This window comes from Fischerella major NIES-592 (assembly GCF_001904645.1).
In the GTDB taxonomy this organism is placed as follows: Bacteria; Cyanobacteriota; Cyanobacteriia; order Cyanobacteriales; family Nostocaceae; genus Fischerella; species Fischerella thermalis.
Map to the genome: position 1 here is coordinate 1 of NZ_MRCA01000007.1, position 57671 is coordinate 57671.

42 protein-coding genes, 1 tRNA gene and 1 pseudogene are annotated in these 57671 nt (G+C 39.8%); 24 read left to right on the forward strand and 20 right to left on the reverse strand.

Features of this window, described 5'->3' with window-relative positions:
- The first annotated feature begins 221 nt into the window (after positions 1–221).
- From NIES592_RS14100 to petJ, 7 genes are all read left to right on the forward strand, one after another.
- Positions 222–1223, forward strand: coding sequence for a FecCD family ABC transporter permease (locus tag NIES592_RS14100; RefSeq protein ID WP_073556076.1), 1002 nt, complete (start codon positions 222–224; stop codon positions 1221–1223).
- A gap of 176 nt (positions 1224–1399) precedes the next feature.
- Positions 1400–2182, forward strand: a complete 783-nt coding sequence (locus NIES592_RS14105; protein ID WP_073556077.1) for an ABC transporter ATP-binding protein — start codon at positions 1400–1402, stop codon at positions 2180–2182.
- Positions 2183–2250: 68 nt separating this feature from the next.
- A complete protein-coding gene (locus tag NIES592_RS14110; RefSeq protein ID WP_073556078.1) occupies positions 2251–3156 on the forward strand; it encodes an ABC transporter substrate-binding protein in 906 nt (301 codons plus the stop codon).
- 60 nt (positions 3157–3216) lie between these two features.
- Positions 3217–4044: a carbohydrate ABC transporter permease gene (locus NIES592_RS14115; protein ID WP_062244500.1), complete on the forward strand. Its 828-nt coding sequence runs from the start codon at positions 3217–3219 to the stop codon at positions 4042–4044.
- A gap of 472 nt (positions 4045–4516) precedes the next feature.
- Entirely contained in the window at positions 4517–5008 is a 492-nt protein-coding gene (gene psbV / locus NIES592_RS14120; protein ID WP_062244503.1) for a photosystem II cytochrome c-550, read from the forward strand.
- A gap of 211 nt (positions 5009–5219) precedes the next feature.
- Positions 5220–5630, forward strand: coding sequence for a plastocyanin (petE, locus tag NIES592_RS14125; protein ID WP_009458210.1), 411 nt, complete (start codon positions 5220–5222; stop codon positions 5628–5630).
- A gap of 227 nt (positions 5631–5857) precedes the next feature.
- Complete coding sequence (gene petJ / locus NIES592_RS14130; RefSeq protein ID WP_062250441.1) at positions 5858–6202, forward strand: cytochrome c6 PetJ; 345 nt, start codon at positions 5858–5860, stop codon at positions 6200–6202.
- Positions 6203–6258: 56 nt separating this feature from the next.
- Here the strand turns inward: petJ and NIES592_RS14135 are convergent, their stop codons facing one another.
- Positions 6259–7791 carry a hypothetical protein gene (locus NIES592_RS14135; RefSeq protein WP_073556079.1) on the reverse strand — a complete coding sequence of 511 codons (1533 nt, stop codon included), beginning with the start codon at positions 7789–7791 and terminating at the stop codon, positions 6259–6261.
- Between the two features lie 1376 nt (positions 7792–9167).
- On the opposite strand from NIES592_RS14135, the gene NIES592_RS14145 reads away from it, so the two are divergent.
- The 3 genes from NIES592_RS14145 to NIES592_RS14155 all read left to right on the forward strand — a co-directional run bounded on the left by NIES592_RS14145 (position 9168) and on the right by NIES592_RS14155 (position 13225).
- Complete coding sequence (locus NIES592_RS14145) at positions 9168–11318, forward strand: peptidase domain-containing ABC transporter (RefSeq protein ID WP_073556080.1); 2151 nt, start codon at positions 9168–9170, stop codon at positions 11316–11318.
- Between the two features lie 24 nt (positions 11319–11342).
- Positions 11343–12743: an HlyD family efflux transporter periplasmic adaptor subunit gene (locus tag NIES592_RS14150; RefSeq protein ID WP_073556081.1), complete on the forward strand. Its 1401-nt coding sequence runs from the start codon at positions 11343–11345 to the stop codon at positions 12741–12743.
- A 284-nt stretch (positions 12744–13027) separates the two neighbouring features.
- A complete protein-coding gene (locus tag NIES592_RS14155) occupies positions 13028–13225 on the forward strand; it encodes a hypothetical protein (RefSeq protein WP_073556082.1) in 198 nt (65 codons plus the stop codon).
- A 173-nt stretch (positions 13226–13398) separates the two neighbouring features.
- Here NIES592_RS14155 and NIES592_RS14160 read toward each other — a convergent pair whose 3' ends face one another.
- The 10 genes from NIES592_RS14160 to sixA all read right to left on the reverse strand — a co-directional run bounded on the left by NIES592_RS14160 (position 13399) and on the right by sixA (position 24046).
- Positions 13399–15381: an amylo-alpha-1,6-glucosidase gene (locus tag NIES592_RS14160; RefSeq protein ID WP_073556083.1), complete on the reverse strand. Its 1983-nt coding sequence runs from the start codon at positions 15379–15381 to the stop codon at positions 13399–13401.
- A gap of 275 nt (positions 15382–15656) precedes the next feature.
- On the reverse strand, positions 15657–16103 hold the full coding sequence (locus tag NIES592_RS14165; protein ID WP_073556084.1) for a DM13 domain-containing protein: 447 nt from the start codon (positions 16101–16103) through the stop codon (positions 15657–15659).
- Between the two features lie 290 nt (positions 16104–16393).
- Positions 16394–17959, reverse strand: coding sequence for a glycosyltransferase family 39 protein (locus NIES592_RS14170; protein WP_073556085.1), 1566 nt, complete (start codon positions 17957–17959; stop codon positions 16394–16396).
- A gap of 233 nt (positions 17960–18192) precedes the next feature.
- Positions 18193–19116, reverse strand: coding sequence for an NAD(+) kinase (locus NIES592_RS14175; protein WP_009457066.1), 924 nt, complete (start codon positions 19114–19116; stop codon positions 18193–18195).
- Positions 19117–19120: 4 nt separating this feature from the next.
- Positions 19121–19426, reverse strand: a complete 306-nt coding sequence (gene nuoK / locus NIES592_RS14180) for an NADH-quinone oxidoreductase subunit NuoK (RefSeq protein ID WP_009457064.1) — start codon at positions 19424–19426, stop codon at positions 19121–19123.
- Between the two features lie 80 nt (positions 19427–19506).
- Positions 19507–20115: an NADH-quinone oxidoreductase subunit J gene (locus NIES592_RS14185; RefSeq protein ID WP_073556086.1), complete on the reverse strand. Its 609-nt coding sequence runs from the start codon at positions 20113–20115 to the stop codon at positions 19507–19509.
- A 102-nt stretch (positions 20116–20217) separates the two neighbouring features.
- Positions 20218–20796: an NAD(P)H-quinone oxidoreductase subunit I gene (gene ndhI, locus NIES592_RS14190; RefSeq protein ID WP_009457060.1), complete on the reverse strand. Its 579-nt coding sequence runs from the start codon at positions 20794–20796 to the stop codon at positions 20218–20220.
- Positions 20797–20870: 74 nt separating this feature from the next.
- The gene (gene nuoH / locus NIES592_RS14195) at positions 20871–21989 is read right to left on the reverse strand and encodes an NADH-quinone oxidoreductase subunit NuoH (RefSeq protein ID WP_009457058.1); all 1119 of its coding nucleotides are present in this window, start codon (positions 21987–21989) and stop codon (positions 20871–20873) included.
- Positions 21990–22302: 313 nt separating this feature from the next.
- Entirely contained in the window at positions 22303–23439 is a 1137-nt protein-coding gene (locus NIES592_RS14200; protein WP_062247477.1) for a citrate synthase, read from the reverse strand.
- 112 nt (positions 23440–23551) lie between these two features.
- Positions 23552–24046, reverse strand: a complete 495-nt coding sequence (sixA, locus tag NIES592_RS14205; RefSeq protein ID WP_178379557.1) for a phosphohistidine phosphatase SixA — start codon at positions 24044–24046, stop codon at positions 23552–23554.
- 306 nt (positions 24047–24352) lie between these two features.
- Between sixA and NIES592_RS14210 the strand changes: the two genes are divergently transcribed.
- The 3 genes from NIES592_RS14210 (at position 24353) to NIES592_RS14220 (ending at position 28992) form a co-directional block, all read left to right on the forward strand.
- Positions 24353–24826, forward strand: coding sequence for a hypothetical protein (locus NIES592_RS14210; RefSeq protein WP_062247481.1), 474 nt, complete (start codon positions 24353–24355; stop codon positions 24824–24826).
- Positions 24827–25104: 278 nt separating this feature from the next.
- A complete protein-coding gene (locus NIES592_RS14215; RefSeq protein WP_062247484.1) occupies positions 25105–25905 on the forward strand; it encodes a hypothetical protein in 801 nt (266 codons plus the stop codon).
- A gap of 246 nt (positions 25906–26151) precedes the next feature.
- Positions 26152–28992 carry a carboxypeptidase-like regulatory domain-containing protein gene (locus tag NIES592_RS14220; protein ID WP_073556088.1) on the forward strand — a complete coding sequence of 947 codons (2841 nt, stop codon included), beginning with the start codon at positions 26152–26154 and terminating at the stop codon, positions 28990–28992.
- 15 nt (positions 28993–29007) lie between these two features.
- On the opposite strand, the gene NIES592_RS14225 is transcribed toward NIES592_RS14220, so the two are convergent.
- Both NIES592_RS14225 and NIES592_RS14230 read right to left on the reverse strand, forming a co-directional pair.
- Entirely contained in the window at positions 29008–30306 is a 1299-nt protein-coding gene (locus NIES592_RS14225; RefSeq protein ID WP_062247487.1) for a DHH family phosphoesterase, read from the reverse strand.
- A gap of 419 nt (positions 30307–30725) precedes the next feature.
- Positions 30726–31223, reverse strand: coding sequence for an HNH endonuclease (locus tag NIES592_RS14230; protein WP_009457046.1), 498 nt, complete (start codon positions 31221–31223; stop codon positions 30726–30728).
- Between the two features lie 344 nt (positions 31224–31567).
- On the opposite strand from NIES592_RS14230, the gene alr reads away from it, so the two are divergent.
- Together alr and NIES592_RS14240 are read left to right on the forward strand one after the other, a co-directional pair.
- Positions 31568–32752: an alanine racemase gene (gene alr, locus NIES592_RS14235; protein WP_062247489.1), complete on the forward strand. Its 1185-nt coding sequence runs from the start codon at positions 31568–31570 to the stop codon at positions 32750–32752.
- Positions 32753–33052: 300 nt separating this feature from the next.
- Positions 33053–33134 (forward strand) — tRNA-Leu (locus NIES592_RS14240).
- Positions 33135–33302: 168 nt separating this feature from the next.
- On the opposite strand, the gene NIES592_RS14245 is transcribed toward NIES592_RS14240, so the two are convergent.
- Together NIES592_RS14245 and NIES592_RS14250 are read right to left on the reverse strand one after the other, a co-directional pair.
- Positions 33303–33701: a MerC domain-containing protein gene (locus NIES592_RS14245; protein ID WP_256678141.1), complete on the reverse strand. Its 399-nt coding sequence runs from the start codon at positions 33699–33701 to the stop codon at positions 33303–33305.
- 693 nt (positions 33702–34394) lie between these two features.
- Positions 34395–34568, reverse strand: a complete 174-nt coding sequence (locus NIES592_RS14250) for a metallothionein (RefSeq protein WP_071588125.1) — start codon at positions 34566–34568, stop codon at positions 34395–34397.
- Between the two features lie 138 nt (positions 34569–34706).
- Here NIES592_RS14250 and NIES592_RS14255 point away from each other — a divergent pair, with 138 nt between their 5' ends.
- The 9 genes from NIES592_RS14255 to NIES592_RS14295 all read left to right on the forward strand — a co-directional run bounded on the left by NIES592_RS14255 (position 34707) and on the right by NIES592_RS14295 (position 49993).
- A complete protein-coding gene (locus tag NIES592_RS14255; protein WP_073556089.1) occupies positions 34707–35045 on the forward strand; it encodes an ArsR/SmtB family transcription factor in 339 nt (112 codons plus the stop codon).
- Positions 35046–35980: 935 nt separating this feature from the next.
- Positions 35981–37057: a response regulator gene (locus NIES592_RS14260; protein WP_062247492.1), complete on the forward strand. Its 1077-nt coding sequence runs from the start codon at positions 35981–35983 to the stop codon at positions 37055–37057.
- Between the two features lie 198 nt (positions 37058–37255).
- Entirely contained in the window at positions 37256–37633 is a 378-nt protein-coding gene (locus NIES592_RS14265) for a response regulator (protein WP_009457039.1), read from the forward strand.
- Positions 37634–37638: 5 nt separating this feature from the next.
- Complete coding sequence (locus tag NIES592_RS14270) at positions 37639–38136, forward strand: chemotaxis protein CheW (RefSeq protein ID WP_009457038.1); 498 nt, start codon at positions 37639–37641, stop codon at positions 38134–38136.
- A 62-nt stretch (positions 38137–38198) separates the two neighbouring features.
- Entirely contained in the window at positions 38199–41048 is a 2850-nt protein-coding gene (locus tag NIES592_RS14275) for a methyl-accepting chemotaxis protein (protein ID WP_062247494.1), read from the forward strand.
- Between the two features lie 176 nt (positions 41049–41224).
- Positions 41225–44287, forward strand: a complete 3063-nt coding sequence (locus tag NIES592_RS14280; protein WP_073556090.1) for a hybrid sensor histidine kinase/response regulator — start codon at positions 41225–41227, stop codon at positions 44285–44287.
- Between the two features lie 545 nt (positions 44288–44832).
- Positions 44833–47793, forward strand: a complete 2961-nt coding sequence (locus NIES592_RS14285) for a methyl-accepting chemotaxis protein (protein WP_073556091.1) — start codon at positions 44833–44835, stop codon at positions 47791–47793.
- 140 nt (positions 47794–47933) lie between these two features.
- Entirely contained in the window at positions 47934–49418 is a 1485-nt protein-coding gene (locus NIES592_RS14290) for a DHA2 family efflux MFS transporter permease subunit (RefSeq protein ID WP_256678142.1), read from the forward strand.
- A 203-nt stretch (positions 49419–49621) separates the two neighbouring features.
- Entirely contained in the window at positions 49622–49993 is a 372-nt protein-coding gene (locus NIES592_RS14295; RefSeq protein WP_009457029.1) for a cyclic nucleotide-binding domain-containing protein, read from the forward strand.
- 233 nt (positions 49994–50226) lie between these two features.
- Here NIES592_RS14295 and NIES592_RS14300 read toward each other — a convergent pair whose 3' ends face one another.
- The 5 genes and pseudogenes from NIES592_RS14300 to NIES592_RS14320 all read right to left on the reverse strand — a co-directional run bounded on the left by NIES592_RS14300 (position 50227) and on the right by NIES592_RS14320 (position 56935).
- On the reverse strand, positions 50227–51960 hold the full coding sequence (locus NIES592_RS14300; protein WP_062247501.1) for a R3H domain-containing nucleic acid-binding protein: 1734 nt from the start codon (positions 51958–51960) through the stop codon (positions 50227–50229).
- Positions 51961–52029: 69 nt separating this feature from the next.
- On the reverse strand, positions 52030–53175 hold the full coding sequence (gene ldpA / locus NIES592_RS14305; protein ID WP_073556093.1) for a circadian clock protein LdpA: 1146 nt from the start codon (positions 53173–53175) through the stop codon (positions 52030–52032).
- 45 nt (positions 53176–53220) lie between these two features.
- Positions 53221–54540: a hybrid sensor histidine kinase/response regulator gene (locus NIES592_RS14310; RefSeq protein ID WP_073556181.1), complete on the reverse strand. Its 1320-nt coding sequence runs from the start codon at positions 54538–54540 to the stop codon at positions 53221–53223.
- A 151-nt stretch (positions 54541–54691) separates the two neighbouring features.
- A pseudogene (locus NIES592_RS14315) lies at positions 54692–55072 on the reverse strand (response regulator); the annotation flags it as partial.
- A 27-nt stretch (positions 55073–55099) separates the two neighbouring features.
- Positions 55100–56935, reverse strand: a complete 1836-nt coding sequence (locus NIES592_RS14320) for a two-component system response regulator (protein ID WP_073556094.1) — start codon at positions 56933–56935, stop codon at positions 55100–55102.
- Between the last annotated feature and the right edge of the window lie 736 nt (positions 56936–57671).

Consider the following 57671-nt stretch of genomic DNA (forward strand, 5'->3'; position numbering starts at 1 on the left):
TTTGTTGAGTATTTCCCATGATCTATTAGCGCCTTTGTTAATTCACATTAGACGTGATTGCATGTTTATACTGAACATATTTCTGTATAAAATTTTATAAAATATCGAATTTTAACCGTAAAAACCCTAGTGAAGATGTCTTTGTAAACCATGACCAAGACATTAAGTTTGTTGAAGATGAACTGCGACTAGAAACAGACAAACACCAAGAACTAATACTAATGTTTCTACGAAAAATCATCGAGAGAAATCGGCTAGTAGTGGCAACTTTGCTCTTGTGTGCTGCGTTGGTTGTGATGATTGGAATTTCTTTATCATTGGGGGCTGTGTCAATAACGCCAATCCAGTTATGGAAAGCAATTTGGCGTCAAGGAGATCCACTTTACCAAACAATTCTATGGGATTTACGGCTACCGAGAACTTTGGCTGCAATGCTTGTGGGTGCAGCTTTAGGCACAGCAGGCGCATTGTTACAGGGAATGTTGCGTAACGGTTTAGCTGATCCGTTTCTTCTTGGTATCTCAGCAGGTGCAGGTTTAGTTGCTGTGGCAATGTTTAGTTTTGGGGTATTACAGGCTTGGGTTCCTCTAGCGGCTTGGATTGGAGGCTTATTCACAACTATCATTATTTATTTTTTAGCTCGTAGAGGTGATGGTATTTCAGTTGAAAGATTAATTTTAGGTGGGGTGGCGGTCAGTTCTCTATTTGGTGCGATTCAATCGGTATTGTTACTAATGGCTGAAGATGGGCAAGTGCAAGCAGCATTGAATTGGTTAATTGGTAGCTTGAATGGACGGGGATGGAGTGAGGTCAAAACTGGGGGAATTTATATTTGCGTATCTTTGCTATTAGGATGTTTGCTAGCTCGTACTTTGAATTTGTTGAATTTGGGTGACGAATTAGCAGTGGGGTTGGGAGTTTCCCTGGTGCGATCGCGGATTTTGATTGGTGGTATCGCTTCGTTATTGGCTGCGGGTGCTGTGAGTATCGGCGGATTAATTGGCTTTGTCGGCTTGATTGTACCGCATGGCATCCGTTTACTTGTAGGTGCAGATTATCGTGCTGTTCTGCCACTTAGTGCTGTTGGTGGCGCTGTTGTCCTCACTCTTGCCGATGTAGTTTCTCGCTCAGCAGTTGTAGAGTTACCAGTGGGTGCAGTTACTGCTTTGTTGGGTTCACCTCTATTTATTTGGTTGCTTTATGGCCGCCAAACAAGTATTTAATATCATGTCGGCTTGAACAGTTATATTATCCGTTGGGGTCGGTAATTGGTAATGGGTAATTGGTAATTGGTTATAGTTGGTTATTTTTTTCACCATGCCTGAGACCCAATACCCAAGCTTTACATCGTAAGCAATTAGTCGGACTGATATAAAATCCAAAATCGAAAATTAATGTTATGCCTATAGAAACTCACAACCTTACTGGTGGTTATGCAAATCAACAAATAGTTAAAGATATCAACATTACTATTGCCAAAGGAGAATGGTTGAGTTTAGTAGGTGCTAATGGTTCAGGGAAAACTACATTGCTAAAACTCCTCAGTCGCCTCATAAAACCACAGCAGGGGACTGTATTGCTCGATGGTAAGGCAATTCACACACAACCTAGTAAAGTTGTGGCACAAAAATTAGCTTTTTTACCACAACAGCAAACAATCCCGACTGGTTTAACAGTGGAACAGTTAGTTAGTTTAGGACGTACATCTCATCAAGCGTGGTGGCAATGGGAATTAAATACAGAAGATCGCAGCAAAGTAGAGATGGCTTTGCAGCTAACACAAATGGAAAACTTTCGCGATCGCACTATCGAAAAACTCTCAGGTGGAGAACGTCAACGGGCTTTTTTAGCATTAGCCATAGCACAAAATCCTCAAACTTTATTGTTAGATGAACCGACTACCTATTTGGATATTCGTTATCAATTAGAATTATTAGAATTACTTAAAAAACTTAATCAACAGCAATATTTAACTATAGTAACTGTTTTACATGATGTTAATTTAGCTGCCAGATATAGTTCTCGAATTGCTCTGTTGTCCCAAGGAAAAATATTTGCTCTTGGAACTCCAGAATTTGTTCTAGAACCCACCTATTTAGCTGAAGTTTTAGGTGTACACGTTGCAGTTATTGAAACACCTGTGGGATTACAAATTTGTCCACTAACATCAATTCATCTCTAAAAAATTAGAGCCAAAGTATTCTTTTCTAATCTATAGATACTTAATAATTTGCTATGAGGAAATTTAAAATGCGTCGCTCTTGGATAATATTCTGTTTGCAAGTATTCTTGATTGTGAATATAGTTGCATGTGCCACGACGATTAATCAACAGCCCCAAAAATCTCTTACTACTCCTACCCAAGTAGTGCCAAAAAAATCAGCCAAAAGAGTTGTCGCTCTTTCTACAATTGCGGCTGATATTATCTCCCAACTTGATCAATCTAAATTGGTAGGAATGACTGGTAGTAACCTTTTTAACAACAATAGCAGATTTCAAAATATTCCCCGTATTAATGAAGGAAGAACACCACTAAATCTAGAAAAAGTTATTGCACTTAAACCAGATTTAGTTGTTGCTCCAACTGGTTTTTATGTGCAAGAAATGGGAAAGTTACAACAGCTAGGAATTGCTACTTATACTTATAATCTTAATAGTTGGGAAGCTTTACAAAAACTAACTCAAGCTCTTGCTCAATTAATTGCTGCCGATCCAATACCTTTAATAAACCGTTATCAATCATTTTTAGCAAATAAGCCTAATCAGCAATATTCAACTTTGGTGTTAGTGAGTGTTAAACCAATTTTGTCACCGAATAAAAATAGTTGGGCTGGTGATTTGCTCGCTAAATTTAAAGCCGAAAATGTCACAGCAGACTTACAAGGGCAAAGTCAATTCCGAGGTTATGTAACTCTTTCCCCGGAAAAAATTTTACAGGAAAACCCAGAAGTATTAATTTTGGTTAATACTCCCCAACCTCAGTCTAAAACAGAACTCTTAGAGTCTTGGCAAAAAGAACCTTTTTGGCAGCAATTACAAGCTATCAAAAACAACCGTGTTTATATTTTTGACTATTACGGACTCGTGAATGCAGGTAGCATAGATGCGATAGAAGCAACTTGTAAACAGTTACGCTTGGCTTTGTCTGGGCAATAATTAAGTTAGAAGTACTGTATTGTTTTTGAAAAATTAGGGGTTAGGGGTTGGGATAGAGAAATGAAATCTGCAGGAATAGGGAAGGGACTTGTGTATGTCCTGTTGACGCTGTACGCTATCATTACCCTCATCCCGTTTTTGTGGGCACTTTCGGCATCCTTTAAACCCCTCTCGGAAATAGTCAGTGGCGAAGCTAATTTTTTGCCCAAAAACTTTACTTTTGACAACTATAAACAAATTTTTTTGCAAGAACCGCTATTTCTGCGTTGGTTGTTCAACAGTCTAGTGATTGCGGTTTGCGTCACTATTTTAAATTTATTGTTTAACTCAATGGCTGGTTATGCTTTGGCAAGACTGCGGTTTTGGGGTAGACATTTCTGGTTCTTACTGGTTTTGGCAATACTAGCAGTGCCAGCACAAATTACTCTGATTCCAACATTTTTGATCTTAAAAGCGTTCGGCTGGCTGAATTCTTACCAAGGTATGATCGTCCCCAGTATGGTAAATGCCACTTTCATTTTTATGATGCGGCAGTTTTTTGTTAATTTTCCTAAAGAATTAGAGGAAGCTGCTGCACTTGACGGTTTAACTCCTTTGGGCATTTTTTGGCGTATTGTTTTACCTTTGGCAAAACCAGCATTAGCAGCGCAGGCAGTTTTTGTGTTTATGGGCAGTTGGAATAATTTTTTGCTGCCCATAGTGATAGTGTTTGATCCAGAAATGTTTACTTTGCCTTTGGGGTTGAATTCTTTTAAAGGTCAATATATCAGCTACTGGAACTACATCATGGCAGCTTCAATGGTGTTTACTCTGCCAGCTTTAGCAATTTATGCCTTTTTCAACCGATATTTTATTCAAAGTGTGACTTTTACGGGAGGCAAAGGGTAAGAATTGAGGACAAGGGGGACAAGGATGAAAATAAATCTTTCCTTTGCCCTTTCCCCTATTTACAAGACGGATATCAGAATAATACAAGTGCGATCGCAACTTCTTTCCAGTAAAAATACTCATATTTATATCTCTCTATTTTCCTGTCTACCTACCCAGTAGTTAGGGCAACAAATTGGCCTCTTAACGTGATATTTGTATAACAGCGACTCTATCTATATCTGTCAGTTAACCTAATTTATGGGTTGTGCAAACCTATTAATCACAAAGATACCAGCAGATAACACCCCTCTTAGAGGATGGATGTCATCTGTTTGCAACCAATATAGTTGAGTTCGTTGTTAGTGGTTGGTAGAACAAACGACAAACAACAAACAACAAACAACAAACATTGACAACTGGCAGTTAACAAAAAAAGATTGAGTATCGTGATATTTAGCTGTGTTGAGTGTCAAAATCTTTAAGGGGAAAGATGTTAAAAAGACTAATTGGCATTTTTGTAGTTACTGTGTTGCTGACTTTTCAGTTTGTTGTCGGTAGTGCAACAGCAGTGGAGTTAGATGAAGCTTCACGCACAGTAGCGTTAAATGAAAAGGGTGACACAGTTGTAGTCAGCCTGAAACAGCTTACAGAAGGCAAACGCTTGTTTAATGAAACTTGTTCTCAGTGTCATCCTGGTGGTATCACCAAAACCAACCAAAACGTAGGACTTGATCCTGAGGCTTTGGCGTTGGCAACACCACCCCGTAACAACATTGAAGGACTAGTGGACTACATGAAAAACCCCACTACCTACGATGGAGAAGAGGAAATTTCTGAGTTACATCCCAGCATCAAGAGTGCTGATATTTTCACAGAAATGAGAAATCTCACTGATGATGACTTGAAGGCGATCGCTGGTTATATCCTAGTACAACCAAAAGTAATTGGAATTAAGTGGGGTGGTGGTAAAATTTATTACTAAACTTCCTCCGATCAACATAGTCATCATTTTTTAGTCATCAGTCTTTTGTTAAGTAGTCCAAGATGAATAGGACTACTTACAAAAGGCCAATAACTATAATTTTGCTCACTTTTCTCAAAAAAAACTTACATCTACGACGTATTGTCATATTTGGCGTTAATTTTATCTAAAATGAATAGAGGAAAATAAAACTTGTTGATTGGAGAAGGCTATGAAATTAATTGCGGCCGGCTTGCGTCGCTTTGGTTTAGCATTGTTAACAATTCTTTTAGTTGTTGGCAGCTTTGCTGTTTTTACTCCTAGTGCTGCGGCTGACACATATACAGTCAAACTTGGCAGTGATAAGGGAATGCTGGCATTTGAACCTGCAAAATTGACTGTCAAGCCAGGTGACACTATTAAATGGGTAAACAACAAAGTTCCTCCCCACAATGTTGTATTCGATCCTGCTCAATCTAAAAGTGCTGATTTAGCTAAATCTTTTACTCATAAGCAGTTACTGATGAGTCCTGGCCAAGAATATGAGACCACAATCCCCGCAGATGCTCCCAAAGGTGAATATACATTCTATTGTGAGCCTCACCGTGGTGCTGGCATGGTTGGTAAACTCACTGTTGAATAGCACTCCAATCTAGTTCCAAGAGATATTTCTGTGGAAAGTTAATTGACAGTGCCAATTTTGGATTTCGCGAAAAGCTTTGATCGCCGCAAGTCAGCGCTCAAAGCTTTTTTTGGATGCAAATCTAAAATTCAAAATTGGTTTACTTCACCTTGAAAGCTTTTAGCAGCCATAGAATATTACTGAAAGGATTTTTTCAGGGGCTAAAAGCTTATCCCAAGGAGAATATTTTGAGAATTCTATTATTAATTTTGCTATTTGCAATCGCGCTGTCATTTTTTATATTTACCAGTCCAGTACAAGCAGCCGAAATATCTGATGCTGCCAAAATATTTAATTCTAACTGTGCTTCTTGTCATATTGGTGGTGGTAATGTTCTCATCGCTGAGAAGACTTTGAAAAAGGAAGCCTTACAACAGTATCTGAAAAATTACGATACTGACTCTATTGCAGCAATTATTCACCAAATACAAAATGGGAAAAACGCCATGCCTGCTTTTAAAAGCAAGTTAAGCAAAGATGAAATTGTCCAAGTAGCTGCTTACGTTTTTCAGAAAGCAGAACAGGGTTGGTAATATCAAATTCAGTGAACAGTTATCAGTTAACAAATAACTGATAACTATATCATTGTTTACTGTGAATTTGATTTTTGTCTTTCCTGTTTAACTTGGCGTAATTGTTGTAATAGTTTGTGGTTGGGATTTTGAGTGTTATTAACTTGCAACTGAGATGCTTGTGGGGTTGGTTGAGCCTGATTTGTCCCCACTTGCACTGGTGATGTTGTAGGTTTTACAGTCGCTTGTGTGGGTTGTTGCTGTTGAGGTAATTGTTGATTTTGCGGAAGCGATCGCAAACGCTGCTGTAAATTTTGCTGTCCGCTTGGAGATGACTGTGTTTTACTTGTTTCCAAAATCGGCAATTTTTGAGGAACTAATACAGGCAATTTTGGTGGAGTAGCAGCTGCAGGAGTGATGTTACTATTTGGTAAGAAAGAGAGTCTAAATGGATAGTACTGAGGTTTACCATTGGCCTGCACAGGATTTTTTTGGAAATAATCTCTAAAGTATTCCCGTGCTGCGATTTTAAGGTTGGATGAAACTGAATTATCCAGAAACTCTATCGATTCAACCTGACCGTCTGCGTAGACTAAACCACCTTCTATTTCACCTTCCTGCCCTCTTTGACCACTAACGGTTTCGGAGATAAGTTTTTTGGTTTCAATGTTGGGGTATTGCTCCCTTACTTTGCGTAATTGATCATTTAAAGAAGTGATTTTCGCGATTTGTTGTGCTGTCACCTGGGATGTTGTCGGTGCGGGTGATGGCAATTCAGGCTTTTGAAGCGTGGGCTGTTGTGGTTGCCATTGCGGTAAGCTTGTACCGCCCATTGCTAAGTTTCCTCCTAGTTGCGGAGTACCACCAGGAGCCACAAATTCCTGATTAGCAAGCCCCGGCTGAGTGTTAGGGTTATTTGAAGAGTTGGAAGCCGGGGTGTTAGGCAGATTACTGGGTATGTTAGCAGCCTGTAAATCTGGCAAATTTGTGGGGTATACGGAGTTAGACGTGTTGACAGAAGATGGTAGTGGTTGGGGTTTTCCTAAGCCAATTTCATCCTGTAAACGACTAACTTTCCTATCATTGACACGTGGAATAGTTGTTGTGTCGCTTTGGCTGACATCATACTTTGGTTGAAATTGGAAGTTTTGCCTTCGAGCTACCTGCAACTGATTCTTTTGCGGTAGAGGCAAGATACTGACTCGGTTCGGAGATAAGGGAACAGGAGTTAGTGGTGGTTCAACCAGAGAAGTTGTTGGCGGTTGTGCCGGTAAGGGTGTTGATTTGAACGCAAAGTTAGGGAAAGGAGGAACTTGTGCTTGTAGGGGAACTTGCCCAGCTTGCGGTAACTGTGCCTGTAAAGGAATTCCTGGTTGCTTGGGAAGCCCAGATGTGGTTGTTTGCGGCAGACGATTTTGATCAGCCTGGTTTAATTCAACAAGTCCGACGCCAGTTTTTGGTGATTTTGTCTCTTTTGGTTTGGTTTCCAACTGCATCCACGGGAGAAATAAGGCGATTACACCGTGGATACCAACAGAGGCTAATACTGCTATCCCTGTTGGCTGACTAATTATTTCTGGTATGGTTTTTAATATGGAGACGTATGACATAGCTGTTCTCGTTCACTCGGCTTGATTGAAGTAAGCTGAAAAACTTAATTTTTGACCACAAGTAATAACTATCAGTAATTGCGTTCCTCTACAAATAATAACTTCCTACGCCATCAGGCAAAACAGGAAAGCTGCAACGTCTTAAAAGTGATTTTATTAAAATTGATATAACATTGTACTAGAAATTCTGTTCTGTCAATGCTTATCTTCAAGAATAGTTATTTTATACAATCATTAGGCTTGTCAGAGCTACAAGAGGCATTCAGGCTGACTATTGGCTAAGTTAAGGTCTAAATTGGTAGAGACAGAAAGAATAAAGTTTTACTTTGTAATTGCAAATACAAACATACAAAGGCTCCTAGATAATCACAGCTGTTGGAGGTACTTAAGTATAACTTAATATTTTCAGACTGGCTGAAAATATATTCAACAAGCAGTTAATATTCAGTTTCAAACTTTATGCCTGTAAAGTAAAACCTCTGGTCACCTGAGGTTGCTTCTCTCGTAGTAGACAACCGCATACACAAAAATTGTTTAATCACTCCACATCTAGTCTCGTTACGCCACTTTACTTAATGCACTATCCAGTGAATTTCGGCGCATTAGGAGTACTTCCATAAATTACCCTACCAATTCTACAAAGTTTGACATTTAGCCACCAACTAGACGAGGATAACAAGGAATAGAAGGGGAAGATTTGTATCAATAATTTGGTGAAATGGTATGAGGTAGTAAAATCGGGGATACGTAAAAATTCTATCCGGGGAATTTCGCTCCCTATTTTTAAAATTTTGATTTTAAATTGTAAATTACGCCTGATGTGAATTGAATATGGAGACGCAATATTCCTTGCGCCTGGGAAAAAACGTTTTTTAGAAATCGACCACCGATACACACCGATAAACACAGATAACACAGATGGATCTTTCATGGGTGGTTGGGTGGTCATTGGTTTGTTGAGTATTTCCCATGATCTATTAGCGCCTTTGTTAATTCACATTAGACGTAAATTCATATCTTGATTCAGTAACGCCGATAATTTTGTCATAGCCAACTCTAAGTTTGAAACGCGCGAATGATGGAAAGATTTGCTTGAGCATTGCCTAGGTTGCATATAGGCTTGACAAATAACAGATTCCAGATATTTTGTAGATGTAAACAATATATCGAAAAATCAAAACAGAAGCAATTGAATATTAGATAGGAGGTAAATTAATTCATAATGTTCTAAGTATCAATATTCGACAATAAAAAAGTATATCTTACATCAACATTTCATTTTTTCACATCAAACTAATAATTACTTGTTAGTAATCGGTATGTAATGATTAATTTGCATTATTTTTAAAGGTAAATTTAAATAGCATTTTAACTTTATGAAATATGCTCACGTCTTACAACATAGTAAAGAAGATTGTGGCGCAGCTTGTCTTGCTTCAATTACGAAATATTATGGACGTAACTTTACTCTAAACCACATTCGTGAAGTCGTAGGTACTGGACAATTTGGAACAACTTTGTTGGGACTGAAACGAGGTGCTGAAAGACTTGGTTTTAATGCTCGTCCTGTTAAAACATCACCAGAAGTTTTAAACCGAATCAATGAAGCACCCCTACCAGCAATTATTCATTGGAAAGGTCATCACTGGGTAGTTTTATATGGTAAGAAAGGCAAAAAATGTGTAGTTGCCGATCCTGCTGTAGGGCTGCGATATCTATCTCCACAAGATTTAGTAGAAGGTTGGGCAGATTGGTTAATGCTTTTACTGGAGCCAGATCCAATTAGGTTTTATGCCCAAGAGAACCATCGCATCGGTAGCTTTTGGGGTTTCTTCAAGCGCATCTGGAATTTTCGGGCAATTCTAGCTCAAGCATTACCTCTTAACTTTCTGTTGGGATTGCTAGCTTTAGCTTCTCCTTTTCTGTTACAAATTCTCACTGATGATGTGCTAGTTAGGGGTGATACAAGACTCCTTACTACTATGGCGATCGCTGTGGTAGTCATGAATCTTATTTCTAGTAGTTTATCTTGGGTACAGTCTAACTTAATTGCTCACTTTGCCCAACGCCTGCAATTAGGGCTAGTTCTAGAATTTGGGCGTCAAATTCTGCAATTACCACTCTCGTACTATGAAACTCATCGCAGTGGAGAAATTGTCAGTCGCCTACAAGATATTCACCAGATTAATCAGTTAGTTTCTCAAGTTGTCGTTATTCTACCTAATAAGTTTTTTATTGCCATAATTTCTTTGGTAATTATGGCTTTTTATAGTACTAATTTGACGATTTTAGCTATTGTTATTTCTATTTTAATGGTCATATCTACAGTAATATTTCAGCCCAGTTTGCAGCAAAAAACTCGTGAAGTTTTAGTTACAGAATCTGAAGTACAAGGTGTTTTAGTAGAAACATTTAAAGGTGCTATTACTCTCAAAACTACTACAGCATTACCGCAATTTTTAGATGAATTACAAAGTCGATTTGGGCGAATTTCTACCCTAAAATTAAGCACAATACAAATTGGTATCAACAATAATATATTCTCTAATTTAGTTTCTGGAATTGGTAGTATTGTTCTGCTTTGGTTTGGCGGAAATTTAGTGATTAATCCGAATGAAAACCTCAGTATTGGGCAACTACTTGCATTTAACTCTATGAATAGCAATTTCATAAATTTAATTGCTACTTTAATTACTTTCGTAGATGAATTCACTAGAGTAAAAACAGCCACACAGCGCCTTGCAGAAGTTATAGATACTACTCCAGAAAATCAAGGTGATGAAACAAAGCAGTTCGCTACAATTTCTGGAGATGCTGACATTACTTGTAGTAATATCAGTTTTCATTATCCAGGTCAGGTTGAACTGCTTGAAGATTTTTCTTTAACAATACCTGGTGGAAAAAATATCGCCATTATTGGTAAATCTGGTTGTGGTAAAAGCACTCTAGCTAAAATAATTGCGGGTCTATATTCAATCAAATCTGGCAATATCCGCCTGGGAATTTACAATCTAGAAGACCTCTGTTTGGATTGTCTGCGTCAACAGGTAATATTTGTTCCCCAAGATGCTCACTTTTGGAATCGCTCTATTATTGAAAACTTTCGTTTAGGAGCGCCTTACCTGACATTTGAGCAAATTGTGAGAGCTTCTCAAGTTACAGAAGCAGATGATTTTATTAGTAAACTTCCTAACAAATATCAAACTATTTTGGGTGAGTTTGGAGCAAATCTTTCTGGTGGACAACGCCAACGCTTAGCAATAGCAAGAGCCATTGTTACAGATCCACCAGTGTTAATTTTGGATGAATCGACTAGCGGACTCGATCCAGTGAGTGAAGCGCAAGTTTTAGATCGTTTACTGAAGCATCGTCATGGTAAAACCACGATTTTGATTAGCCATCGTCCCCAGGTAATTAATCGTGCTGACTGGATTGTGTTGCTAGATCAAGGCAAGTTAAAAACTCAAGGTTCTCTGGTGCAATTGCGTTACCAATCTGGGGAACATTTGAAATTTTTCAATCCTTAATTATTCACACTTATTCAGGGAATTATGCTCTACACCCACAATCAAAAACTTTTGCCATCAATGCAAAGTGAAGATTTTCTTCCCCCTGTTAGTCGCTGGATATCCTTAGGAGGGATTTTTTTGATCGGGAGTATTGTCGCTAGTATTGGTCTCTGTTCATGGATTAAATACAATGTAACGATAAAAGCTAATGCTTTTGTGCGTCCTACAGGAGAAAATAGGCTAGTACAATCGAAAATTGAAGGCACTGTTAAAAGTATTTTGGTTAAAGAAAATCAATTTGTCAAACAGGGAGAGGCGATCGCTTATCTGGAAGATCAACAACTGCAAAGCAAAAATAGCCAGCTGCAAGGTAATATCCAACAGGATAAGTTACAAATCGTGCAAATTGATGCTCAGATTAAAGCTTTAGATTCCCAGATGCTTGCTGAAGCCAGAGTTGCACAAGGGACAGTAGCTTCTGCTAAAGCAGAATTGGAGCGTAATCAATGGGAATATCAATATCGGCAAATTACCACCAACAGCGAATTACTTGCAGCTCAAGCAAATTTGCAAAAAGCCAAAGCAAACTTGCAAAAAGCTGAAGCTAATTTAAGTTTTGCAGAGATGGATCGCGATCGCTATCAGCAATTAGCAGAAATTGGTGCAATTGGAAACCGGGAATTTGAGCAGAAAAAGCTAGTTGTGAAGCAAACTCAAGCCATGCTTGAGGCTGAAAAAAAAGCTGTTGAGATCGCCCAAGCTCAAGTGCAATCAGCTAAAGCTGCTGGTAATCCTACCACTGCTATAGTAGCGATCGCTCAAGAGCGCATTACCCAAGAAACTGCTAGAGGTAAAGCAACTATCGCTGCTTTAAAAAAAGAAAAACAAGCCTTAATTCAGCATCGATTTGCAATACAAAAGCAACTCGGACAATCTCAAAAAGAACTCCAGCAAGTTGCCAATCAACTACAAGATACTACTGTGCGTGCAACTAGTGATGGTATCATTCTCAAACTCAATTTGCGAAACCCTGGTCAAGTGCTGCGAGTTAGCGAAGCGATCGCTGAAATCGCTCCGAGTAATACTCCTGTTGTTATTAAAGCAATCATTCCCACCCAAGAGATCAAAAAAGTCGCTATTGGTCATAAAGTACAATTGCGAATAGATACCTGTCCTTATCCTGATTATGGGACTCTCAAAGGCGTTGTTGCAGGTGTTTCCCCAGACGCAATTACACCTGTAAACAACAATATAGATGCAGCAAAATCAGGATCTACTAGCTACTTTGAAGCGACGATTAAGCCTCAAAGTCTAACATTTGGAAATGGTGAACGCCAATGTCAAATTCAATCAGGGATGCAGGCTAAAGCTGACATTATTTCTAGAGAAGAGACTGTACTGCAATTTATGCTGAGAAAAGCCAGGTTAGTTACTGATTTATAAGTATTTTTTACCATCAAGTTCAGGACACAATACGTAGCTGTTCTGAGGGGTTGCGAGGGGTCAGACCCCCGACTTTTTCAAAAAGCCGGGGATCTAGCAGACCATCACAATTAATATTTTGGGTTACTACTAACTATTAGTGTCAGGTTTTTCATTAATTTATATTATCGTTATTATCTTGCTTATTTGATAGTTTGTTATTGCATGAAAGTAGCATTTAAATTTACAAAAAAAAATTTTTATAGAATTATTGAGTCAGAAAACAATTTTTCTTGGAGGAAAAAATGCAGAAAGTAAAGCAAAAATTAAATACTCAGACACCACAAAAACTTGAAAGCATCCAACTTTTTGAAGAATTAACAGATAGCGAAACAGAGAAAATATGTGGAGGTGTGACTGAATTATCACTTGACGAGTATAAAGCTGATTTCAAATTTGCAAAAATTGAGTTTACAGCAGATTTTATAACATTGAAAATCTGAAATAGGTACTGGATAAGTAAAACACCATGCTTAAATTTTCAAAACATTTAAGCATACGAAAATTTATTTATTGCTTGGTTTTTCGCCAGAGAAGTTTCTTCTACTGGCGTTTTTTTAATTTAAGCGATCGCACCAGAGCGTTTTTGCTGATCGCCAAACAACTAACAACATTTTCACACTTCAGTTGCTAACCAAGCCCGTAGTACTTCCGCCACTGTCCAAGCCTGAGCAATGCAACCCCGCGCCGTCATCGGGGGATCACCATCAAAGATTTCGCTGAGACTACCAAGACCGTGGGCGTGCAGGTGATTGGCCATTGGTTCCAGAAATTGCCGTGCTTGGGTAGGGTCTTTGTAAACTCGCAAATGTGCCTGTACAAAGGGGCCAATTAACCATCCCCACACTGTCCCTTGATGATAAGCGCTATCTCGTTGCAGCTGATCACCTCGATAATGTCCTTGATATTGCGAATGATCACAGGATCGCGATCGCAATCCGTGGGAAGTTAACAAAGTCTGGGCGCAAGCGTCTACTACACCTCTTTGTTGGGTTGAGTTCAGAGGACTTTCAGGTAAACAAACAGCAAAAATTTGGTTGGGGCGTAGGGACGGATCATCACCATCAGGTCCATCGAGGACATCGTAACAGTAACCTGTTTGTTGATTCCAGAAGCGTGAGAATCTGACCAAGGCTCGTTCAGCGATCGCCTCATATTCTCGGTGAGGTTTACCGATATGGCGAGCAAAGTTAGCCATTGTTCTCAAGGCATTGTACCAGAGGGCATTCACTTCAATCGGTTTACCAATCCGGGGCGTGACAACCCAGTCCCCAATTTTGGCATCCATCCAAGTCAGCTGCACTCCCACTTCCCCAGCGTAAAGCAGCCCATCTGCTGCATCTAAATGGATATTGTAGCGAGTGCCGCGACAGTGCCAGTCGATGATATCTGCCAGGATGGGAAATAGTTCTTCTAAAAGATCATCATCTTCTGTAACGTTGTAGTAAGCCTGTAAAGCATGAAAATACCAAAGAGTAGCATCAACGGTATTGTATTCCGGTATTTCGCCCGCATCTGGAAAGCGATTTGGCAGCATTCCCTGATTTACATATTTAGCAAAAGTGCGGAGAATAGAACGGGCAATTTCTGGGCGACCTGTAGCCAGGGTCAGTCCTGGTAAGCTAATCATCGTATCTCGTCCCCAGTCACTAAACCAGTGATAGCCTGCGATGATCGTTTTGCCATGAATTTCATCTGACCAGGAACGATCCACAATAAATTGGTCAGCAGCCAAAACCAGATGGTTCACCCAAGCTGGGGTTTCTTTGGCATGGGAAGGGCGGTTAGTTTTCCAAAGACTAATTAACTTTTGCTCTTGGTTATGGCGGAGTCTGAGGGTTGTTTCGCCATGTAGATCTGGTTGCTTGTCTGTGCTAGCAACAAAGGTTAGAGATTCACCAGCATTGAGAGTAATTTGGAAAGTAGCAGCGTGTAAATGGTCTTCTTTGTCACTCAATCCTCGGTAGCGTTCTACTGCTAAGTGAAATCCATAATACCAATTATGTGCAGGAACAGCGCTAGCATTGTCACACAGTAAATAAAGCGGTACAGCTGTGGGAAAGGCTGTCACACAAATTCCTTGGGGAACTGGTTCAACACTCATTTGCCAGCCGTTGCTTTGGGTACTGCCATGATAATCGCGGTAGTTGACTAATGCTTTCAGCGTTAGCTGTAACGGCATAGAAGCACGGCGTAAGACATATCGGACATAGGTAGTGTTTGCACCCTGCTGCATCCAAATTCGCTTTTCTAATAGCGCATCCGCACAGGCAAAATGCCACACAGGAATAGTGCCTTCCAAAGCAAAACGTTCTATGTGTAGGTAGCCGTTAGGACTGACGATTTCGTCAGCCCAACGATTCGTATGTAAAGGATAAATGCGATCGCCATACAGAGCAGTTTCATCCAGCTTTGCTAACATCAGGGTGCGACCTAAAGGTGGCTTTAGGGTTGCTACTAGTAACCCGTGGTAGCGACGGTTCAGCAAACCTGCTACTGTGCCAGATGCGTATCCACCGATACCATTAGTTACTAACCACTCCCGTGATTCTGCTAAATCGAGAGTGCCACATACTTCCCTACCAAATTCAATGCACATATCACCGCATACCTGTATGGAATCGCTATTTTGATTATCCGTCGCGATTTTTACCTCAGACTGAGAAGCTAATTAAGAGTTGCTAAGAAAAAACAGAGTAAAAAGGTGATAAATTGTGTAGAAAATTTAGCCAATCCTATTAAGCGAATAGGGAAATAGGATTTTCCTGTGAATGACTGAATAGTACCCTGTCAACTTTGTTACGCAGGATGCTTATTAGTTTGTAATAACCGCTTACTACAAACCCATCAATTCAAACTTAACGAAACAGCAGTTCACCTAGCTAAAGACGCATAGCCAAAAGTTGTATTGAACTGACGACACCAAATTGCCACAGATTGATAATCTCCAAGCTTTACATCATTAGGAATAGCGTAGCGTTGATTCCCACTCGTCTTTTGTAAACGAGAAATTTTGAGATAATCTTTTTGTTGAATACCAGATGTAGGAACTGTATCATTACGGTACAGAATTACGAACAAGTCAGGACCTTTGCTAGTTTTGAAATTTCCATTGAATTCTAAATAACGCTTGCCATTCTCTGTTAAAACTTTAACAGTTCCTTGAGTAGGATATTCTCCAGCAACAAAGCTTCCTGGTTGAGTGTTGTTTCCGGTTATCGGCTGGGCTTCATTAACTGGTTGCTCGGAGTTTACACCTGTTGTACAACCTACGGTCAATAAAGTAAAAATACTTATAATTGCTAAAATTTTGAATTTCATAGCTATGGTATTCCCTAAATTTATTAATAATTCCAATCAAGTAGCCGACATTACGGAAAACTTTAATTTCATCTAAGATTTTTTATTATTTCTAATGATTTGAGTAGCAATGACAAATTATTACAGCAAAATGAATTGAAAAACCTGACAAAAACAGTCCCTCTCCGCACTCAATAAAAGTGCAAGATCTCAGTTATTTTAATACGAGAGAAAAGAAACACCACTTCTTGGAGAAGTTGGGGATCTGGGCTTTGCGATTCTTATAAATCAGATAGTATTGCTGGAGCACATTATTCTGATAATTTCCATAGAGAATAATATTCACCTTGATAAATAATATTAATATTCATTTGAGATTTTTTTTCTATTCTTTTGCGGAATGTATCAGAAGGATTTAATAAAAATATATTAGAGTAATTTTTAGAAAATTTTGGAATATTATTACCTTGTACTAACAAAAATCTCACATTTGGTTCAATCAAAGAACTAAGCGAAAGTATATTGATAGAATTATTACCTGCATCATTACTAATTAAAAGTGTGCGAGAAGTTTGATTAATGATTTTGGCTATTTCTAGGTGATTATTACCACTAAATTTACTCCACCAAGTATAATAACGAGAATATAAAGTATCAGAAAATAACCCAACTATTATTAACAATGCTAATATAGTTTGCCAAGTTTTTTGTCGGGAAATACTGCCATTATATAGCTGGATTGACAGGAGATAAGCAACTGCTATTTGTACGCCTAAGTAATAGGGTATTAAATCTAATTGACAAAACGAAACTACTAGAGGTACTGTTGGTATGGCAATTAAGTTTATAATAAATAACCAAGTTTTTTCATGAGTTGTACGCCAAAGGCAATAGATTGCATATCCAACTAAAGTAAAAAATATTGGCGTTACTACTATTATAATTAAAGGCTTGATCCAATTAAAATTTAAATCAATGAAAATATGATTGATCTGTATTAAGCAATTTACAATTGAATTAGGAAAAGATGAGTTTTTAATTTTAGCATCAGTAGAAAATAAAACGGATGATTGTTTAGCAAGTATGACCAATATCCAAGGCGAAAAAATTATAAATCCTAATAATGATGACATTAAAAATCTTTGAGATGTTTGATTCCAGCGAAATTTGGCAATTGCAATTACATAAAACAGATGAGCAATAGCTACAAAAACACTTAATAAATACGTATATAGACTAAGAACTAATGTAAATGTATAAATTCCCCAATTCAATATATAAGACTCTTCTTTTAGCTGGGTTGATTCTAGCCGCAAAGCTCTCAGCAGAGCAGCACTAGATAGTAATATAGTGACTTCCCATAGAATATATTCCTGTGCTTCTTGAGCATAGATAATTTGTATAGGAGAGATAGCCAGAAGTGCGATCGCTATTCCAGGTAGTGATAAAGGCACCTTAAATAATTCTCGACACAACCAATAAGCACAGGGAAATACTGATAAACTAATTACAGCAGATAAGCTTCTGATTGTTGTCATCGAGTCGCCAAAAAGTTGTACCCAAAATCTTGCTAATAGATAATAAAATGGTGGATGGTGTGGATTATCTATTGCTAATGAATTAATCGTATCTCCAAAAATTTTTTCAGGATTGAGACTTTGAAATTTTGCAAAAGCTTGTTTATTAATTACCCTACCATTAAAAAGTTGTTGTTTAACTTGGGTAGTTGTATAACCAGAAATACGTAATAAAGTATCTGTTTCCCCTAACGAATAAACTTTTCCATCAAGATTAACAAAGCGAAAAAATATACCAAATATCACAAGTACGACAATAAAAAACTGCAACCACCTGGGAGCAAGTATGAGACGCTGCATAATTATGTTTTTTCTCAGAATTTGTCTAAAATTATCTAGTTAGTTAAACTATCAGCATAAGGTAATTTTGTATTATCTTTCGTTGTTTGAGAATGATCACTTCATAATTATCTATCCTGAAGAAAATTTCGCAAGTCTAAAGCATGATATTAAAAGGCTAAGGGTTAAAGAGAAGCTAAAAAATAACCCCTTTAACCCTTCATTTTTACCTTTATTTAACTCGTGCCAGAAGTTTAATTACTATGATTAGTACTGCTGTAGCGAACCCTTGTCCCTGCCCACAATAATTTTTCTCGCAGCGTTTGGTAATAGGAGTTGTTTTCCCGTAGAATAATAAACTTGGCACGACACTCAGCCATGCGTACGTCAACGCGATGTCCTGGCCAAATCGAAGTAGCTAACACCCCATCCATCCACAGTTTTGTACTCAAATCGTAATCACCCAATGGCCAAATGCTGACAACTGAACCAGGGGGTAAAACGATGGGGCGATTAGAAAGGCTCATCGGACAAATGGGAGTAATAGTAATAGCTTCCATGCCATCATGGACAATGGGACCTGTGGCAGAAACGGTGTACCCAGTGGAACCTGTAGGCGTAGCAACTATTAATCCATCGCCAACGTACTGATCAACCACTTCGCCGTCAATTTCCATTTCCAAAATCGAGGTAATCATACGATCGGCAGAAGCAGGCTTGACACACATTTCATTCAAAGCCAAGTAGCGTTCACTCACTGGTTCCAAGTTGCTACCATGACCTTCATACACCGCTGCTTGCACCATCATTCGCCGTTGGATAGCATAACGATCCTCCAACAGTCTTTCCCAAACTTTTTCTGTATCTTGAAATTCTTCCACAGACTCAGTTAAAAACCCCAAGTGGCCACCCACATTTACTCCCAAAATGGGTACACCAGCTGGGGCTAGGTGCCTAGCACCGGTTAACACAGTACCATCACCACCGAGTATCAATGCCAGGTCGATTGGTTGTCCAGCCGAAGCCAAAAATACTGGGTAAGGATTATCCTTCGGTCCGCTTGGCCCCACTAGTACCTGACATTGATGATTTTCGAGTTGCTTTGCACAAATTTCTGCCCAACGTTTACTTTGGGCATCTCTTGCTTTATAAGCAATAATTACCTTTTTAAGGTCCACAACTTTACCATTTGAGGAGATTAAACTGCTCCATATCGACAGTATCACGGTTGCGATAGATTGCCAGTACTATCGCTAAACCTACCGCTGCTTCTGCTGCCGCTACAGTGATGACAAATACAGTAAAAACCTGACCCTTAATTGCTGTTGAGTCTAGGAAGTTAGAAAAAGCCATCAAGTTTAAATTCACAGCATTCAGCAGCAATTCAATTGACATTAACACTCGCACAGCATTGCGACTGGTAATCAAACCATAGATGCCAATACAAAACAAAGCTGCTGCTAATAACAAAAAGTACTGGAGTTGCATAAATCTTCGTGACTTCTACTACTATTTTTGAGTTGTTAGTTGTTAGTGATCAGTTAGCAATCATGGTTTTTGGTAACTGTTCACTCTTGTTTGTCGCTACCAGCAGGTACCAATTCTCTGGGACGTTCTGGCAATGTCAAAACAGTTTGTGGCAAATCAGATGGGACGATTTGTTCTGGCAGATATTCTCGACGTGCCAAAATAATTGCGCCTACCATTGCCATCAGTAACAGAACAGAAGCGACTTCAAAAGGTAGTAAAAAGTCACTAAAGAAGTGCTGACCAATAACAACTATGGGGTTGCCTACAGGAGTAGCAGTAGAATACGACCAAGGAGTTGATAACACCATCGCACTCAATAGCGCAAATAGTCCCAGACTCACCACAGCCGTTAGAGCTTTACGCACCCAAGCTGTGGGAAAGGGAACAAAATTCTGCCGCTTATTCACCAACATAATGGCAAACAAAATTAGCACGTTCACTGCGCCAACATAAATTAACAATTGTGCTGCTGCTACAAAATCAGCATTTAGCAATAAGTACAACCCAGCTATACTGACAAACACACCGCCTAGCATAAAGGCTGAATAGACAACGTTAGAGAACAGCACTACACCCAGGGCTGCTCCTATCATCATTGCAGCTAGTATACCAAACGAAACAACCTGTACTCCTTCCGCTAGATTCACTTTTTTGTCCTTTGATATCTGAATGATTGGTAAATGATAGTTGGTAAATGGTAATTGGCAATTGGTATTTGCTATTACCCATTACCCATTACCCATTACCTATTACCCTTTTTCTACAAGTTCTTCAGGGCGGGAACCTGCACGAGGTGCATCAGCTGGTAGATCGTGGGGGTCCATAACTCCCTTGGGCAGGTAAACTAGTTCACGTAGTGGAGTAACCATTGGGTCATTTGTGACCTTGTAGGGAAGACGACCCATTGCTACGTTATCGTAGTTCAACTCGTGGCGATCGTAGGTGGAAAGTTCGTACTCTTCTGTCATAGAGAGACAGTTTGTGGGGCAATATTCCACACAGTTACCACAAAAGATACAAACACCAAAGTCAATACTGTAGTGCTTGAGCTTTTTCTTTTTGCTGGTTTTGTCAAACTCCCAATCTACTACTGGTAAGTTAATTGGACAAACCCGCACACAGACCTCACAGGCAATACACTTATCAAACTCAAAGTGAATCCTACCGCGAAACCTTTCGCTAGGAACTAATTTTTCGTAAGGATACTGTACTGTGATTGGACGTCGCTGCATGTGGTCAAAGGTAACAGCAAGTCCCTGACCAATATAACGTCCGGCTTGTACTGCTTCTTTGGCGTAATCACCAACTTGTTTGAGGAACTTTAGCATATTGTGTTTCTCTCCTTAGGGATGACAGGTGATTGGTAATGGGTAATTGGTAATTGGTGATAGTTTCTTACCCATTACCCGCCGAAGGCGACGGGAAAAGCTAGTTTCAAAGCAGCGGTTAATAGTAAATTTACTAAACCGACTGGTAATAAAAACTTCCATCCCAAGTCTAGTAGTTGGTCAATGCGAACACGGGGTACAGTCCAACGTAGTAGGATGGCCAGAAAGACTAGGAAGTAGGCTTTCAGTAGGGTCATAGTGATTCCCAATGAAGCGGTGACAACTTGCAACACCGGATTGGCTTCACTGACTCCAAACCAACTCGCTAATGTGCTAATGGGAATAGGAAAATCCCAACCACCCAGGTATAAAACTGATACTAGGAGTGCTGAGAGTACGAGATTTACGTAAGAACTCAGGTAGAACAGAGCAAATTTCATCCCAGAGTACTCTGTTTGATAACCTGCTACTAGTTCTTCTTCTGCTTCCGGTAAGTCAAAAGGCAGACGTTCGCATTCAGCGAGGGCTGCTATCCAAAAGATGATGAAGCCGACTGGCTGTCGCCAAATGTTCCATCCTAAGATTCCGTAGCCAGATTGTTGGTTAACAATATCAACGGTGCTAAGGCTGTTGGACATCATCGCGATCGCCAGTACCGCCAGCGCCAAAGGAATTTCGTAGCTAATTGATTGTGCTGCTGCCCGCAGTCCACCTAAAAGAGAATATTTGTTATTGGATGCATAACCAGCCATCAACAGACCAATGGGCTGAATGCTGGACAAAGCAATCCACAAAAATACCCCCATTCCGACATCAGTAATGAGTATATTCTGTCCAAATGGCACAATCAGGTAGGACAGGAATACAGGCAAAACAACAATGATGGGGCCAAGGGTAAATAGTACTCTGTCAGATTTGGCTGGCACTATATCTTCTTTGAAGACAAGCTTCAGACCATCTGCGACAGGGGCCAGCAAACCCAAAGGGCCGATGTATTCAGGGCCAATCCGCTGCTGTGCTGCTGCTGAAATTTTCCGCTCTAGCCAAACGCAGGTCAATACGCCCACTGTCGCACCAATAATCATTAAGATCATTGGCAGTGGCATCCAAATTGCTTTGGCTAAGTCTCCTGGCACTCCCAATTCCGTGAGGGATTGAATAAAAGTTCCTTGCAGATCAATTCCTGAATTCATGTTTGTTGCTCTTCAAGTCACCAATTCATGGTCGTTTACAACTATCTACACTTGTTAATCACTGTAAATTTACCCATCAATAATCATTGCCTATACCAGGCAAAAATTTAAGATTTTTTGCAATCTCCATGCCTAGTATATCGTTGGATGGGTTTTACCTCGATCAGCCGGATGTAGAGTTTCTACTTATGGTAAGAATTGAGGAGATTAAAGGGGGAGGGGGAAAGGTAAAAAGGAAAATTTTGATACAAAATTATTCTCCCTTGTCCTCCCTGTCCCCCTTCCCCAATCCCCTATCCCTTACCTCCTATCCCTACCGCTGATCAATAGCTGTGTAAGGAATGTCATGACGACCGTTATAAACCTGGGTCGGTCTAAATATGCGGTTTTCGGCGAGTTGTTCTTTCCAGTGTGCTAACCAACCTGCAACGCGAGCGATCGCAAATATTGGTGTGAACAAATCTGTAGGAATACCCAACTTCCTATACACTAAACCGGAATAAAAGTCAACGTTAGGATAAATTCCTTTGTGACCCAATTTTTCCTCGACTACCCGCTCCATTTCTTGGGCAATGTCATAGAATTTATCGTTACCAAATTTTGCAAATAGCTTTTCTGCTAGGCTTTGCAAAATCGTCGCCCGTGGATCTTTTACCTTGTAGACACGGTGTCCAAAACCCATAATTTTGGCTTTTTGTTGCAGCCTGTCCTCTATATAAGGACGCACATTTTCCACAGAGCCAATTTCCTCTAGCATTTGAATTACTTCTTCATTGGCACCGCCATGTAAGGGTCCTCCTAAGGTTCCCACAGCACTAGCTACTACTGCATAGGGGTCTGTCAGAGTAGAAGCTGTTACCCTAGCGCTAAAGGTAGAAGCATTCATTGTATGCTCTGCATGTAATATCAAACAAACATCAAATATTCGCGCTGCTAGTGGATCTGGTTCTTTTTCGTTGAGCATATACAAAAAGTTAGCAGCGTAGTCCAAATCATCATTAGGACGTACTGGGTCGTTTCCTTTTCGCATTAACTGAAACGCTGCTACCATTGTGGGAATAGTTGCTAGTAGGCGAACTACGGCATCTCGGATGTAAACCGGATTATCCAGATCACGACGGGCATAAAATAAGCCCAAAGCAGCAGCTGAGGCTTGTAGGGCATCCATGGGGTGACCGCTTTCTGGAAAGGATTTCATCATGTCGCGAATGCGGTATTTGATCCGCCGATGATGGCGAACTTCATCCTCAAATGCTGCTAGTTCTTCTGCTGTTGGTAATTCACCCCAGATTAAAAGGTAAGCAGTTTCCAGAAATGTGCTTTTTTCTGCTAGTTCCTCAATCCGGATGCCACGATATTCAAGTAGTCCTTTTTGCCCATCAACAAAGCTGATACTTGATTGGGCAGCAGGAATGCCTTCCAAACCAGGCCTATATTCGCACACCATCATGGCAACACCATCTGATTTTTAAAGATTTGTCCAGGCTAACTTACCAGAAATTCTTGTTGCCATAACAGTAATCCCGATCGCACAAATTCTTTACGGAATTGTGGAAAAACTGTTAGAGCAAGTATTTGGGTGGTGTCAACCAAAACATCTGACCGCGACCCAAAGGAGAGCCTGTTTCTGGTACCTTTATCCCAATCATACCCGCTTTTTTCAGCAGCAAACGTTCCTTCGCTTCCCCCCAGACGAGAACTTCTGCCCAACGGCTCAAACAGGGTTCATGTCCAACCAAAGCCAGTTTAGTATCTGGTGCAAAATTCTTTGGCTCTAACCAGTTTATAACCCAATTGTGAATATTACCATCGGGAGCTAGATGAGTACATTCTTCCATTTGCGAACTCAGTCCCGCTGTGACGAGGATCTCTGCTGTTTGTCTAGCTCTCACTAGGGGACTAGTAGCTACAAAATCAAAATGTAAACCTAATTTTTTCAAACGCTGGGCGACTTTTTCTGTTTTTTGCCGTCCCTGTTTTGTTAAGCGTCTTTTTTCATCTTTGATGTTGTCGGTTGCAACTTCAGCAATACCATGACGAATCAAATACAGTTCTATCATTATAAGTACTTTATGGTAAAAGCTCTTGCAGACAGTCCACTCTTTTAGCTTTGCATAAAGTGGGATCAAAGCAGTACTTCTACATTCTGAACTAGAATTTTACGGGAAAATACTCAAGCCATTTGCCATTTTTGGCTAGCAAAATACAAAGTATGGTGTTTACAAAAACACGGGTTTCAACAGGAATATCGAGCAGCTTCAGGGAGTCTACCTGTTTTATACCCTCAATTTTTTCTCTACTAGGATTAGCTCTTGTTGACAGCTCAAACTAAAGTTCAATTACTGTATACTTAGGGATTTGGAATGATTCGTCACATTGTCATTGCTTCTGTTGTGGCATTGGGAAGTTGTGTTGTGATCGCTCCCAAGGCTTTTGCTGACGGTACAGTAAATGTACCATTTGGTGGAACAGTCACCGCAGCATGTTCTTTCTCTGGTACTCCCGGTGCTGGTACTCTAGTTAACCCAACTCCATTTAATTTAACTAGCTTGGGTGGTTCGGCTGGTTCGGCAACTGTGCAATGTACTGGCGCTCCTGGAAATCTTCAAATTACTGGTGTGACTAAAACCGCTGGCCCTGGTCTTACTTCTCCTACTTATGAGGCCACAGCTGTTGGAGGAAGTGTGAACACTGCTTATGTCGCAGGCGTTTCTACTCCTGGAATTGTACCTCCTGGTCTTCCTATCCCTTTAACAGTCAACATGGATGTGGTTGATACTGCCGCTTTACCAGAAGGAACTTATGCTTTCACTGTTGATATGACAGTCACACCATAAATTTTTCTGAGCTAAGTCTGACAATATATACCTTATCGCTTAATAGCAACAAGCCTTGGACTATAGTCCAAGGCTGACAACAAAATACACAGTTACTACCTTAGGATTCAAATCGCAATTTCTTTAGGTAGATGCTTGTTGCTAACTTAGGTGCGCGGATAACTTTCTGCACATCAGAAATAGACAGGCGACTTTAAGCACACTGTAGGAGCAATTATTCACCCATCCATAATAGCAAAACATTCTGGTTTTTACAATACATTTTATCGGAAAAACTAATGATTCGTACTGTTATTTTACTGGGTATCTGTTCTTTATCGGCAGTCATATCTGCAAAGGCAGTTCAAGCACAGGTGAGAATTTCTCCAATGGTGATTGAGACGGAAGTAAATCGTAATCAAGCCGAAGGAGTGATTAACGTTACGAATATTACCAATGAACCTTTTCACGCTCGTGTTTATGTTCAGCCTTTTGCTTATAACCGTGATACAGGTTTTGAAACTTTGTCATCTAGTCCCACTGATCTTAGTCCTTACTTGCAATTTTCACCTCGTGAATTAATCGTACCGCCAGGTACTACAAGACGCATACGTTTAATAGCTCAACTTCCTCCTCACCTTCCTGAAGGAGAATATCGAGTCGTAGTTTTCACAGAAAACTTGCAGGAGATGAAAACAAGTGATCAAAAGGGGAATGTTGTTAACATCAGAGGAAAAGTTGGGTCTACTTTTTATGTAAGAAAAGGAAAGTTATCTCCTCAGTTGATTATAGATAGTAGCAGTTTTGACCCCGAAAAAAACCAAATAAAACTTTTAGTTCGTAACATAGGTAAAGCGTCTGTTCTACCAACTGCTACTTGGACTTTGAAACAACAAGGAAGCATCATTCGTAGTGGGGAAATACAGCCTACAGGAATTACAGCCCAAAGCGATCGCTATTTATTTTTGAATCTTGCAGATACAGGAAAAACAGCGATCGCTCCTGGGAAATATGAGATTTATGGTGAATTAATTTGGGGTCAAGCTCCCAATCAAACTTCTCTTCCTTTCAATATGAATCTAATTGTCCCTAGTCAATAGTTTTTTGCATCTGAATTTCTAATGCATCCATTTTCTAGATATCTTTCATTTTTATTTTTAATTTTTTCAAAAATTTGATGCTTCTTGATCACTGATTTTGACTAAAAACAGGGAAGCATTTAAATTGTAGCTTCACTCTCTTAAATCCATAGTAAACGAAATAAATGAATATTATTAATTTTTCCTAGATCTAATAGGACAGATTTAATATGCAAATTAATATTGTAAATTTGATATTGGGTGACTATGGTTAATGTAATATCTCCTCCAGAATTACCTAATAACTATGATTTAGTATTTGCAAATATTAGCAAATCAGTCTTTGATTTAGTCAATTATGAGACGGGAAAAAATGATTTCAAACCTGTATTACCAGAGATTTATCGACCTGAATTTTCTGTTAGTAATCAGAATTTAATTGCAGATTTAAAAACTGATTCTACTAAGACAGATCAGGCGATCGCTCCCAGTGTGCGACCGCAGATTGCACCACCAGAAAACCTGGCTCCAGAAACTTCTCTACCTCAATCAAGCGCAGCCACAGTAACGCCATCGTCGGTACCTTCGATGAAAGAAAATTTTCAGGTTTTCCCTGTAGGTCTAGATTTAGACAAGCGTAATGTCATTAAGAGTGTTTTAGTACGGGGAAAGGAAGATGGAATCGCAGCTGTTGACTTTGAGCAATGGCTCATACCTTATGATGCAATAGTTCAAGCTTTGAACTTGGATGTTAAAGCTTTGCCGGATGGTCTGCAAGAAGTGCGTGCGCCTGGTATTGTAACTCGTATTAATCCTAAACTACTCCGCAATGACCCAAAATTAGGGTTAGTGTTTTCTGTGCAAGATTTGCAAACTTTGTTTGGCGTTCCGGCTGAATTTGATATCAATGATTATACAGTACGCTTACTGCCACCTTGGTTAAAAACTCCAGCACCTGGGGAACTTAGCAACCCCCAAGAACTACCGGTGGAAACGGTGGGACTACCAGAAATTACTCCTCCAGACTTTAGTATTACTGCTGTTGAGCAACGTTTATTTGCTAATGGTTCGGTCAGTAATGCTACTAGTTATCAAGGCAACTTAACAGCAGTTGGTACAGCCTTGGGTGGTAGTTGGTTTATCCGCGCTCACCAACCAAACTTCAAAAATGCTACCACTTGGCAAATTGCTGAAGCTCAATTTCTGCATCAGACAGATTTAGCTGATTATATTCTTGGTTCACAGATACCATTTTGGTTTAGTCACGGAATGGGTGATTATTGGGGTTTTACGACTATTCAGCGCCAAGGATATAAGCCAAAAGAAACTTGGTTAGGTGCAACACCAGATCCGCGTCAGCGCTTACAAGCTGCTGAAATTGGAAGAGTAGTTACAGGTAAAGCAGAACCAGGAACATTGGTACGATTAACGCAAGGTTTTAGCGATCGCCCAATTGCAGAAGTTCTAGTTGATTCTTCTGGTATTTATCGTTTTGAGAATATCCCAGTTGGTGGTCGTTTCCTTGGGAGTAATTACCGCCTTTTACTTTACCCCCAAGGACGACTTACCGAACCACCAGAAATTCAGGATCTGACTTTTTCTACCGCACCGGGACAATTACCAGCTGGTGGGAAGGCGTTGATTATTTCTGGTGGTTTGCGACGGAAATTTTCACTAGATAGCCCTAATCTGTTGGGAGAATTTTCTGATGTGAGAGGGGGTGTGGCTCAACGTTGGGGTTTGTCGGAAAACTTAACTATAGGAATTGGTGGAGTTTACGATGATTCATTTCGGGGGTTGGGAGAAATCTTTTATCAGCCGCAAAATTTACCCTTAACGGTAGCTGTTTCAGCTTTAAGCGGAGATGAAAACAATCATTGGGATGTGAATGCTGATATTCGGTTTGATTTGTCTGCTACTGCACATACCCAATTTTTTAGCGATCGCTTTGGTTATAATTTTAATTTCGATTGGCAAATGTTTCCTTGGCTGGGTTTGCTAGGTGGCTATAAAAGTCGAGATGGTGTATTCGGGGGTTTGGAAATTTCCCATAGTGGTAAAAATTCTTTTACCTTTGCTCGCGCAACTTTAGACAGTCGCAATCACTTCCGATGGAGTTTTTTGCAACGCTGGGGTGATTTGGAATTTACAACTCGTGGTAACGAAGTTGGTTCTCTATCTCAACTCACCTACAATTTTTCTGGGAAAGATCCTTTAGATACAGGACACTCATTAGTCTTAAATTACGAAACTAGTAATTTCCTCACCCAGGAAAATAGTCTAGCTAGTGCGAGTTGGCGTTACCGTTCACCAGCACGCGCTGTTGACGGAAGCTATTTGTGGGAAGCACAACTAGGTTATGGTATCGGTTCCCAAGGTTCGGGAGTAATTGCCAGCTTGGGAACAACAATTATTCCAGGTATGATGCTAAGGGGGCGTTACCAAGGCGTATCTCTGACTTCAGATCAACCTAGTTTTAGGATTGAGTTAGTTTCTAGCTTTGACACCCAAAGAGGAATTAAGCCTGATTCTTCTCGACGTTCTAATTATTTTCGTACCCAAGGTGGTATATTAATTCAACCTTTTTTTGACCGCAATCACAATGGTAAACGGGATGCTCATGAAGCAGTCTATCTCCATAAGCCAGATTTAATGTTTATTCTTAACAATCGTTCTTTAAATTTTTTCGATCCAGAAATTCAAAATCAGGGGGCTTTAGTGCGCTTGTTTCCTGGAAAGTATCGTCTGGATTTAGATCCAGCCGGATTTCCCTTGGACTGGAAAGCAACGACAGACGCTTTGGCTGTGGATGTGGTTGCTGGTAGTTATACAACAGTAGAGTTACCTCTTGTAAAATCTTATACTCGTACGGGAGTTGTAACTGATGCTCAAGGTCAGCCAGTTGCAGGGGTACGGGTAGAAGCGATTCAAACAAGTTCAGGTTTGCGACGATTGTCTGTTACTAATGGTGCAGGAGTTTATTATCTGGAAGGATTGCAGCAAGGAGAATATATTGTGGAAGTTAACGGCAAGTCAGCTTTACCTGGTAATTTGCAGTTAGACGCATCTTCTGAGTCGTTTCAAGAAATTAATCTCCAGCAAAACTAATCATTCCTGCTACTACTACTCTGGTTGAATTGGGTTATCTTTAGGGTTAACTAATCTCAGCAGTTTTTGCTTGATTTGAGTATCGAAAACTTCCCACTTCATTTTCGCATAAGCAGAATTTTCGTTACTGCCTGATAAAAAACCCATGGGAATTTCAAAACCACCGGCGCTAGTGCGTCCACCACCAAAAAATCGACCACTGCTATCTTGTCCAAAGGCTTCTTTGATAAATTCATCAGGGTCTAGAGTCAGTTTAGTGGTTCTCAAGGAACCTACAACTACTTCTAACTCCTCATCTTCATCGTGAACAATCCCGTAAACTACGGCAGTGTGGACGTTTTCTTCCGTGACAAGAAAATCTGCGGCTTGGGGTATGGCGTCTCTGTCATCATAGCGTAGGTAACCTACCCCAGCAATGGAAAAGTTATTTTGGACAATACGGTTTTTGAGCGATCGCTCAATCACATCCATCACCCGTTTGGAACGGTTAGCTTGCAATACAGCGCTCAGGAGCTGGGCGTCATAAAATCTACTTAGGTAACCTGCTGCCATAAAATCTTCTTCTTTGGCTTGCATCAGCAGATTTGTATCTGAACGCAATCCATGCATTAGAGCAGTAGCACATTTAACATGCTGATTGATGCTGTTATCTAAGGGTAGCAACCCTGCCTGTAAATACTGGGTAAAAATTGTTGCTGTAGCTCTTACCGTTGGACGAATATCAATAAATTCTGATTTGAGATCTCCTTGCAAATTGTGATGGTCAATTACTGCCATCAGGGGAATTCCTGCCTGTTGCACTATCGGCACTAATCCAGAGGTAGTACCTTGGTTATCAATTAAGGTATAACCTTGGTAAAAAGACAAATCCTTGCTTTTCAAGGCTGCTACTGAACACCGGATGGCTGGTAAGCCAGTTAACTTGACTAAGGCGATATTTTCTTGGTGGCTGAGAGTGCCGGCATAGACAATCTCACATTTTATATCGTACTGTTGCGCAATTAACTGGTAAGCCCAAGCAGAAGAAAGAGCGTCTGGGTCGGGAAAGTCTTGTAAAATTACCAACTGACGCTCATGACGATGGGCAAGCATTACTTGACGCAATTCTTCTGATTTCTGTAGTGTTACAGAATTGGTACGCTGACCCAGAGGATTGACTCCTTCAGTTGATGCTAGTGTTCCGTTAGACTGCCTGATTTGTGGAACATCTAAAGACTCTTTATCTATTTCTGCCTCATCTGGATTCGGTTCTGGAGTCGGATCTGTCGTCAATGGCAATCTCTCAAACTGAGTAAGGGAAGAATGAAACTGCATAGGAGATAGTTTACTTTGTGTGGCGTGAGATAAGTTCAACAATAAAAACTACAATCAGAAAATCACTGGTTTAGCCACACCATGTCGATCTTCGCAAAAATTAATGAACTTGGGAATGTATATATGGGTCTATTTTTTCTACATTTTTTGGCTGATAACCGAAGGATGCTTAATTGATATATTTGTTGTATCTATTATGTTTTGCAAAATAAAAAACTTTTAACTACTTGCAAGAATACCAAAATGTGTTATGATGACGAGGTTGGTCAAAAACGGCAACAAATCTTTACAAAATATAATGCTAGCTTGTAAAGGGCAATATAGCCAGTAACAAGCCGCTAAACCAACCTAGTCCACAGTTGGTAAACAGCAAAAGCCATAAAAAACTTTTACCGATTGATATCAAATAAAGGTAAATGTTAAAGCCCTATAACATACTTTTGCCACTCCTTGTGTGTTCCAGTTTTTAGGTGCTTTGTAACCTCAAAGTACAAGCTACTGTAAGGTCTCCGAGGTGTGTGGCGTAGAAGCATATGTGCTTCATGAGGGGTACGGCAGCCCTTTTTAACATTGCAGCGGACGCAAGCTGTAACAATGTTTTCCCAAGAATCTCCTCCTCCACGCGATCGCGGTATTACATGGTCTAAAGTCAACTCATCTCCTGTGTAACCACAGTATTGACAAGTATGACCATCCCGATGCAATATATTTCGGCGTGTGAGAGGAATTTCTTTATAGGGAACCCGCACATAATGGCGCAAGCGAATTACCGTTGGAAGCGGAAAATCGGAGTAAAGAAACTTGCCATTGTGCTCTACCCGTTCTGCCTTACCCTTGATTAGCAAAACCGCTGCACGGCGCCAACTCGTGATGTTGAGCGGTTCATAAGAGGCATTGAGTACTAAAACCTTCCCCATTGATGATCGTTCAAGGTATTAGTTTTACATATATTAACACAAATATACTCTGCTTTGGTGATGAGAATAAATTATACTGCTGGATTTGTTGCCAAAATGGAGAGAAAAGCTTGTTTTTTATAACTTAAATTTAGCGATCGCTCCAATAATTCAATATTGGGCTGGTTATTGATTTTATTAATACCGTGCTTAACAACTTTGATTTAATCAAATCCTACTATTAACCCTTGTGCCGTTGACACGATGAGCGGTAAACTTCCTGATTATTCCAGAGTAGCTTTTAGTAATTTGAATAAATATATATAAGCTGAAAGAAAAACAGTGGTGTGATAGGAGTAAACAGGATGTTAAGTCATGAACCATCTCAGAGTGTTGCAGCTGGACTATGCGATACTTATGCTTGGTTTTCGCAGCGTGCTTGGGTGGAAATTGATTTAGTGGCTTTAGCCCACAACGTCCAGCAACTACGCCAGTTCCTATCACCACGTACCCAGCTCATGGCGGTTGTCAAAGCTGATGCTTACGGACACGGAGCAGTCACAGTTGCCCAAACAGCTTTAGAATCAGGGGCAAGTTGGCTTGGTGTTGCCACTGTCCCAGAAGGAATTCAACTACGGGAAGCTGGGGTAAAAGCTCCAATTTTAATATTAGGTGCAACTCACACTCCAGAACAAATTCATGCGATCGCCCATTGGCAACTTCAGCCAACACTATGCAGTCCCAAACAAGCACTTATATTTTCCAATATCCTAGAAGCGAATTCTTATACTTGTGCCATACCTGTCCACATCAAGTTAGACACGGGTATGTCCCGCTTAGGAACCAATTGGCAAGAAGCCAGCGGGTTTGTGCAGCTAGTGCAGAGTTTGCCACATTTAAAAATAGCTAGTATTTATTCGCACTTAGCAACCGCAGATAGTCCTGATCCGACTGTCATGCAACTACAACACCAACGCTTTCAAGAAGCGATCGCTCAAATTAAAGCATTAGGATTAAAACCACCTTGCTTGCACTTGGCAAACTCAGCCGCCACCCTGACCGATAAAGCATTACACTATGATATGGTGCGTGCAGGTTTACTCATTTACGGACTTTACCCAGCCACACATTTGCGATCGCAAATTAACTTGAAACCTGTTTTGCAAGTCAGGGCCAGAGTCACCCAAGTCAAAACCATTGCTGCTGGGACTGGTGTGAGTTACAGTCATCAATTTATTGCCAAGCAAGAAATGCGAATTGCTGTTGTTGGCATTGGTTATGCCGATGGTGTTCCACGCAATCTTTCCAACAAAATGCAGGTATTAATTCGTGGTCAAAGAGTACAACAGATCGGCGCAATTACAATGGATCAACTGATGGTAGATATCAGTGCCTTACCAGATATACAAGAAGGTGAGGTAGTCACCCTACTAGGTCAAGATGGCAAACAACAAATCTCCGCTGATGACTGGGCAAATCAACTAAACACAATTTCTTGGGAAATTCTCTGCGGATTCAAGCATCGATTACCTCGTGTCGGTGTAATTTAGGTTCCCATTGTTTCCATTCAGTTTCCATTCAATTAGTTTTCCCAGCGAGTGGGGAGAATCCTATTTTAAACCGTTACCCAGTAAAATTTCCAGAGCCGATTTCCGAAGTTCAGATAATTTACAGACAAAAACATCTCAATTCCTCCAAACAAAAAGCCTAAAACCCTTATGTACTAAACAACCGAAGTTCACAACACAAAAATAGGCATTTGCAGAATTTGGGCTGAACTTCGGTAGTTGCTCTTAATTCGTAAAAAATTATTGCTATGGACAACCTTTATGCTATGATAGGAAACTGATGCGGATGTGGCGGAATTGGCAGACGCGCTAGATTTAGGTTCTAGTGCCGCGAGGCGTGAAGGTTCAAGTCCTTTCATCCGCATTATAATAAATTAACTAATGACAGTACAAAATTATTTTGTAGGCTTCTTTATTGCAAAGCCGCAAAGCTTACAGGGAATGAGTAAAGAATTCCAGAGTAGGGTGATCCTGATCCTAGCTGTTCTTTAGTAACTGTTCGCCAGAACTATTGTTTAGATATAGCTGAGAATTAGACATTACATTTATTTTTATTGCATAACCTATAGTTACGGATATGCCCAAATGCTAATACTGTTGCTCCTAACGTTGTAGCAATACGTTCACCATCTTCGCTGAGAAGGTTGTGGCCAGCAATTGCAGTTGTGGTCAGAAGCGCCAATCCTAAAACACCAGCGCCAATTACTATTCGGTCTTTATGACGACGACACCCTTGTGTCAAAGCCAACACACTAACGGGAAAGGCAAACCACAGCAGAAGACGGTGAAAACTTTCGCTACCAACAGAAGTAGTTGCTAGTGCAGGAAGGGCAATGAGCAAAATCGGTAAAAATAGACAATGAATTGCACACGTGGTAGAAAGTGCGATCGCAGCTTTATCCATGATCATCTGCATTCTTCTGCTATGCACTTTAATACTCCTTTATGCTGATGATTTTCTATTTATTAATTCGCAAAATTAGCTAAAATTTTGCATCTCGAGCAATATGCATATTCTTAATAAGAATACTCTCATAAAACCGACTAAATATAAAAGTTTTTTTGACACACAAAATCAACTCTCTTTGTAGTTTTGTCGTTTTATTGTTGTCGTTATTAATACTTTATTTTAAATTGTCTACAAAGTTTTGGAAAACCTATGTTGAATAAAATAGTCAGGCGTCTAGTCTGCTAATTATTACTATGACTTCAATCTAACTGATTGCTACGAGTAAAAGATTCTAAAAAGCTCTTAATTGTATGACTTAAAAGTAACAGTAATATTTACATGCTACCCTGTAATATTTATAGCCATACTGCCATCGAAAATATGGTGTTTAAAACAATATTATTTTATGAAAGCAAAACAAATTTTAATCTCTTTATGTATTGTATTTAACAATCTTTATCTGCCCCTATCTAGTTTTTCGTTTTCGTAATTTTTGTAGTGTGGTTCAATCACACTAGCATCTCTGACATGAATACTCAAAAACCCCACCTTAATCCTTGCCTTTGGTTAAACAGAGAAAGTGAATTTAGCTAGTCCTGTTTCTTTTTAGACACGCTTTACCTTATTTTCTGGGACTAAGAGGGGTTTTTCAACTATGCACGCAAGAGGTCTATTTTATGATGCACAGCCACAAACAGATTGACATTGAGTACAGACTTCACCGCTTTGATGGCTGTTTGCACAAGCTTCACAGCAGTAAGGTTTGCCATCTTTGATAATGGCATCCTCTATGGAAACAACACATAGGCAAGAACCACAGGCACATTTTACTTGGCTTACGGTTGTCATAGCCTTAGCTTCTCCTTATTTTTCGTGAGATCATTAAATAATTGGCAAAGCTAGCGATCGCACTGTCTTTGCTCAATCACAATTAAATATCAGTAATAACTGATATCTATGAATAATAAAGCTTTTTAGGACACTTTAATGATTGCTAAAACTAAAATTACCAAAACTCAAACAACTGATCTGAAAGTCAAACTATTTCGAGGTTTATCTGACCACTCACGTATGTCTATTCTTAATACATTGGGTTCTGGTCCGCTGACTGTTAACGAGATTGTTGAGGCTACAGGACTGAGCCAGTCTAATGTATCCAATCACCTTGGATGCTTGCGCTGTTGTGATTTGGTGTTTCGTCAACAGCAAGGGCGTTTTGTATACTATCAACTCAGTGATGAACGCATAGCCAAGCTTCTTGATCTTGCAGATGAATTACTGGCTGATGTGGCTTTAGGTGTAAATAAATGCAACAATTACGGTTGAAGGAAAACCTATTGTCATTTCATCACAGCGATCGCACTCACTCTTGGTTTGGGGGCTAGCTTACCAACTCAAATTTACCGTTATGGGCGTATAATTTTTTCCCTTTCTCGTGCTGGATATTTACCACTGAAATCATAGTTACATTGAATACATACTATTATCTTTTAACACGCAATATATGTCTTTAGTATCGCAAAAATAATTTAGGCAATCACATTTGATTAAAAGATTAAGTTTTTGGGAAAATGTATTAAATAATACTTTTAACCATGTAAAAGGTAATACTAATATATAACGTAAACTAACTAAACCTTTGTCAAAATCATTAAGAATAAAGGCTAAAAAATATTATTGTTAACTAATTGCTTAAGTATCTATACTTAGAAACCGTAAGATTGATTGAGCAGATGATGTTTGATATCATGTCCGACTAGTTGCTTATGATATAAAGCTTGGATACTGATGGGAAAAACCCATAGACGTGCTCATAGGCTTCCCGAAGGCTAGACCCTGCTGGCTCACCTATTACCGACCCTGATGGATAATAGTAAGTGTTCAAGCGGACATAATATGAGTAGCAACACTGAAAATAGCAAGTCTATGTTTGTAATTTCAGTTACTAATGTGACAGCTAAAATTACATAATATTTACTTAAGGGCAAATCGTTTAATCTAGTCTTCACATTTTTTTTGCTTTTTGCCGGAGAATGTTTGTTAATCTCAGTATAAGTGAGTAAAATAACTCTTACTTATAACTTGACGGTGATTTTATTATCAAAATATCAAGCTATCTTACTTTAAATTTAGTTACAAACAGACTCGAATAATTTTGTATTTTTTAATACAAGAAATTAAGTTTTATGCAGTTTTATTGTCCAGAGCTTCTGAATAAATATAGCTTAGACCCATCCAATTGAGCAACAAGTAGAATCACAATGAGCACAAGTCCTATAAGTAGCTACAGATTTTTTCAGAAACTACATCCCCTGTCTCTATTAGCACAGTTAACTAGTAGACGCGCTACGGGCTGCTTGCGAGTATATACTGACACAAATTCTTGGACAATTTATTTAGAAGAAGGAAAACTAACCTACGCCTCTTCTGCTGATAAATTGTTTGAGCGGCTGGATAATCAATTGCGACGTTTAAGCCAACAAATTCCGAATTTATTGAGTGCAAATCGTGTGCAAATGCGATTGATGTTTGACACCAAGAACGACAATCAAGCGATGCCACACGCAGATTATCAAGCTATTTGCTGGTTAGTAAATCAAGACTACATTACTCCTCCGCAAGCAGCTATTTTGATAGATGAATTAGCCAAAGAAGTGCTGGAGTCTTTCTTGACATTAAAACAAGGTAGCTATGAGTTTTATCGTGAAACTCCTTTAGACGAACTACCAAAGTTTTGTCGATTAGATTTACGATTATTAGTAGAACACTGTCAAAAGCAGTTACGAAATAAGCAAGAGCAATATCCAACAGTTAATACTGAAGAAAGTTCCCAAACTTTGCTGAAAACACCATCTCAAAGGAGGGTACAACCTCAAGCTCAGCCTGAGCAACACATAACAAAAGACAATCATAATTTTGAAAATTCAGATAGTATCCTTCATAGCCAGATTCCCTTACAGTCGGCGAAAAGGAGCTTATACACAGTAGCTTGTATTGATGATAGTCCAACAGTTTTAAATTCCATTAGAAATTTTTTGGATGAAAACACGTTTTCAGTTGTAATGATTAACGATCCGGTGAAAGCTTTAATGCAAATTCTCCGCAGCAAACCTGATCTAATTTTACTAGATGTGGAAATGCCAAATCTAGACGGTTATGAACTATGTTCTTTGTTGCGTAGGCATTCAGCTTTTAAAAATACACCTATAATCATGGTGACTGGCAGAACAGGATTTATAGACCGAGCCAAGGCAAAAATGGTAAGGTCATCAGGTTATTTAACTAAGCCATTTACACAATCAGATCTATTAAAAATGGTGTTTAAACATCTTGATTAATTGTGTGTCATCACAAAGAATGTAGTAAAAATTTGACTAAATAATTCTCTAATGATACAGGTCTCCATATCTGTGGAACCAATCTAAAATCAAGCCACGTGACGCCAGGAGCTTTATGCTCTTAACCCGCACACCGCAGTGGCTCCAAAATCCAAAATCTAAAATCTAAAATTGAAAGACTGTTTAGGAGATATAGGAGTGAGTCTAACTTTGCTTGGGACTATTTTGATTGTGGAAGATTCTCCCAGTGAATTGGAACTAATGAGCCACTACCTTAGAGAAAGTGGCTACAACGTTATTAAGACAACTGGTGCAAAAGAAGCATTAGAACAAGCTATTTCACAACAACCAGATGTCATCGTCACGGATGTCGTAATGCCAGGAATGAGTGGATTTGAGTTGTGCCGTTCTCTGAAAAAAAATCCTGCTACTCAAAAAGTGCCAATTGTAATTTGCAGTTCCAAAAATCAAGAAATAGACAGATTATGGGCAATGAGGCAAGGTGCTGATGCTTATTTAACCAAACCTTACACCCGCGAACAGCTTTTGCGTGCAATTAAATCAGTGGCGATTTGAATCAAATGAATAATTCAAAAATTACACTGGCTGCAAAACCAATTGATCATAACCAGGGAGACGGCTATCTCAGGTTTCAACTCAATAAACAAGCCCCAGCAGTTTTACCAATGAGGTATACACAAGAGGCAATTGTTGTACCTGTGGAAAGTATCACCTCTATGCCAAACATGCCCTCCTGCATACTTGGGTTGATGAATTGGCGGAGTCACATAGTTTGGGTAGTTGATCTGCCAAGGATGTTCAATTTAGAATCTTTAGACCATAGATTCCGCCAGTTCAACATCATTATTATTCGGGTAGAATCACTGCTTCTTGGCTTAGTTGTACAAGAGATCAAAGGTACAACTAAATTTATGCCCGATGAAATTCGCTCTCCTGTTGGACAAGTCGCCTCTAGTTTAGTTCCGTATCTGCGTGGGTGCGTTGTGCAACAGAAGGAAGTATTGCTGGTATTAGATGCACAGGCTATTGTCCAATCTTCTATTTTGCATGGTAACTAGGGTGTATTACTACAAGATGGTTTGTTTAGGGTTATTCTCCAACTATTGTGGGACACTATTTTATGTTTAATAAAACGGACGCGGCTAATAGTAGTGATATTGAAAATCGAAAATCAATGCTTCCTTCTCAAAAAGTTAAGGATAGTGTAGTAAAGCTCCCTGATTTGCCCAATAACGATCAAACAGAAACAATATCTCCCTTGAATCGTATCTTTGCTAGTTTTAAACGCTTGAGTTTGGGAACAAAAGCAACAGTACTAGCGATCGCCATAGGTACACTACCAGTATTGGGGATTGGGGTGCTAGCCTATCAAATTACCAAGAACTCTGTCCAAAATAAAGCTTCCCAATTGCAGCAATCTCAAGCTGAAGACTTGGCAGACAAAGTTAACCGTTTTATGGTTGAGCGGTATGGAGATATTCAGTTTATATCTAATCTGCCAATGCTCGTAGATCCTCAAATTCGGGCAAACACTTCCCCTCAAGAAAAACAAGCAATCCTGGATAGAGTCATAGATACCAAAACTGTAGATGGAAGCAGAATTTATGAAAGCATTGCTGTCTATGATTTAAAAGGTGAATTGATTTTGAAATCGCAGGCAGACTCAATTGCGAACGTCAAAAATCGTGACTTTTTTAAGGCAGTACAGCAAAGCGATCGCCCCTATATCAGTCAACCAGAAGTATCACCAACTACAAAGAAAAATAGTATTTTTATTGCCGCACCTGTGAAAGAGAATGGCACAGGCAATACAATTGCTATAGCCAGAGTACGTATGCCTGTAGAACCATTAGAAGATTTGGCAACAAGTTATACAAAAACAGTAGAAGAGTATCTCTTCCTTGATAAATCTGGAAAAATTTTCATAGCGTCAGAATCAGACCATCTAAATAGCAACATCAAAACAGATTACCCAGACGTATACAAATCCCTACAAAAATTCCGAGATCAGACTGTCGTCGGATTAGATCCAGTTCACGGCGATCGCCAGCAGTTGTTGAGCTACGTACCTATTAAACCACTCAAAGGTTTGCCAGATTTGCAATGGGAAGTGCTGCTGGCAACTAATACATCCACAGCATTTGCCGCTCAACAAGAATTATTACTGACTTTTGCCATCGGTACAGGGTTAACAGCGATCATCGTCGCAGCGATCGCAGCCTGGATAGCCAAACGAGCCACAGAACCAATTTTGGAAGCAACAGCAACGGTAGAAAAACTGGGACGGGGCGAACTCAACACCCGTCTGTATTTCCAAGGAGAAGACGAACTCGGAGTCTTGGTTGCCAACATTAACCAAATGGCAGCACAACTAGAAGCTTCACTCAAAGAACAAGAGCAAGATGCAGAGCGAGCCAAATTGCTTGCAGATATTACTTTACGATTACGCAGAAGCCTGAAAGAAGACGATATTTACAAAACAACAGTTAGAGAGGTCCGACAAGCACTGAAAACAGATAGGGTAATAGTTTATAAATTTCACACCGATACCTGGGATGGGGCTGTCGTTGCTGAGGCAGTCAGTAGCAGTTTCCCGAAAATGTTAGGAGTACAAATAGATGATCCTTGTTTTCGAGAACGTCATGTCAATGCTTACAAAGATGGTCGAGTGCGGGCAATTACAAATATTTATCAAGACCCCAATTTGAGTAACCCTGACTGCTATATCAAAATGCTGGAAAGATTTGCAGTCAAAGCGAATTTGATCGCACCAATTGTTCATCAAGAAGAACTAGTGGCTTTATTGATTGCTCATCATTGCGACAGTCCGCGAATTTGGCAACAAACAGAAATTGATTTATTTAAACAGATCGCAACCCAAGTCGGTTACGCACTAGAGCAAGCCAAGTTGCTACAAGAACTAGAAAGCGCCAAGGTAATTGCCGAAAAGTCTACCATAGATGAACGGCAACAAAAAGAAGCTCTGCAAATGCAGCTGTTGGAACTACTTAGCAATGTCGAAGGTGCAGCTAGTGGTGACTTGACAGTACGTGCTGATGTCACTGCTGGTGAAATAGGCACTGTTGCTGACTTTTTCAACTCCATCGTTGAAAGCTTGCGGGATATCGTCACCCAAGTTAAAGTTGCTGCTAACCAAGTAAACCAGGCAATTGGCACCAACTCCGGCGCCATTCACCAACTCGCAGAAGAAGCTTTGGCCCAAGCTGCTGAGATTGACCACACCTTGAATGCAGTTGATCAAATGACAGCATCTATTCAAGCAGTAGCAGACAGCGCCCAACAAGCTGCGATCGTTGCTCAAAACGCTTCAACTACTGCTGCCAAAAGTAGTCAAGCAATGGATATGACAGTGCAAAATATTCTCCACCTCCGGGAAACTGTGGGCGAAACCGCCAAAAAAGTCAAGCGTTTAGGAGAATCTACCCAACAGATTTCCCGCGTCGTGGCATTGATTAATCAGATTTCCATGCAAACCAACTTACTGGCAATCAACGCTGGTATTGAAGCAGCAAGAGCAGGTGAAGAAGGACAAGGATTTGCCGTCGTTGCTGAAGAAGTAGGAGAACTCGCAGCGCGATCTGCAGCCGCAACTAAAGAAATTGAACAAATCGTTGAGAACATCCAACGAGAAACTAGCGAAGTAGTGCAAGCGATGGAAGTAGGAACTGCTCAGGTAGTGGAAGGTACGCGCATTGTTGAAGAAGCAAAAGGCAGTCTCAGTCAAATTTTGGAAGTTTCACGCCAAATTGACGCCCTAGTACAATCAATTTCTACCACCACAGCTTCTGGAGTGGAAACATCACAAATAGTCAGTGAATTGATGAAACAAATCGCCATTATTTCCAAACGCACCAGTGACTCTTCCTTACAAGTTTCTGAATCTCTGCAACAGACTGTGAAGATTTCTCAAAAGTTACAAGAAACTGTGGGTACGTTCAAGGTCAATTAATTTTGTCATTAGTTATTTGTCCGTGGTTATTTGTCCATGACAAATGACTAATGATCGATGACTATTGACTATTAAGCGATAATTCCAAGCAGATTACAAAAAAGCGGATTTATCCGTGGGGTCAATCCAAAATCCAAAATCCAAAATTTCAAATCGGATGACCAAGGACAACAACTATGTCACAGGACAAAGAATTAGAAATTCAGATGCAGTTTCTGGAGGAAGCAACAGATTATCTGAATACACTGGAGGGAATATTATTAGAAATTGAGACAAATCACCGCATAGCTCCAGACAAGATCAATGCTGCCCTCCGAGCTGCCCATTCCATCAAAGGTGGTGCAGGGATGATGGGGTTTCGCTCTCTTTCTGATCTCGCGCACCGTTTAGAAGATTCTTTTAAAGTATTAAAAACTCGAAAAAATTCTTTAGAAATTGATACTGAACTACAAAGTTTATTATTATCTGGAGTTGATTGGCTGCGACAGATAGTCGAACTGCACTCAGAAGGAAATACCGTAGACGAGCAGTGGCTAAGTACTTTTTGTTACCCTGTTTTTGACGAACTGCATCAGATTTTGGGCGATCCGACCCCAGAAGACGCTTCAACCATCCTATCACCGGAAGATGACGGGCAAAATATTATACCCTTACTCTTTGAAACCGAGGTAGAAGGATGCTTGCAACGCTTAGAATCTGTCTTAGCAGATCATCAACAACCTTGCCTGAAAGAAGAACTTGCCATCATGGCAGCAGAGTTGGGTGGCTTGGGCGAAATGCTCCAGCTAGAAGCTTTTACTCAGTTGTGTGAATCAATAGCCCACCACCTAGATACTGCACAAGCAGACGAAATTGAAGAAATTGCCCGCGCCTCCTTAACAGCATGGCGGCGATCGCAAGCCTTAGTATTGACAAATCAACTAGATAGCTTACCAACAGAGCTTGATCTAGAACAAACTTTTATCCAACTATCAACCCAGCCATCTACAACACAAGAATTAACTCCACAGTTTCAACAAACAGCAAGCACAGCAGAAGAGGATGAGATTCTGCAAGCAGAAATTACCGCAGAAACTTGGCTGGACGAAGAAATCATCGCCGCAGACTTTGAAGCCTTAGAAGCAGCCTTTGCTGACGAAAGCAACTCTGTTGCTGATGAGCTAGGTGAGCCTACTCCGATTAATGCCAGAGAAATTCCGGTAACAGATTACAAATTTGTTGAACCCAAACGGGAAGCGATCGCAGCCAACAAAGAGCGCGAAACTCAAGAAAATACTGTCCGAGTCCCTAGCAAGCAGCTCGAGCAAATCAACGACTTATTCGGAGAATTAATCATCCAACGCAACGGGCTAAACTTACAGCTAGAAAGACTACGTAAATTAATTCGCAATCTTAGTCAGCGCGTTCAAAGTCTGGAACGAGAAAATCAAGAACTACGCACAGCCTATGACCGAATCGCAACTCAAGCTGTGATCTCAGCAGAAATACCATCTTTGCCATTGCCAGGGGGAAGTGGCGATCAGCCTGCATTTGACTACGCTTACCAGACACAAGACATAGAAAGCAAGTTTGATGCTTTAGAAATGGATCGTTACAACGACTTAAACCTGCTGTCGCAAGAAGTAATGGAAACAATCGTGCAGGTGCAAGAAGTGACTGCTGACATCCAACTCAGTGTCGATGATACCGATCAAATCGCCAGGAAGCTCAACAAAACCTCCAAGCAGTTACAGAGAAAGCTCACCCAAGTCAGGATGCGCCCTCTATCCGATATTGTCGATCGCTTTCCCCGAGCATTGCGCGACTTATGCGTGGAGTTTGGCAAAAATGTACAGTTAAAAATAGAAGGCGCTAGCACCCTAATTGAACGCAGTATCCTCGAGGCTTTAAATGAGCCATTAATGCACCTAATGCGAAATGCCTTTGATCACGGGATAGAAGATGCTGCCACACGGCGCGCCTGTGGTAAACCAGAACAGGGAACCATCGAAATTAAAGCCACTCATCAAGGTAATCGCACCATCATCACTATTAAAGATGATGGCCGCGGCATTTCCTTAGACAAAATTCGCGCCCGTGCTTTAGCTATGGGCTTAGATGCAACTCTATTAGCCCAAGCCACCGATGAAGAACTACTTTCCCTGATCTTTGAGCCAGGATTTAGTACTAGCGAGCAAGTCACAACTTTATCTGGCCGGGGTGTAGGTATGGATGTAGTTCGCAGTAATCTTAAACATGTACGGGGCGACGTCAAGGTCGATACCGCACCTGGGGTGGGAACTACTTTTACTTTATTAGTGCCATTTACCCTTTCTGTAGCTCGTGTGTTGCTTGTGGAAAGCAACCGTATGCTATTGGCATTCCCCACAGATGCAGTCTCGGAAATATTTCTCCTGCAAAATGAGCATGTTTTCCCGATGGCAGGTAGTGAAGTCATCAACTGGCAAGGAACCATGCTACCGTTGATTCGCCTCAGTCGCTACTTAGAATTTAATTGCTATCGCTATGACAACCCCAACCTAGAAACACCTCCAGCAATTAATGCTGCCAGCGTATTAATTATCGAAGGTAATAATCAACCAATCGCTATCCAAATTGATCGTTGCTGGGGTGAACAAGAAGTCGCTATCCGCCGTGTCGAAGGAAATATTTCTCTACCTGCTGGCTTTAGTAACTGTACAATTCTTGGTGATGGTCGAGTTGTGGCATTAGTCAATGTCAACGAGTTGCTTTATTGGATTGCTGCTAATGACCGTACACCCAGAACTAATCAACTACCATCAGCAAGGTTAAAGACTGTGTTCCTCACTCCGTCTGAGGAAAAAACTCTAGACTCATCAAAAGACCAAAAAGGAACAATCTTAATCGTTGACGATTCTATTAATGTCCGACGCTTTTTGGCCTTAACTTTGGAAAAAGGAGGATATTTAGTAGAACAAGCTAAAGACGGTCAAGATGCTTTAGAAAAATTGCAAAGTGGCTTAAAAGTTCAGGCTGTAATTTGTGATATTGAAATGCCACGCATTGATGGTTATGGGTTTTTAGGCCGGGTCAAATCAAACAATGAATTTAAAAACATACCAGTTGCCATGCTCACCTCTCGTAGTAGCGACAAGCATCGACAACTAGCAATGCAACTAGGTGCAAGAGCGTACTTCTCAAAACCTTACAATGAGCAAGAATTATTGAGAACACTCGAAGAAATTATTTTTCCTTTGGCGGAAGCAAATAAAAACTAAGTTCGGTTAGTGCGAGTAAATAATAATTTCATCTTACAACTGACTGAATAAATAGAAAAACTTTAAAATCTATATTTTTACATTAGACCTCTGGCATAAATTCTCAAAACCCCCTTCATTCTCCCATTTTGCCGGGAAGACAAGGAAAAACTTTTAATATTGGAGGGTTAGGGTGAGATCAAAAGATTTGTGCAAGAGGTCTTTTGTATACTACCGCTCTAATTAATATTTACAACATATTGTTATAATATTGTGTCTGCTTTTCTACCAGTAATAACCTCAAAATTTTCTGTAAACAGAGGATTTAATGGGCTTTTTGTCTATTGCCTAAAATCTAAAAAATGATATAACTTATACTCAAAGCTCAGCAATACTAGTATCTAAACACACAAAGCTTTTATCTGGATTATTCTCTCAAGTTCAACTAGAAAGCAGAATAGACAGTCATGCTGTCAACAAACAAGGGAGTCCATCTAGAGTTTTATGTATAACTGTGTCTACCTACTAGTTAATTGATTTGAGTTATTAATCCAGAAAAATTACTTATGACTAATCCATTTAATACTGCTAGCGAAAGTAAAAATCCCGATTCATCATTTTCTCTATCTCCATCTCAGCTAATGATTGACAGTTCTAGAGTTTCAAAATCAAGCAAGTTTAATATTACCAATTCTCTGCAAAATTATAAATCTTTATTTAAATGGTTTTATAAACTTAGTCTTAATCGTAAACATTTAATTGCTTTAATTAGCTGTGAACTTGTCTCTATTTTAGGTATAGCTGTAAGTACAAAATTATTTATCAATCAAAGTTTACGAACTCAACTAATTGAACAAACTAAATCAGAGTTATTAGTTAGTGAATTTAATTATTATACTAAATTTAATCAAATGAGTTTTGGCTTACGAAGTCCATCAGAAAATGCAGCTATAATCACAGTACTTAATCTGTATAATTCTGGTGAAGGTTTAGATCAGAAATGGCAAACAGTAATTAAACCAATTTTGAAAAATAAAACTCAGACTCTCAATGTAGAGTATGCCACTTTAGTTGGAAAAGACTTAAAAATTATTGCCAATGCGAATGCTAATCGTCAAGGGGAAACTTTTAACCCCAGCAACTTAGTGAAAGAGGCTTTAAAAACTTCTCAAGCAATTAAAGCTACTAGAATAGTTAGTGGATCAGAAATAAGTCGAGAATCTCCACTTATATCAAATAAATTTGGGAAAAAAGATGCTTTAATTCGCTATTTGATAACGCCTATAAAAGACCCCAAAACAAAAGTAGTTATCGGCGCTTTAGTGATTGGTGATATCATGAACAAACAAGATGCGATCGCTAAAGAAACTCTACAAGCATTGCCAGCAGGTTATCATGGAATTTATCTACATAAATCCAATGGAGAATTTACCCTTGTAAGTTCCCAACTACAAGAAGAATCCAATAATTTGCATCAAATCAAACCCCAAATAGAATTACCTCTAGAAAGTAAATCTTTATTATCTGAAGCAGCTGCGGTTAATCCAGGAACAATAGTAACTAAACATGTGGTTTTGGATAACAAAACCTACATTATGGCAGCTAAGGCTTTGCCTAATACAATTCTGGGAGAAGGTAATAGAACTAAAGCTGGTGATCACACACAGCCACTAGCTATTTTAGTACGGGGAATTCCTGAGACATCTCTCAATAACTTATTAACACAAAGTTGGTTACTACAAACGGTTTTAGTTTTTGTAACTTTCGTTTTAATTGGTATTTGGGCATTAATTTTGAAACGTTCAATCAGCAAACCAATTTACGATTTGCAGCAAACCGCTCAAAAATTTACCGCAGGCGATCGCCATATCCGCGCTCAAGTTTTCGCTGATGATGAAATTGGTCAACTAGCTGTCAGTTTCAATCAAATGGCAGACATAATCATACAAGAGTTGCATAGTCAAGAAAACGATACAAAATTTACACAGCAACTCCAGCAAATCACAACTCATATTCGAGAGGTACTTAGTAGTCAAACAGTCCTCAACACCGCAGTATCAGAGCTACGAGATGCCCTACAAAGCGATCGCGTACTTTTTTATCATTTAAATGGACATTGGCAAGGTAATATCATTGCTGAATCAGTTGCTGAGTCTTGGTCAACAGTTTTAGAAGAAAATATTTCTATTCCCTATTTTGGAGAAGAGTATTCTGATGAGTTAGAAATAGGTTCTGTGAAAACAGTCCATAATATCTACGAAAATAATTTAAGTCAATCATACCTCCAACAACTGGAATCCCAAGCAGTCAAAGCATATCTACTCACACCTGTTTTTATTAATAGAAAACTATATGGTCTTTTGGTGACTCATCAGTGTTCCCATGAACGCCATTGGCAAGATAGAGAAATTAATTTATTTAAACAAGTTGGCATTCAAATTGGTTATGCTCTAGAACAGGCAGAACTAATTCAACAAATCGAACAAAGTCATCAAACTGCACAAATATCTTCTTGGGAAGAACAGCAACACAAACAAGCCCTACAAAAGCAACTATTAGAATTACTTGAAGATGTTGAAGGTGTAGTTCGAGGTGACTTGACGGTACGTGTTGATGTGAATGAAGGCGAAATAGGTACAGTTGCCGACTTTTTCAACTCCATTGTTGAAAGTCTACGGGATATTATCATCAAAGTAAAAGTGTCAATCATGCAATTAGATGAAGTGATTGGTAGCAACGAAACAACAATCCGCCATCTTACACAACAAGCACTGACACAAACTACCGAAATTAGCCGCATTGTAGATGCAGTTGCTCAAATGACTGTGGCGATGCAAGCAGTTGCGTCTAGCGCCCAGCAAGCTGCACAAGTTGTTAACACCGCCGCGAACACCGCCACCAAAACTGGAGAAGCGATGGATACAACAGTAGAAAACATCTTGAATTTGCGGGAAATCGTGGGCAAAACAGCCAAGAAAGTTAAACGTTTGGGGCAATCTACCCAAGAGATTTCGCGTGTAGTGGCATTAATTAACGATATTTCCATGCAAACCAACTTGTTAGCTATCAATGCAGGTATTGAAGCAGCACGTATGGGTGAAGAAAGTCAAGGTTTTCTTGTGGTAGCCGAAGAAGTTAGCGAACTAGCTGCGCGTTCAGCACAAGCAACCAAAGAAGTAGCAGAAATTGTTGAAAATATTCAACAGGAAACCAACGAAGTAGTGGAAGCGATGCAAGAGGGAGTGACTCACGTTGTCAAGGGAACACAGGTAGTTGAAGATGCCAAACATAGTCTGAATCAAATCCTAGATGTTTCACGACAAATAGATGCTTTAGTGCAGTCAATTTCCACCGCCACAGTCTATGGAGTCCAGACATCGCAAACAGTCAGCGAATTGATGAAACAAGTTGCTACTACTTCCAAATCAACTAGTGAATCATCTGTGCGAGTTTCTGAGTCTCTACAAAAAACGGCGAGAATTTCCCAACAATTACAGGAAACAGTAGGTACTTTGAAAGTGAATTAAATTGTTGAAAATAGGCAATAGGAAGTTCTTGCCGTTCTACTGTTTCGGTAGACACAAAGTGGCTACATCTTCATCTGCCTCAAATGATCCGAGAGACAATGGAAATAGGAGAATTTTCAATCTAATTGGTGGCAATATCATTGAACAGCGAACCAGTACCCCAAAATTTTTCTAATTCTGAGCGATCGCCGTCTCAAATCTGGCTAGCTTTATTGAGTATAGCATTGGGCTTGATAATGTTTACGCTGGATAGTTCCACGGTCAATATTGCCCTACCTACGATTACAAAAGCTTTCGATACTCACCTGGCTGTCTCTCAATGGGTGATTATCAGTTATCTAATTGTTGTTACTACTGTGATTTTCAGCGCTGCTCGTTTGGGTAATATGCTTGGCAGGCGAAAGTTATTCCAAACTGGGTTAATCCTGTGTACTATCAGTTCATTACTGTGTGGATTAGCACCAGGAATTATTTGGCTGATTGGCTTTCGAGTTTTGCAAGGATGCGGTGCTGTGCTAATTATGGGATTGGGGATGGCAATTATCACTGACTTGTTCGCTCATAGCCCACAATATGGCTTAGCCCTTAATCTTGCAGTGATGACGCTTTCTGTTACCTCTGTTTTAAGCCCAGCAATCGGTGGTTTACTGGTTACGCTTGGTGATTGGCGAGCGATTTTCCTAATTCATCTTCCCATAGGGATAATAGCCATTTTGTTATTCGCTTGGTGTGTTCCGCCTTCCCAAAATAGCCGTAGTCCTCAAGAAAACTTTGATACATTAGGAACAATTCTGCTGGCGTTGGTGATGCTTAATTTTGCCTTAGCGATGAGTGAAGGGCCAAAACAAGGCTTTAATAGTGCGATCGCCCTCATTTTACTGATTACCACCATCATCGGTTTAATTGTTTTTGTTTTGCTTCAATCTCGGATCAGACAACCAATCATTGACTTGTCTTTGTTTCGTAATCACATTCTTAGTATCAAGCTGTTGACTATGGTTGTGGTTTACATAGTCATGGCATCTCGGTTGCTGATCTACCCATTTTTCTTAGAACTAGTTTTACAGTATCCAACTGATCAGGTGGGAATGTTAATGATCACCTTGCCAATCAGTAACGCCATAATTACACCTATATCAAGGCGTTTAGTCGATAAATTTGGTAGTGGTCGTTTGATTCCGATTGGTCTGATTTTGTTAGCATTTGGCTGTATGCTGGCTAGCACCTTTAATACCCAATTAACACCCTTAGGTTACGTACTCACAGATATAGTCATGGGTGCAGGTATAGCGATGTGGCGATCGCCCAACAATGTAGCAACCATGCGTATTAGTCCTCAAAACAAAATTGGTGTAGTTTCGGGATTGTTAAACGAATCATCTCTGCTGGGTCAAACTCTAGGAATTCTCTTTGGATCTGCTTTATTTATCACATTAGCTCTCAGTAATATTAACTTACCTCGTACCACACCACTTGCATCTATGCCACTTCCACCATTAGTCTTTGCTATGCACAGGACTTTTTTGATTTTGGCAACCTTCCTAGGAATTATGCTTGTTGTTAATCTCTTGTTTCAAACAACACACAATTCATCTAATAAAAATCCCGAAGCATTAATTTCTTAATAAAGCTCTTTGAGTTAGAAGAGTATGTTCAGTCTAAAGCTGGTTTATAAGGTTTGATGAAGAAAGGCAGCTATGCTGAAGGCTTAATAAAAATTTATACAAAATCAAACAAAAGTGCTTTCTCATACTTTACGCCAGGAAGGACAACAAAAATATCATCTACTGTAGTACTTTGAAATGTAATGTAGTGAAAATCTATTATCATGCTTGAACCAGCAGAAACCGTAAAAATCTTTCAAAAACAGCCAACAATCAAAAAATTTTCCAGTGGTCAAACTATCTTTACAGATGGTGAAGTCGGGGATTGCATGTATGGCATTTTATCTGGAGAAGTAGAGTTATATGTCGATGGCAAAGTGGTGGAAACTATTCACGCGGGAGATGTATTTGGTATGGGAGCATTGGTTGTACCAGAACAAACCAGAGCATCGACAGCAATTGCGAAAACCGACAGCGAATTAGCTATCTTAGACCGAAGGGGTTTCCTGTTCGCTGTGCAAGAAACACCTATGTTTGCACTACTTGTGATGCGAAGTTACTCAGAGCGTTTGCGTACTTTAAAGCGTTCTATTTAACACATGTTTTCGAGCAATCAGTTATCAGCTGATAACTGGTAAAAGTAACGAACCGCAAAGGACACAAAGAACGCAAAGAAAGAAGTTTAACCGATTTGTCCAGGTTGTTTTACTAGTTATATCGGGTAAACTTTCTCTTCGCGTCTTTGTGGTTGGTTTTTTTAACCCTCAAAATTCAAGACCCCCGACTTTTTAAAAAGTCAGGGATCTGTCCCCTCGCAACCTCTTAGAACTTACGCAGGGTAAATCCGCAGACGCCGATTTGGTTCTTCTCCAAAGCTATGGGACTTTAAGCGGTAGTGTTCTACCAACTCATGCTGCATTTTCCGCACTTGGGGAGAACGGGGCAATAATTCCACCGGTTGTCCTTTGGGAATAACGATATTTTCAACCGCTAATCTAGCTTCTTCTAGGGCGTCAATTTCGTCATCACTGGCGCTGTGGAGAAATAATTGCAGTTCGCGATCATCAGTTACCTCTGGATCATCGATGTTGAGTAATCGCCGCAAGCCACGGGTAATTTGCGGTATAGTACTAGATTTAATCATGTGGATTGGGACTTGCCGGGCTTTGGCCATTTGCCGCAATTTCGCGTGGTTTTTGACGTGCGATCGCAGTGCCAAAATCGCATCAGCACTATCAATATCTTTTGTCAAGACCACCGGTAGATTCAACACCTCTACTACTTGTTCTAATTGACCACGGCTAACACCATAGGGATAAATGTGTAGTGGCAAATCTTCACCATTGGGCCCTGCTAGTTTGCTATCAGCTTCATCAAAGTCACCAAAGTAATTAAAAGATTCATCCAGTAACCGATCAAATTCGTTTTGTCTACTCAGTTTTGGTGGTTCTGTGGTAAGTGGTGGTAATGGTTGCATTTGCCCAGATGATCGCCAGCCGTTTGACTGTCGTGCCGGTAAAAATGATTCTTCTTTGGCGAGAGTTTGGGAACGACCGTTCAAAGGTGTTAACTGACGTGTAATCTTGACTTTGCCACTTTCATCAACGGTTCTCACCTGGGGACTAGGTTGATGCCCTCTGAGTAGACTATCTACTGTATCAGACACACTTTCATGGACTACCCAACGTTGCCGTTCCAGCATTTCTACGGCAATCTCGAAAGTGGGAGGCGCTTTGCGTTCCAATACAGTTTTTTGGCTACCTCTACGTCTTGCTTCATCATCTCCTAATGTCACAGCTTGGATACCACCAACCAAATCCGAAAGGGTGGGGTTTTTGATTAAGTTTTCAATTTGGTTTCCGTGGGCAGTACCTACTAACTGTACACCCCGCTCGGCAATGGTGCGAGCGGCTAAGGCTTCCAGTGCAGTGCCAATTTCATCAATGACAATGACTTCAGGCATATGGTTTTCCACAGCCTCAATCATCACTTGATGTTGTAATTCCGGATGAGCAACTTGCATCCGCCTGGCTTTACCAATTGCTGGATGGGGAACATCACCATCACCAGCGATTTCATTAGAGGTATCAATAATCACCACGCGTTTGTTCAACTCATCCGCCAAAACACGAGCAATTTCCCGTAAGGCAGTGGTTTTACCCACACCCGGCCGTCCCAGCATCAGAATCGATTTACCTGTTTCCACTAAATCGCGAATCATGCCGATGGTTCCAAACACTGCTCGACCGACACGGCAAGTTAAGCCAATAATCTTACCGTTGCGATTACGGATGGCACTGATTCTGTGCAAAGTTTGCTCTATTCCTGCTCGATTATCTCCGCCAAAGTTCCCCACTCGCTGGATGCAATCATCAATGACGTTCTGAGTGACGGGTATTTCACTCAGATACTCGGCTTGATCAGGGAAGCGGGCCTCTGGGCGACGCCCCAGATCTAAAACCACTTCCACTAAACTATCTCGTTGGGGATGCTTCTCTAATATTTGCCGCAGGTCTTGGGGCAAAATATATAACAATTTTTGGAGATCGTCTGTAATCGTCATGCTTATTATGGTGACGTTTTTAGAGATAGCGAATGTGCTTGTATGGACACGAGAGTTTACCCCGTACCCTTACTGCTGTGACTTGAGCTGGGAAACAAGAGAATGGGCAAGTCCAACAGCTTGCCAGAGCAATTCTGGTTCATCTTCTAGGCGGACAGTTGTTTTGACACTGGTGTCATTCACCTCCCTGATTTCTAACTCTTCTAGAATTGGTGACAGCAATACACGGGCGTAACTACCGTAGGCGACTCCGGAAATTGATGGGGGAGTGTGGGGAGTATGAGGAGTATTTTCTCCCCCTACTCCCTCTACTTCTCCATCTCTTCCTCGTAGGAGTCCCATCGCCTTTAACTTGGCAACGGTATAGTTATTAGTGCCGCCTGCTAACTGCACGTATCCCGGTAGATTTGCTGCCAAGACTTTTTGCCCTAATTTGACTGCGGCTGTGGTGGTGCCATCACCAATATCACCACTCATCGGCCGTCCATCGGTTTGCCAAATCAAGGTAATTTTATGGGTCGCGATCGCATCATACAGGGCATGTAGGTAATCAATCATACCCTCTCCATCTGGACAACTAATCGCTACTAACTGCAATTGTTCAACCCAGGGTGAAATTGTTTGCCATAATCGCTGAAATTCTGTCAAACGTCCTATTTGTGTATGAATTTCTATGGCATCTACCCCAGTTGATAAAATTAATGGTGCGATCGCTTCCGGTTTGATCACGTAAGAATTTGTATAAATTTTTTCATATGGACATATAGGAATGCAACGACCACAACCGTAGCACTTTTCGGATATAACTCCCGAAAACAGCTCTGGTTTATTGCTAAACTTTATTGCCTGTGCTGGACAAATTTTTTCACATGGTCTGTGGCAATTTGGAGGACACTCTGTATAATTGATTTTTGCTTTGCGAAAATGCGGATCTTCGCCATCGTTGAGGCTAACCATCAAAAGCGGCAACTTACCTTTTTTGCCAAAGCCTCGTGCTTGTGCATCCTGGGCAAGTTCAGCTGCAACCTGTAGGGCCTCTCTAACTGCGGCAATTACAGCTGGATCGGCAGCCACATCTATACAGTCAGCACCGGCCAGTGTGTAGGCCAATGTTAAACTTCTGACCGCAGGCAGGTGTTGAAAGCTGGCTCCGCAAATGAGCTTGAACCAGTGACCTTCTTTGAGGGATTGTAAAGGGTTGAGGTGATCAGTCACATTATCTATTATGCTATGTGACAGAAAAATGTTGTAGGCATTTGCCTAATTTAATTGGGTTTGTTTGAGAGGAATTTCGATCATAAATTCCGCTCCTTTTCCTAGTGATGAAGCACAAGTGAGTTTTCCTTGATGCTTTTGCACGATAATTTGGTAACTAATCGCCAATCCTAGTCCACTACCTTTGCCTGGTGGCTTGGTAGTGAAAAATGGGTCAAATATTCGCGAAAGCACGGATTCACACACACCAGGACCATTGTCAGCAATACAAATCTTTACAGTATCTGGGGTTGTTAACATTGTGCGAATGTGAATGCTAGGTAATTGGTAATTGGTAATCGGTAATCGGTAATTGCTATTTTGTTGCTCATAATGCTCTTCTAAAGCATCGATCGCATTATTCAACAGATGCATAAAAACTTGGTTGAGTTCACTGACGTAACAAGTCACTAGGGGTAAATTACCATACTCTTTTACTACTTCAATTGCAGGGCGATCTGTTGTTTGTTTGAGTCGGTGTTGCAACATCACCAAAGTACTATCTATACCTTGATGAACATCGACTCGCTTCATTTGCGCTTCATCGAGTCGAGAGAAGTTTTGTAGAGCTTCAACTATAAAACGGATGCGTTCTGCTCCTCTAAACATTGCACCCATGAGATTTTGTTGATCATTGATCAAAAAATTTAAGTCTATTTGCTTGACTATTTCTTGAATTCTTGGAGTGGGATTTGGATATTCCTGCTGATAGACTTCAATGAGATTTACCAAATCCGATACATATTGACTAGCATATTGGAGATTACCATAGATAAAACTGATAGGGTTATTAACTTCATGAGCAATCCCTGCTACCAACTGTCCTAAAGCTGCCATTTTTTCTTGTTGAATCATTTGCACTTGAGAAGCTTTCAAATCATCAAGAGCTTTTTGCAGTAGAGTATTTTTTTCTTGTAACTTATTTTGTAGTAAACATAAATTGAGTTGATTTTCTATTCGCAAGACAACTTCTACTCCATGAAAAGGTTTAGTGATATAATCTACACCACCAACATCAAAAGCTTGAGCTTTGTCTAGAACATCATCGAGAGCACTAATAAAAATAACTGGAATTGGGCGAGTTTTCTCATTAGCTTTTAACTGTCTGCAAACTTCATAGCCATTCATTTCTGGCATGTTAATATCTAATAAAATCACATCTGGTAAAACCATTTGACAAGCAGTAAGTGCCATTTTGCCGCTCAAGGCTTTACGCACTTCATAGCCTTGTGAAGTCAGCATTGCTGACAAAAGACGCAAGTTATCAGGAGTATCGTCAACTACTAAGATATTTGCTTTGTAATCTCTTTGTGGAATCAAATGCATTTTGGGAATATGAATAATTAAACAGGCACAAAGTAAGGTTAAGTGCAATGTAGAGAATATGTTTCCTACGTTTTAGTGTACGCAGTTAACGAGGACTACTTATACATTTAGTTTAAAAAATATATTTTGATCACAAAAACAATTATTTATATTGATTTTGTACGCGCACTACTACTTCTTCAAGTTGGAATGGCTTAGTAATGTAGTCCGCACCGTCCATTTTAATACCTTTAACTTTATCGCTAACCTCATCTAAGACACTGAGAAAAATTATAGGAATACTACAGGTTTGCCAGTTAGCTTTTAAGCGTTGACAAACCTCGTAACCGTTTATATCTGGCATGTTAATATCCAGTAAAATTAAATCAGGTGCTAATGTTTGACAGGCAATTAAACCCATTTGTCCATTTAAAGCTTTACGAACCTGATAACCCTCATCCATAAGAATAGTAGATAACACGCGCAGATTATCCAGCTGGTCGTCAATGATGAGAATGTTGCCTTTAGTGGCAGATACTGACTCTTGACTCATGATGATTTTTTCAAGGTGGTTTGGTATTTACCATTGAGGTGCAGCAGCAATTAAATTCAGAACGGATTCTAAGTCTAGAGCAGTAGAAAATAAATGCCCTTGAGCGAAATCACACTTTAATTTTTTCAATTGAGATAATTGATATTGGGTTTCAATACCTTCAGCTGTTACTTTCATTTCCATTGAATGAGCAATGCCAATAATTGCTGGTACTAAACCCAAATTTTCTTGATTTTCCTGAATAAGTTGAACAAAAGATTTATCAATTTTTAGAGCATTTAAAGGAAATTTATGTAGATAACTTAAAGAGGAATAGCCTGTACCAAAGTCATCCATAACTAATTTAATTTTACGTTCTTGTAATTTATCAAGATTTGTTTTAATATTATCACTTGTATCCATTAGCGAACTTTCTGTAATTTCTAGTTCTAGATTAGTAGGATTGATTTTAGTTATATCAATAATTTTATCAAAAATAGCAATGAAATTTGTTAAGGTAAATAAACGTGGTGAAAGATTGACGCTAATATTGAGATTATTTGTGAAATGAGGATGATTTTGCAAGATTCGCAAAGTCTGACAAGCTGATTCTAGTACCCAAAAATTAATAACATTAATTAAGCCTATTTCTTCTGCTACTGGGATAAACGCAGTAGGATAAACTAATCCTTTTATAGGATGTTGCCAGCGGATCAAAGCTTCAAATCCAGCAAGTTTACCTGTATGTAAGCAAATAATTGGTTGATAATGAACGACAAATTCTTGGCGCTCTAAAGCCCTTCTCAGGTCATTTTCTAATTCTAAAATTTGGATGACTTCCTGATGCATAGCAGGATAAAAAACATGGTATCTACCTTTTCCTAGAGCTTTAGCACGATACATTGCTGTATCGGCATCTCGTAGCACATATTCTGGTTTTTCATAGTTATGATTTCCCCAATTAATACCAATACTCGCGTTAATAAAGACTTCGTACATAGACAATTTAAATGGTAATGATAATTTTTTGAGTATACTTTCAGCTACTTCAATTGCTATATTAATATCGGTAATCTTTTCCAGAAGAATAGCAAATTCATCGCCGCCAAATCTAGCTAAAGTATCAAATGGGCTGAGAGATTCTTGTAAACGACTAGTGATTGCAATTAGTAATTCATCTCCGACTAAATGACCAAGAGAATCATTCACAATTTTGAAGCGATCGCAATCTAAAAACAACACAGCAAAACGATAATTAGATTCTCGCTTGGCGCGATTGAGAGCTTGTTCCAATCGCTTGAGAAATAAAACTCGGTTTGGTATTCCAGTCAGAGAATCGTGTAGTACTATTTCCAACAATTTATTCTGTAACTGCTGGCGTTGATTCATTTCTTGTTGGAGTTTATGCAGAGTCTTTTTGAGTTCCCAAGTGCGTTCTTGTACCCTGTTTTCTAATTCGGCGTTGAGTTTTAATATTTCTAACCGCGCTGTTCTCAACGCCAGTTGGTTTTCTATACGCACTAAAACTTCTTCAAATTCAAAGGGTTTTGTGATATAGTCAACCCCACCTATCTGAAAAGCTTTTACCTTATCAAAAACATCATCTAAGGCGCTGATAAAAATTACAGGAATATCAGCTGTTTGCTGACAAGCTTTCAAACGCCGACAGATTTCATAACCATCAACTTCTGGTATCATGATGTCCAGTAAAATCAAATCCGGTGATAAAGTTTGGCAAGCAGTAAGTGCCATTTGCCAGTTTAAAGTCTTACGAACGCTGTATCCTTTTTTAGTGAGGAGCCAGGATAAAATCCGCAAGTTATCTGGCGTGTCATCTATGATGAGAATATCTTTTTTATCTGATTGTAACCGTTCGTAATTCATCCTGCACTTGGTCTGCGATCGCAAACTTTATCTTGTGATTTAACTACACTGTAAACGCATAGGTGTATTTAGCATATCTTTTCATCATGAGTGAGTTAGTGCTGGAAATCACTTGAATGCACTGATTATTGTTGATTCTTATCTTACCTCTCAATAAAGCTTATTTATAAGACTTCAGTTTACTTAGATTAGAAGTATTAGTCTTTTGAACATACTTTACAGAAAAAAGGTAAAATCATTCACTTTTTTAATATTCATCTTTAAAAAGATATATCTTGCATGATTCTCAATTAGCCCTATGTTCCGCCTGAGAATAAATTATCTGGCTAATAGCATTAGTCCGTTTCAACGGACTCAAATATTGTTTGAGTCAGATTTATCTGACTTTAGTTATGAGCTTTTGAAATTTATTTCTTGGCGGGCTGAAAAGTTGGTGCAAGATATAAGAAGTGAACAAACACCGATGCACACCGATGCACACAGATAGATTTTGGTGATTGGCAATTACTGATTGCTGTTTTTTACTAATTACCAATTACCAAAATTTTATTTTTCCAAAATTTCTACTTCATCACCAAGTTTTAAATTGTTGTCTACAGAAGAAGATCATAATCGCGTATTTACACTTAATCTATAAAAGTGATTAAAATGGGATGAAACCACCCAACTGGGTAATGTTTGTTGTCGCTTTGCGACAAATACTTTCTGAAAATTTTTATAAACTTCGGTTGGTTAG

Bases quoted from the DNA above. Each gene is read 5' to 3' on its own strand.
- NIES592_RS14100 (WP_073556076.1), top strand. From the start codon at position 222: ATGTTTCTACGAAAAATCATCGAGAGAAATCGGCTAGTAGTGGCAACT.
- NIES592_RS14105 (WP_073556077.1), top strand. From the start codon at position 1,400: ATGCCTATAGAAACTCACAACCTTACTGGTGGTTATGCAAATCAACAA.
- NIES592_RS14110 (WP_073556078.1), top strand. From the start codon at position 2,251: ATGCGTCGCTCTTGGATAATATTCTGTTTGCAAGTATTCTTGATTGTG.
- NIES592_RS14115 (WP_062244500.1), top strand. From the start codon at position 3,217: ATGAAATCTGCAGGAATAGGGAAGGGACTTGTGTATGTCCTGTTGACG.
- psbV (WP_062244503.1), top strand. From the start codon at position 4,517: ATGTTAAAAAGACTAATTGGCATTTTTGTAGTTACTGTGTTGCTGACT.
- petE (WP_009458210.1), top strand. From the start codon at position 5,220: ATGAAATTAATTGCGGCCGGCTTGCGTCGCTTTGGTTTAGCATTGTTA.
- NIES592_RS14135 (WP_073556079.1), bottom strand. From the start codon at position 7,791: ATGTCATACGTCTCCATATTAAAAACCATACCAGAAATAATTAGTCAG.
- NIES592_RS14145 (WP_073556080.1), top strand. From the start codon at position 9,168: ATGAAATATGCTCACGTCTTACAACATAGTAAAGAAGATTGTGGCGCA.
- NIES592_RS14150 (WP_073556081.1), top strand. From the start codon at position 11,343: ATGCTCTACACCCACAATCAAAAACTTTTGCCATCAATGCAAAGTGAA.
- NIES592_RS14155 (WP_073556082.1), top strand. From the start codon at position 13,028: ATGCAGAAAGTAAAGCAAAAATTAAATACTCAGACACCACAAAAACTT.
- NIES592_RS14160 (WP_073556083.1), bottom strand. From the start codon at position 15,381: ATGTGCATTGAATTTGGTAGGGAAGTATGTGGCACTCTCGATTTAGCA.
- NIES592_RS14165 (WP_073556084.1), bottom strand. From the start codon at position 16,103: ATGAAATTCAAAATTTTAGCAATTATAAGTATTTTTACTTTATTGACC.
- NIES592_RS14170 (WP_073556085.1), bottom strand. From the start codon at position 17,959: ATGCAGCGTCTCATACTTGCTCCCAGGTGGTTGCAGTTTTTTATTGTC.
- nuoK (WP_009457064.1), bottom strand. From the start codon at position 19,426: ATGCAACTCCAGTACTTTTTGTTATTAGCAGCAGCTTTGTTTTGTATT.
- ndhI (WP_009457060.1), bottom strand. From the start codon at position 20,796: ATGCTAAAGTTCCTCAAACAAGTTGGTGATTACGCCAAAGAAGCAGTA.
- nuoH (WP_009457058.1), bottom strand. From the start codon at position 21,989: ATGAATTCAGGAATTGATCTGCAAGGAACTTTTATTCAATCCCTCACG.
- NIES592_RS14200 (WP_062247477.1), bottom strand. From the start codon at position 23,439: ATGATGGTGTGCGAATATAGGCCTGGTTTGGAAGGCATTCCTGCTGCC.
- NIES592_RS14210 (WP_062247481.1), top strand. From the start codon at position 24,353: ATGATTCGTCACATTGTCATTGCTTCTGTTGTGGCATTGGGAAGTTGT.
- NIES592_RS14215 (WP_062247484.1), top strand. From the start codon at position 25,105: ATGATTCGTACTGTTATTTTACTGGGTATCTGTTCTTTATCGGCAGTC.
- NIES592_RS14220 (WP_073556088.1), top strand. From the start codon at position 26,152: ATGGTTAATGTAATATCTCCTCCAGAATTACCTAATAACTATGATTTA.
- NIES592_RS14225 (WP_062247487.1), bottom strand. From the start codon at position 30,306: ATGCAGTTTCATTCTTCCCTTACTCAGTTTGAGAGATTGCCATTGACG.
- NIES592_RS14230 (WP_009457046.1), bottom strand. From the start codon at position 31,223: ATGGGGAAGGTTTTAGTACTCAATGCCTCTTATGAACCGCTCAACATC.
- alr (WP_062247489.1), top strand. From the start codon at position 31,568: ATGTTAAGTCATGAACCATCTCAGAGTGTTGCAGCTGGACTATGCGAT.
- NIES592_RS14250 (WP_071588125.1), bottom strand. From the start codon at position 34,568: ATGACAACCGTAAGCCAAGTAAAATGTGCCTGTGGTTCTTGCCTATGT.
- NIES592_RS14255 (WP_073556089.1), top strand. From the start codon at position 34,707: ATGATTGCTAAAACTAAAATTACCAAAACTCAAACAACTGATCTGAAA.
- NIES592_RS14260 (WP_062247492.1), top strand. From the start codon at position 35,981: ATGAGCACAAGTCCTATAAGTAGCTACAGATTTTTTCAGAAACTACAT.
- NIES592_RS14270 (WP_009457038.1), top strand. From the start codon at position 37,639: ATGAATAATTCAAAAATTACACTGGCTGCAAAACCAATTGATCATAAC.
- NIES592_RS14275 (WP_062247494.1), top strand. From the start codon at position 38,199: ATGTTTAATAAAACGGACGCGGCTAATAGTAGTGATATTGAAAATCGA.
- NIES592_RS14280 (WP_073556090.1), top strand. From the start codon at position 41,225: ATGTCACAGGACAAAGAATTAGAAATTCAGATGCAGTTTCTGGAGGAA.
- NIES592_RS14285 (WP_073556091.1), top strand. From the start codon at position 44,833: ATGACTAATCCATTTAATACTGCTAGCGAAAGTAAAAATCCCGATTCA.
- NIES592_RS14295 (WP_009457029.1), top strand. From the start codon at position 49,622: ATGCTTGAACCAGCAGAAACCGTAAAAATCTTTCAAAAACAGCCAACA.
- NIES592_RS14300 (WP_062247501.1), bottom strand. From the start codon at position 51,960: ATGACGATTACAGACGATCTCCAAAAATTGTTATATATTTTGCCCCAA.
- NIES592_RS14310 (WP_073556181.1), bottom strand. From the start codon at position 54,540: ATGCATTTGATTCCACAAAGAGATTACAAAGCAAATATCTTAGTAGTT.
- NIES592_RS14320 (WP_073556094.1), bottom strand. From the start codon at position 56,935: ATGAATTACGAACGGTTACAATCAGATAAAAAAGATATTCTCATCATA.